Genomic DNA, 54,967 nt, shown 5'->3' on the forward strand with positions numbered 1-54,967 from the left:
CCGCGGCCGTGGTCAGGACGATCGCCCCCACGACAGCCGGAACGGTCCGGACCGTGCGCATCTCAGGCCGCCGCACACGAGGTGACGGCGGCCTGGGCGGCGGTGACGGAGGTGGCCGCCGCGGCGGCACTCGCGTCGGCGGAGGTCTCGGCCGCGGCGGCGGCCGCGGTCGCCGTCCCGGCGGCCTCACCCAGGACCGTCGCGGGTTCCCCCGCGGCGATGGCGGCGGCCAGGGCCTTGGCGGCGGCGGCCGACGTGGCCGCGTCGCTCTTGGCCGCGTCGGCCGCCGCCGCGGCGTTGGTGGCCGCCGTGGCGGCCGCGGTGGTGGAGGCCGCGCAGGCCACCGGATCGGCCGCCGCGTGGGCGGCCGGAGCCGGGGCGGGACCGAGGGCTTCGGCGGGCGACACGAAGGCCGTGCCGGCCGCGAGGGCACAGGCCGTGAGGGTCGCGGCGGCGAGAGGGCGGAGCTTCATGGAGATCCCCTGTTCGGGTGTCGGGAGGGAGACGAGCGCGGAGGGTCCGGCACAGGTGGACGGCCACGGATTCCCGGGTCCGGGTCCGGGGCTGCTCGTACCTGGAGCGAAGCACGTGAAGGGGCTTCTGTCCGTGCGGTGTTCGGCCGGCCCCGGGTCCGGCGGTGCTCCCGTGCCGGACGAGGGATCGGGTCCCGGCCCTGGCCAGGACCGGTGGCGTCCCCGTTCGGTTGTCCTCCGCTCGGCCGAGCCGCTCGGCCTCGGACGAGTAGCCGAGGAGGTCCGCCGCCGGAATGAGGGCGGGCCGCCCCGCTCGCCCTGCCCCGTCCCGGCCGGAGACCCCTTGACTGATCCTTTTGCGTGACTCATTCTGACTAAAAATCCAGTCAGGATGCCGTGCGCGGCACCCGCGGACCACCAGCCCACCCTCCTCCCCGAAGGCGACCCGCCCGTGACCTCGTACGACCTCCTCACCTCCTACGGCTCCCCGCTGGGTTCACCCGCGCGGACCGTGCCCGGCGCGCGCGAACCGCTGCGCGTCGGCCTCGTCCAGATGCGCTGGTACGCCGACCAGGACGAGCACGACGCCCGGCTGCGCGAGGGCGTGGCCCTGGCCGCCGGACAGGGCGCGCGAGTGGTGTGCCTGCCCGAACTGACCCGCAGCCCGTACTTCTGCAACACCGACGACCCGATGGCCGACGGCGCGGACCGCTATCTGGAGGACGTCGGGACCGGCCCCACCGCCCGCCTCGCCGCCGAACTGGCCACCGGTCTCGGCATCACCGTCCACGCCTCCCTCTACGAGCGCGCCGGGGACGGCGGCCTGGGCTACAACACCGCGATCTGCGTGGATCCCGCCGGCAGGATCATCGCCCGCACCCGCAAGAACCACATCCCCGCGTTCCCCGGCTACCGCGAGGACCTGTGCTTCCGCCCCGGCGACAGCGGGTTCCCGGTCGTCGCCCACGAGGGCGCCCGCTTCGGATTCCCCACCTGCTGGGACGAGTGGTTCCCCGAACTCGCCCGCGCCTACGCGCTCCGGGGCGCCGAGATCCTCGTCCACCCCACCGCGATCGGCTCCGAGGTGGACCTGCCGGACTTCGACACCCGGCCCCTGTGGGAGCACGCCATCAGCGCGAACGGCCTCGCCAACGCCCTCTTCATGATCGTGCCCAACCGGATCGGCACCGAAGGCCGATCCACGTTCTACGGCTCCTCCTTCATCTCCGACCCCTACGGCCGCGTCGTGCTGCGCGCCCCGCGGGACCGGCCCGCCGTCCTCGTCGCCGACCTCGACCTCGACCAGTGCCGGGACTGGCTGGAGTTCGGCCTCCTGCGGACCCGTCGCCCCGAGCTGTACGGCCCGCTCGCCGAGCAACTCGCCAACCCGGCGGTCTAGGGCCCGGCCGGGAGTCCGGCCCCCTGCGGTCACGGTCGCGTCGCAGGGGGCCGGTGCCGTAGGCAACCCCGGGCTCGGGAGTATCGGACTGGCCGTCAATTCTGGCAGGTCTTACGGGACTTGGGTCGTGCGGGGGCGATCGGTCCGGCAGGGTGCGGCGTTTGCAAAACCTTTGCCTGATCCGGTTGACAGGTCTAGACCTACCCCTGTTGAGTCGTCGCGCCCCGCACGTGACGGCCTCCGGGCCCGGTCCGTCCCGCGACGGACCGTTCGGGGCAGTGGTCTCCCTGCCGCCGTCCTCCGTTCCCACGATCGTGCGGCCCCCACCGCACAAGGGGTGATCTCGTCATGCGTCACAGATCCACGACCCGGCTGACCCTCGGCGCAACCGCCGCGGCCCTGCTCGGCCTCCTCGTCCCGCTGGCGCCCGCCGCGATGGCGGCCGACCCCGATTCGGCGGCCGTCTCCCGGGACTCGGGCGACCGGGACCGGTCCGGCGGGTTCAAGTACAAGCGGGTCGGCTACTTCATCCAGTGGGGCGTCTACGCCCGCAACTTCCACGTCAAGGACCTGGAGACGAGCGGCACCGCCGACAAGCTCACCCACATCAACTACGCCTTCGGCAACGTCGGTTCGGCGGGCACCTGCCAGATGGGCGGCCCCGGCTCCGACACCTGGGCCGACTACGTCCGCCCGGTCGGCGCGGCCGAGTCGGTGGACGGCGTGGCCGACGCCGACGGCCAGGCGCTGGCCGGCAACTTCAACCAGCTCCGCAAGCTCAAGGCCGAGCACCCGGACCTCAAACTGATGATCTCGCTGGGCGGCTGGAGCGGCTCGGCCTACTTCTCGGACGCGGCGCGCACCGCCGCCGGGCGCAAGGCGCTGGTCGCCTCCTGCATCGACCTCTACCTCAAGGGCAACCTGCCGGCCGACGGTGCCCGGGGTGGCGCGGGCGCCGCCGCGGGGCTCTTCGACGGCATCGACCTCGACTGGGAGTGGCCCGGCTCCGAGGGCGCCCCCGGCAACGGCATCCGCCCCGAGGACAAGAAGAACTTCACCGCCCTCGTCCACGAGTTCCGCACCCAGATCGACGCGTACGGGAAGTCGTTGTCCCGCCGCAAGCACTTCGAGCTGAGCGCCTACGTGCCCACCGCCCCCGCCAAGATCGACGCGGGCTTCGAGGTCTCCAAGATCATCCGGGACTTCGACTTCGTGAACCTCCAGGGCTACGACTTCCACGTCTCCGGCGAGAAGACCACCGCCCAGCAGTCCGCGCTCTACGCCCGGAACGACTTCAGCGTCGACCAGACCGTCAACGCCTGGCTGCGGCGGGGCGCCCCCGCACGCAAGCTGGTGACCGGCCTGCCGTTCTACGGCCAGGGCTGGACCGGGGTCACGGGAGGGGGCGACGGTCTCGGGCAGCCCGCCGCCGGTCCCGCCCCGGCGACCTGGACGGCCGGTACCGAGGACTACAAGCTCCTGAAGAAGCTCGCCGACTCGGGGACGTACAAGCTGTACCGGGGCCAGAAGAACGGCCACGCCTGGCTCTTCGACGGCACCACCCTGTGGACGTACGACGACCCGACCGTGCTCCGCGCCAAGGCCGCGTACGTGCGCAACGAGGGTCTCGGCGGCGCCATGATCTGGTCGCTCGACGGGGACACCCCGAACGGTGAGCTGATCACGGCGATCGACCAGGGCCTGAGCCGCCGGCACTGACGCACACCGCCCGTTCCGCACACCGCACGTTCCGCAGGTCCGGTCCGACTCGCGTCGGCCGGACCTGCGGCTTCGGCGGGGAGGATCAGACGCGGAACGCCGCGACGTAGCGCCGGGGTTCGCGCCGCAGGTCGGCCTCCCAGCGGTCCGCGCACTGCTCGGCGAACGTCTTCCGGGTGTGCAGCACCTCGTCCAGGGGATCGAGGTAGGCGAGGACCTTCGGCGGTTCCAGCCCTGCCTCGACCCGGGCCCGCAGCCCGGCCCGGGCGAGCCGGACCAGTTCCGCCGCGAGGTCGTGGACGCGGTCGCCGCCGAGGTCCGTCCGCAGGCCCTCGGACGGCAGCGCGGCCATCGCCGCCCGGTGGTCCGCCGCGCTGTAGGGGCGCAGCAGGTCCCAGGCCGCCGCCCGCGACGGCGGGTGGTAGCTGAGCCCCACCCACAGCGCGGGGACGGCCGCGAGGTGCGGGTACGGCGGGCCGTCCCCGGCCCGTAGCTCCAGGGTCCGGCGGACCCTGACCGCCGTCCAGATCTGCGACAGGTGGGAGACCCAGTCGTCGAACGCCGGAAGGGTGCCGTCGTCGAAGCCCTGCCGCAGGATCGCGCCGAACGGCCGGTCGGGTGCCGGCCGGTAGCCCCCGTCCGAGCCCCGGTGGTAGATCATCGGGAGCCCGAGAGCCCAGTCGACGACGTCGTCGGCGCCCACGTCGTCCCGCAGGGCGGCCGGCATGACGCCGCAGCGGCCCGGGTCCATCCGCAGCCAGTCCTGCGAGCGGTGTGACAGTAGACCGTTGGAACGGCCCTCGTGCAGAGGCGAGTTGACGAACAGCGCGGTGACCGTCGAGGACGCCGCCATCTGCATCCGCAGCTTCTCGGTGAAGTCCCGCTCCGAGAGGTAGTCCAGGTGCACCTGGGCGGACAGCGAGAGCGCCATGACGCTCGGCGCCCCGCGCCCGGCCGCGCCGATCCGGGTGAAGTAGTCCCGCATGACGGCGCCGCGGACCATCGGCACCCACGTCATCGCGTCCACCCGGTCGAAGGGGAGCCGCGCCCCCGGCAGCAGGGCCAGACCGAACCGTCCGACCAGCTCGGACAGCCGCTCCAACGCCTCGCGCGTGCCGTCCACGGCCGCGGCCAGGCCGGCCACCGGGACGGACGAGTACTCCAGCTGCCCGCCGTGCTCCAGCGTGACGAGGTCACCGCCCGGCAGGTCGACGCCGGTCAGCCGCCCGGCGTCCGTCCGGCGCTCGCCGCCCCACTCGGCGAGCACGGTCTCCAGGACCTCCTCGATCCCTCCCGCGCCCTCGTAGGGGGCGGCGAGGCCGGTCTCGGGGTCGACCACGCCGTTCTCGATCTCCAGCCCGACCAGTTCGGTGCCGCCCGCCGCCGGGACGAAGATCGACCGGAGGTCCTCGCGCCGCAGCCGGCCGGGCCCGGTCCCGCCGGTCCCGCCGACGCCGCCGGCCACGCGCCCGCCGGTCACGGTCGGCTCCCCACCGTGGCGGTGCCGTACCGCTTCCCCTGGTCGAGCACCCGGAGCACCACGTCGAGGGCCGACTGCGCGGCGCCCTGCATCCACGCGTGCGAGGCGGACAGGTGCTCGCCCGCGAAGTAGATCCGCGGGTCGTCGGCCGGGTGCGGGGTGCCCAGTCCGCGCAGGTAGCGGATGTGCTCGCCGGGTGCGAGGTGGGCGAACGCGCCGCCGCCCAGGCCGATCTGGTCGTCCCAGTTCCAGTGCACGATGTCGTCGACGTCGTGGCGGATGAGGGGGTGCAGCCGCTCCAGGCACTTGAGCACCAGCAGGTCGCGGTCGGGCTGCGGGAGGGTCGTGAAGCGGCGGGCGTTGGCGCCCCAGAGGTAGGCGCCGGTGAGCACCGCGGACTCGTGGGACCGGTCGGGGTCGAGGGCGACCAGGTACGGGCCAACGGCCGGGCCGTCGCCGTTCGTGCTGACGGAGCCGCTGACGGAGCCGCTGACGGCGGAGCCGCCGATGCCGGGCCCGTGGCCGCGGTGGCCGTTCCCGCCGGATCCGTTCCCGCCGGGCGCGCTCCCCCCGGGGCCGGTCCCGTCCACGAGCGTGCGGGCGTTGTCCGACGGGTACCAGCACTGCTGGATCGGCATGTCCGTGAAGCTGCCGCCGCCGAAGATCCCGTCCGCCAGCTCCCAGCTGCGCCGTCGGGTGTGCACCAGGACCTTGGTGCTGCTGGCGTAGCTGATGCCGCGGATGGCGTGCTGCTGGTGGTGCGGCAGGTCGGGCCGGAAGACGATCTGGTCCAGCGCGGGCACCGGGACGCAGCAGACCACGAAGTCGAACCGGTCGGAGACCGGGCTGCCCAGCCGCAGTCCCCGCACCCGCACGCCCGATCCGGTCAGCGAGAGCTCGTCGATCCGGGTGGACAGGCACAGGGTCCCCGGCCGCAGCGCCCGGACGAAGGACTGCACCAGGGTGTCCATCCCGCCGACGAGTTCCACCTGCCCGAGGTGGAACAGGCCGAAGTAGTCGACGAGGACCTCCAGCAGGCACGACTGTTCGTAGTGCGCCAGGCCGCTGGCGTGGCCCAGCAGGTGCCAGGCCTCCGGCGACAGCCGCTCGTGGACGTACTGCCAGAGCGACACGGTGGTGAGCCGGTCGAGGGCGGGATCGTCCCACCGGCCGGCCAGCAGGCGCCGCTGCTGGTCCGCGGTCAGCGAGCTCCACACCGCCCTCAGCAGCCTGTCCAGGACGTCGAGCGGGGCGCCGAGCTCCTCGGCGCGCAGCGCGTAGACGGAGTTCAGCGACCGCCCGTCCCGGATGCGGACGCGGTGGCCGCGCAGGTGGTAGTAGGCGGCGGGGTTGAAGTTGACGAACGGGCGGGTCCGCAGCCCGAACGCCGCGATGTAGTGCTGGATGCAGTGGTGGTTCGCGGGGACGCGCATCGCGCCGAGGTCGGCGTACGTGCCGTCCCAGAAGCGGTGGGTGCGCACACGGCCTCCCGGGCGGTTCAGCCGCTCGTACAGGACGATGTCGTAGCCCCGGCGCTGGAGCTCGTAGCCGGCGACCAGGCCGGCGATGCCGGCGCCGATCACCGCGCCGCGACCGGTGGCTCCGGCCGTCGGCGTCAGCAGGCTCTTGGGGAAGGCGAAGCTTTCGTCGAACATCAGCACCTCGCTGGGTCGTCGCCCCAGCATGAGGCGGTGCATCGTGTGCGAGCCACCCGGGAGCGCCCATCCGGACGGGGCCGGACGCGCGGGCGGGGCCGGACGCGCGGACGCGGGCCCGCCCGCGAGGGGCGGACCCGCGTCCGGGACGGCGGATCAGGCGTTGATGCAGGTGTTGCCGAAGGCCGGGTTCAGGACCCCGATGAGGTTGATCGAGTTGCCGCAGAGGTTGATCGGGATGTGGACGGGGATCTGGATCTGGTTGCCGGAGAGGACGCCGGGGGAGCCGACGGCCACACCCTCGGCGACGGAGTCGGCCGCGGCGGTACCGCCGCCGGCGAGGACCGCGGCGGCGGCGAGGGCGCAGGCGGCGAGGGTGGTGCGAGTACGCATGTCTCTCCTTAACGGGTGAGTTGGCACATCAGAGCACCAATCACACCGGTCGAGGGCGGCGACCGACCCGCATTGGTCGGATCGGGGGCGTGTCCGCGGCACGGCCGGGAGGCCGCTCGGGGGAGGTCCGCTCAGGGGAGGTCCTGCTCCGCCCAGATCGTCTTCCCCTGTCGGGTGTAGCGGCTGCCCCAGCGGTTGGTGAGCTGGGCGACCAGGTAGAGGCCGCGTCCGCCCTCGTCGGTGAGGCGGGCCCGGCGCATCCGGGGCTGGGTGGCGCTGGGGTCGGAGACCTCGCAGGTGAGGCGTTCGGCGCGGATCAGCCGGACGCCGACCGGGCCGCCGGCGTAGCGGATCGCGTTGGTGACCAGCTCGCTCAGCACCAGTTCGGTGGTGAACACCAAGTCCTCCAGGCCCCAGGCGCGGAGCTGTCCGGTGGCGGCCTCCCGGACCCGGGCGACGCCGGCCGGGTCGGTGTCGAGGGTCCAGCCCGCCGTGGCTTCGGCCGGTACCGCCCGGGTCCGGGCGAGCAGCAGCGTGACGTCGTCGGTGAGGCGGTGCGCGGGCAGACCGGCGACGACCTCGCGGCCGAGGTCGCGCAACGACGGGGTGCCGGCGCCGCCGGCGGCGGGGCCGGGCCCGGCCACGGCGGCGAGCCGGCGGCCCAGTTCGGCCATGCCCTCGTCGAGGTCGTCGCCGTATCCCTGGATCAGCCCGTCGGTGTAGAGCGCGAGCAGGCTGCCGGGGACGAGTTCGACCTCCGTCACCTCGAACGGCAGGCCGGTGACGCCGAGCGGCGGACCCGGCCGGACGGGCACGTAGGTGACGGCGCCGTCCGGGGCGACGACGGCGGGGGGCGGATGCCCGGCGGAGGCCATCGCGCAGCGCCGCGACACCGGGTCGTACACCGCGTACACGCAGGTGGCGCCGAAGGGGACGGCCTGCTGGTGGTCGTCCGGGTCGGCCTCCTCGTCCGGCCGTTCGGCCTCGACCATCAGTTGGGCGACCAGGTCGTCCAGATGGACCAGCAGCTCGTCCGGTTCCAGGTCGAGGTCGGCGAGCGTCCGGACGGCGGTGCGCAGCCGCCCCATGGTGGCGCTCGCGGCGAGCCCGTGGCCGACGACGTCCCCGGCGACCAGGGCGACCCGGGCGGAGGACAGCGGGATCACGTCGAACCAGTCGCCGCCGATGCCGCTCGCGGTGTCGGTCGGCAGGTAGACGCTGGCGGTGGAGACGGCGGCGGTCTCGGCCTGCGAGGGGGGCAGCAGGCTGCGCTGGAGGCCGACGGCGGCGCGGTGCTCGCGGGTGTAGCGGCGGGCATTGTCCAGGGCGAGGGCGGCCCGGTCGGCGATCTCGCGCAGCAGTTCGCGGTCGGCGGGCAGGTAGGGCGGCCGGTTCGGGGCGCGTCGGACGGTCACCCGGCCGAGGAGGCTGCCGCCGGCGCGCATCGGGGCGGTCATCTCGGTCGGGACGCCCGCCGGGGTGTCGGCCGCGGCCCCGGCTGCGGCTCCGCCCGCCCCGGCGTCGTGGGCCTCGACGCCGGGCGTGCCGGTGACGCCGGCGCCTTCGGCCGGGGCAGCGGGATCGGCGGGATCGGCGGGGGTGGGCGGGTCGTCGGGGTCGACCTGGACGGCGACGCCGGTGGGTGGGGCCGGGAGCGCGTTCGGTCCCGGCGTGACGGCCACGGCGGTACGGCGCAGCACCAGGCGGCCGTCCCGGCCCGGGGCCGGTTCCTCGCCGACGAACACGGCTTCGGCGACGTCGACCACGGCCAGGTCGGCGAGCCCGGGGGCGAGGACGGCCGCCAGCTCCTCGGCGGTCGCCGAGACCGACAGCGAACCACCGACGGCGGCGGTGGCCCGGTGGAGCAGCGCGAGCCGTTCGCCGGACCGGTGCAGTTCGGTGACGTCGGTGAACAGCGCGGTGACCCCGATGACCTGGCCGTCCGGGGCCTGGAGCCGGAACGCGGAGATCGCCATCACGGCGCCGCCGGCCGGGTCCTCGATGGTGCGGACCAGCTCCTCCGCGCCGACCAGCGGCCGGCCGGTGCGCAGCACCTCGTGCAGTCCGCGTTCGACCGCCTCGGCGTCCTGGGGCTGGAGGAAGTCGCCGAGGCGGCGGCCCCGGAGGTCCGGCGGGAGACCGCTGTAGGGGAGCAGGTGGGTGTTGGTGCGGATCAGCCGCAACCGGTCGTCGAAGACGGCGAGGCCGACGCGGTCCTGGAGGAACAGTTCGCGGGTGAACGCCTGGTCCTGGCGCGAGCGGGCGACCTGCGTCGCGGGGGCGGCGAGGACGAAGTACCGGGCGGGGGCGTCGGGCCGGTCGTGGTCGTCGCGGAGGTCTTCGCGCGGGCCGGTGGGCGGGCAGCTGCACGGCTCGGTGGGCGGGCCGCCGAGCGGCAGCACCTGGTAGGCGACCGCCAGCTCCTCGCCCCGTCCGGAGCGGAGCTCCGCCGCGCCGGACCAGCCGTCGAGCCGTTGCTGCTCGGTGAGGTCCGCCAGGGAGGGCCACCCCGCCGGGTCGGCGAGCAGTTCCCGGACGGGCCGGCCGCGGACCTGGGCGGCGCCGAGGGCGAGCAGCCGTTCGGCTTCCAGGGTCCAGCCGACGATGCGGCCGTCCGCGTCGAGCAGGGCTCCGGCCGCGCTGCCGAGGAAGGGCGATCGGCCACGGTGCAGGGCGTCCGCCGCGCTCATCCGGTCCGCTCCTCTCCTCCGCCGGCGCCTCTCGGGCGCGGCCTGGGACCTCTCCATCATCCCCCGGCCGGCCGGGGCCGCCAGTTTCGCGGGCCCGGCCACAGGGCCGCCCGGGGGACCGCCGACGTACGGGAGGGGCGGGGGAGGGGGCGCGGGAGGGGCTCGGGGCGGCGCACGGCCGGGGAGGCGGTGTCCTGCCGCGCAAGGGGTTCTCGGGCGCGGGCTCTTATTGTACTCTCCGTCAATAAGCGGGGCGGGCGGGATCCCGCGCAGGCCACCCACCCGGAGCATCCACCTGGAGGCAGCCATGGCTCACCCGGCGCCACGCACCCACACCACCGCGCGCGGCAGCGCGCACACCGCGGCCGACGACGACGTCTCCAGGCGGCTGCTCGACTCCGCCGCGACGCTCTCCTACGACCCGGCCGTCGAGATCGACTGGGACGCCCCGCTCCCGCCCGGGGACTACGGGCTCAACCCGGAGTGGAGCACCCTCTACGGCACCGCGCTCTGGGCGGAGATGACCGAGGAGCAGCGGGTCGTCCTCACCCGGCACGAGGTCTGCTCGATCATGACCACCGGCATCTGGTTCGAGATGATCCTCCAGCAGATGGTGCTGCGCGACCAGTACCTCAAGGACCCCGCCAGCGCGGCGTTCCGCTTCGCGCTCACCGAGATCGCCGACGAGTGCCGGCACTCGATCATGTTCGCCCGGGCCTGCGAGAAGATGGGCGTCCCGCAGTACAGGCCGAACCGGCTCATCGCCCAGGCCGGCCGCGCCTTCAAGGCCCTCGCCCGGGGCGAACTCGCCTACGGCGGCATCCTGGTGGCCGAAGAGGTGCTGGACGTCATGCAGCGCGACTGGATGCGCGGCGAGAACGTCCTGGAGATCGTCCGGGGGACGTCCCGGATCCATGTGGTCGAGGAGTCCCGGCACATGAAGTTCGCCCGCCAGGAGATCCGCGAACGGCTGCGCGGTGCGGGCCCCGCCCGCCGCCGGGCGGCCGCCACGGGGATCGCGACCGGGGCCTACGTCATCGTCAGCAGCATGGTCCACCCGGGCGTGTACGCGGCGGCCGGGCTGGACGTCGGCCGGGCGGTGGCCGAGGCCCGGGCCAGCGGGCACCGGCGGGCGATGATGCGCACCAGCAGCCGCCACCTGATGGCCTTCCTGGCCGAGACCGGCCTGCTCACCCGGGCCTCGGCGGCGCTCTACCGCCGCGTCGACATGCTCTGAGACACGGCCCGGCCCGTTCACGGCGCGGCCCGCACGCACCCGAACCCACTGGAACCCACGCAGCGAGGACCCCACCTCCGCCATGGCCTACGCGATCACCCGTACCTGCTGCAACGACGCCTCGTGCGTGTCCGTCTGTCCGGTCAACTGCATCCACCCCACGCCGGACGAGCCCGACTTCGGCCGGACCGACATGCTCTACATCGACCCGGCGGCCTGCATCGACTGCGGCGCCTGCGCCGACGCCTGCCCCGTGGACGCCGTCTTCCCCGTCGACCGCCTGACGGGGCCGGACACCGTCTTCGGGGAGCTCAACCGCGACTGGTTCCGCGACCACCCCTCCGACCACTCCTGGGGCACGCCCGCCTTCCCCCGCAGCCTGCCCGCCGGCCTCGACCTCGGCACCGGGCCGCTGCGGGTCGCCATCGTCGGCACCGGACCCTCGGCCGGCTACACCGCCCAGACGCTGCTGCGCACCACCGGTGCCGAACTCACCATGATCGACCGGCTTCCGGTGACCGGCGGTCTGCTGCGGCACGGCGTCGCCCCCGACCACCAGTCGACCAAGCGGATCGCCGAGAGCTTCGCGTCCGTCTTCCACGACCCGCGCCTGCGGATCCACCTCAACGTCGAGGTCGGCGCCGACCTCACCCACGCCGAACTCGCCGCCCACCACCACGCGGTGGTGTACGCGGTCGGCGCCGCCGCCGACCGCAGGCTCGGCCTCCCGGGCGAGGACCTTCCCGGCAGCCTGCCCGCCACCACCTTCGTCCGCTGGTACAACGCGGAGCCGACCGTTCCGGCCGACGCGGTCGACCTGGGTGCCGCCGCCGCGGACGGTCCCGGCGCGGAACGGGCGGTCGTCATCGGCAACGGCAACGTCGCCGTCGACGTCGCCCGGATCCTGCTCACCGATCCCGACCGGCTGGCCGCCACCGACATCGCCGACCACGCCCTCGCCGCGCTCCGCCGGAGCCGGATCCGCGAGGTGGTGCTGCTCGCCCGGCGCGGGCCCGAGCACGCCGCGTGGACCGGGCCCGAGTTCCTGGCCCTCACCCAACTACCGGGCGTCGAGGTCGTGGTGGACGATCACCCCGAGGTCCGGGCCGCCCTCGCGGACGCCCCCGAGGGCTCGGGCGCGGCGCTGCTCGCGGGCCTTCCGCTGGAGCGCGTCGACGGCGCGGGCCCGCCGCGCCCCGGCCGGCGGATCGTGCTGCGCTTCCTCGCCACGCCCACCGAGCTCGTCGGCACCGGCCTCACGGGCACCGGCCCCGCCGGGGCCGAGCGGGTCGAGGCCGTCCGGCTGGCCGGTACGGACGCCCTGCTCCGGACGGGCCTGGTGGTGCGTTCCATCGGCCACCGCGGCGTTCCCGTCCCCGGGCTCCCCTTCGACGAGGCCGCCGGAAGCGTCCCGCACCGGGCCGGCCGCGTCCTCGACCCGGCCACCGGCCGCCCGCTCCCCGGCGCGTACCTCGTCGGCTGGGCCAAGCGCGGCCCCTCCGGCGGCATCGGCGCCAACCGGGCCTGTTCCCAGGAGACCGTGGACGCCCTGCTGGACGACGCCGCCGCCCGTGCGCTTCCGGTGCCCACGGGCACCCGCAAGGAGTTCGACCGGCTGGTCCGCACCCGCCGCCCCGACGCCCTCGGCCTGCGCCACCTGCGCGCCATCGAGCAGGCCGAACGCGCCCGCGGCCAGGCCGCCGGCCGCCCCCGAGTCAAGCTCCCCACCGTCCCCGCCCTCCTCGCGGCCGCCCGCCGCTGAGGTGCGGGAAGGGCGGTCAGATCTCCCTCGCGCCGACGGCGCGCAGGAGGTCGCCGAGCCTCAGGGGCGGGGGGCTGCGCGGGTCGGGCCGGCTGTCAGCTGAAGAGCGCGGTGAGGTCGAGGGGGGAGACCAGGAAGACGCCGGTCGCGGTGTCGTGGGAGTGGAGGAGGGCGGTGCGGCCGGCCGGGAGGACGGGGTCGCCGGGCGCGGTGCGGACCGGCAGGAGGGCGGGGGCACCGTCGTCGGTGCTGGTCTCGGCCCAGCCCGAGGTGGCGGTGGCGCCTCCGGGGAGGATCACGCAGGCGCGGCCGACGAGAGGGAACGCGTCACCGTCCCAGTCCCCCTGGTCGCCGGCACACGGCTCGACGCACGCCTCCGCACCGCCGGATTCGGATCCGGTGCGGCGGCCGACGTCGCGACCCCCGTGCGCGGCGTCGGCCCCGAAGCCGCCGAGCAGGGCCGACACCCAGTACTCGACGGCCGTCACCAGGATCGGAGAGCCCGGCGCGGCCTTGAAGAATCCCCGCATCCGTTCGCCCCTCCGGCTCTCCTCGCGGCGCCGGCCCCCCGGGCGCCGTGGAGATCCTGGCAGGGCAGGGCCGTTCGCACATTGCCAGGATCCGGCAATCTTGACGGCCATTTGACACCCGGGAACGGACCGTGGGCCCGGGACGTCCGGGACCGATCGGGGGGAACCGGACGTCGGAAGCGTGCCGTACGGAGGTCGGCCACGCAGGAACGGGCCGCGCGGGGGGTGGGCGGCACACGGCCGACCGCGCGCAGGGCGGTCAGAGCGGCCGGGCCGGCCACTCCAGCAGGCGGGCGCCCATCACGGCGGTCTCCAGCGTGTAGCGGTGCAGCGCGTCGGAGGGGTCGTAGCCGGTCAGGGTGCGGATGCGCTCCAGCCGGTAGCCGAGGGTGCGCACGCTCACGCCGAGCCGGCGGGCGGTCTCGGCGTTCACGTAGCCGGCCTCGGCCTGCACGGTGATGGTCTCCAGCAGCGGTCGCGCGCCGCCGCGGGCCGCGGTCAGCGGTCCGAGCACGTTGCGGACCAGGTCGGCCATGGCGGCGCGGTCGCGCATCAGGACCGGGAAGACCAGCAGTTCCTCGGCCCGCAGCCGCTTCGCGGGCAGCCCCAGCCGTTCCGCGTACTCCAGGGTGCTGAGCGCCTCCTCGTAGCTGCGGACGACGCCGCCGGTGCCGGAGTGCCGGCGGCCGGTCGCGACCCGGACCGCCGGGACGTGGCCGGGTGCGGGGCGGAGCGTGAGGTCGATGAAGGCTTTGAGGACCTCCTGCTCGCCGTCGGGGGCGATGCAGACCAGCCGTCCCTCCCGGACCACGATCAGGACGGTCCGCTCGTCGAACCGGCCGCACAGGTCCCGCAGGATCCGGCAGATACCGGTCCGCCCGTCGACGTAGGGGTGGCTGCCGACCGCGACGGCGACGGTGTAACCGGCGGCGAGCCGCACGCCGAACCGCTCGGCCCGTTCGGCGAGCACCCCGAGGTCGCCGCGGCCGCGCAGCAGGTCGTCGATGAACTCCCGTCGGTTGGACTCCTCCAGGCGCATCGCCAGCCGCTGCGCGCGTTCGTGCCCCTCGCCGAGCGCGCCCAGCGCGGCCTCGGTGGCGGCGAGCACGGCGTCACCGGTGCGGCGCAGCTCGGCGGCGGTGACGGCGGAGGCGAGTCCGGGCAGGGTCTGCCAGGCCTGGCGGGTGGCGCCGAGGCAGTGCGTGACGAGGTCGCGGAGGCCGTGGCCGGCCTCGGCGCCGCGCTCGCCGAGGCTGCGCAGGCTCTCCAGTTCGGCGCGCCGCAGGAGGCGGCCGGTGCGGGAGACGTCGGCGAGCAGGTCGAGGCAGCGCAGGGTGAGTTCGGCGGCCACGTCGACCGGCCCCGGTGCGGCCGTCGACCCAGGTGCGGCCGTCGACCCCGGCACGCTGGTCGGCCCCGGTACGGCCGCCGGCCTCGACGGCCCCGGTGCGCCCGACGGCTCCGACAGGCCCGGAAGTTCGGGTGGTCCGTGCTTGTTCGTCACCGTCATGCCGTCTGCTCCGCCCCGGTTCGTCCGCGTCACTTCGCATGCACTGCCCCGGGCGGAATGTTATCGGGTTGTCACCGACCGTGCCCGGGGCCGAGGTTGTGGCGGACGCGGCCGGGGGAAGCCGCAGGCCGGGCGCCGGCGGGGCCCCGGGGCGGTCTCCCGGGCGAGCGGCGCTCAGGGCAGCAGCGGACGGTGGCAGGCGACCGTGCGCCCGGGCGCGACCTCCCGCAGCTCCGGCACCTCGTCGGCGCACCGGGCGTCGGCGAACGGGCAGCGGGTGCGGAAGCGGCATCCGGAGGGCGGGTCCAGCGGGGACGGCGGGTCGGCGGGGAGCAGGCCGGTCTCCCCGAGCGGGCGGCCGGGTTCGGGGACGGCGGCGAGCAGGGCCGCGGTGTAGGGGTGGGCGGGGGCGGCGAGCACCTCCTCGGTGGGGCCCTGTTCGCAGAGCCGGCCGAGCTGGAGCACGGCGACGTCGTCGCTGACCGCCCGGACGACGCCCAGGTCGTGCGAGATGAACAGGCCGGCGAGGCCGCGTTCCTCGGTGAGCCGGCGGAGCAGGTTGAGGACGGTGGCCTGGGCGGAGACGTCGAGCGCGGAGACGGCCTCGTCGGCGATCAGGACGCGCGGTTCGGCGGCGAGTGCCCGGGCGATGGCGACGCGCTGGGCCTGGCCGCCGGAGAGCTGGCCCGGCCGGCGGTCGCCGAACAGGCCGATCGGCAGGCCGACGGCGTCGAGTTGCCGCTCCACCACCTCCGCGCGGTGCCGGGCCGGGTCCGGGTGGGCGTCCAGCGGTTCGGCGACCAGGTCGCGGACGGTGCGGCGCGGGTTGAGCGAGGAGATGGGGTCCTGGAAGACCATCTGCATCCTCGGCCGCAGGGCCCGCAGTGCGCGCGGGGCGAGGGCGGCCAGGTCGGTGCCGTCCAGGGTGACGGTGCCGGTGGTGGGCGGGGGCAGCCGGAGCAGGGCCTTGGCGATGCTGCTCTTGCCGGAGCCGGACTCGCCGACGAGGGCGAGGGTCCGGCATTCGTGGAGCGCCAGGTCGACGCCGCTGACGGCGTGCAGCGGTCCGGAGCGGGTGCGGTGGACCACCGAGAGCCCGGTGGCCCGGAGGACGGCGGTCATGCGGCGCTCTCCGTGGCGGTCGTGGCGGGTGCGGCGGTCACGGTCTTCTCCAACGGGGTGAGCGGGAAGTGGCAGGAGGCGGTCCGCCCGGGACCGGCCCGGTGGACCGGTGGCGCGTCGGTCGTGCAGACCGTCTCCGCGCGCTCGCAGCGCGGTGCGAACGGGCAGCCGGGGAGCGGCCGGGAGAGGTCCGGCGGTGAGCCGGGGATGGCGGGGAGGGTGCGGCGCAGCGGCCCGGTGACCCGCGGCACCGAGCGGAGCAGCGCGGCGGTGTAGGGGTGGGCGGGGCGTTCGGTGACGGCCTCGGTGGGTCCGGTCTCGACGACGCGTCCGCCGTACATGACGGCGATCCGCCGGGCCCGTCCGTAGAGCAGGCCGATGTCGTGGGTGATCAGGAGGGTGGCGAGGCCGCGGTCCTCGCGGTGCCGGTCGAGCAGGTCGAGGACGGTGCGCTGGACGGTCACGTCGAGTGCGGTGGTGGGTTCGTCGGCGAGCAGCAGGGCGGGCGAGCCGGCCAGGGCGGCGGCGATGCCGACGCGCTGGCGCAGGCCGCCGGAGAGCTCGTGCGGGTACGCGCGGGCGCGCCGGGCCGGGTCGGGGACGTCGACCGCGGCGAGCAGTTCGGTGGCGGTCTCGCGGCGGGCCCGGCGGGAGAGCCGGCGCCGGTTGGTGAGCGACTCGGTGACCTGGTCGGCGATCCGGACGACCGGGTTGAGGGAGGTCATCGGGTCCTGGTGGACCATGGCGACGCCGGTGCCGAGGAGTTCGGCGCGCCGGGCGGGGGCGGCGGTGAGCAGGTCCTCGCCGTCGAGGAGGACCTGTCCGGTGGAGGTGACCCTGGTGGTGCGGGGGTGGATGCCGAGGACGGTCCGGGCGAGCACGGACTTGCCGGAGCCGGACTCGCCGACCACGCCGAGGCACTCGCCGGCGTCGATGGTGAGGTCGATGCCGTGCAGGACGTGCAGGGCCCGGCCGTCGGGGGTGTGCAGGGTGGTGTCGAGCGAGCGGACCTCCAGGACCGGGGCGGTCATGTGCGGCTTCCCTTCGAACGGAGCTGCTCGCCGAGGTAGTTGAGGGCGAGGACGGTCAGGCAGAGCACCGCCGCGGGGGCGAGCGAGATCCACGGTGCGCTGCCGAGGGTGGTCCGGCCCTCGGCGATGATGCCGCCCCAGGAGGGCTCCGGCGGGCGGAGTCCGAAGCCGAGGAAGCTGAGCGAGCCCTCGGCGACGATGGCGACGGTGGTGGCGGTGAACGCGAAGGTCAGCGCGATGGGCGCGACGTGCGGCACGACCTCGCGGCGCAGGATGCGCAGCGGCGCGGTGCCGATCATCCGGGCGGCCTGGACGAAGCCGCGCTCGCTGAGCGAGAGCACGACGGCGCGCACCACGCGGGTGAAGTGCGGCACGGTGAACAGGCCGATCAGGGTGCCGATCACGGCGAGGCCGGGGCCGCGCAGGGCGACCACGATCATCACCAGGATCAGGGTGGGCACGGACATCAGCAGGTCGGTGACGAAGCCGATGGCCTTGTCGACCGGGCCGCGGAACCAGCCGGCGGCCACCCCGAGGGCCCCGCCGCCGAGCAGGCCGACGGCGATGGTGAGGCCGGCGACGGCGAAGGAGGCGCGGGCGCCGGCCACGGTGCGCTGGAACACGTCGCGCCCGGCGGCGTCGGTGCCCAGCCAGTGGCCGGGGCCGGGTGCGGCGGACGGGTGGGCGAAGTCGCCGTGCAGCGGGTCGAAGCCGGGCAGCAGTGGCAGCAGCAGGGCGGCGAGCGCGACCAGGGCCAGCCAGGCGCCGGCGGCGATCACTCCGGCGGACGGCCGCCGCCGGGCGCTGCGCGGCAGGTCCTTGCGCGGGTGGCCTCTGCCCGGGCGGGCGGTCGCCGGGGCGGCGGGCCCGGCGCCGGTGGCCGTCGCGAGCTCCGCCGCGGTCACGGCATCGGCGCCGGTCACGGCGTGGGCGGTGGTCACGGCATCGGCGCCGGTCACGGGTTCAGCGGTGGTCATGGGCGATCCTCGGGTCGATCGTGCGGTACAGCAGGTCCACCGCGAAGGTGGCCGCCACCACGGCGACGGCACTGACCACCACCACCGCCTGGACCACCGGGAAGTCGCGTCCGTTGATGGCCCCGGCGGCCAGGCTGCCGACGCCGGGGACGGCGAACAGCGACTCGACCAGCACCGAGCCGCCGAGCGACGTCCCGATGCCGATGCCGACCAGGGTGACCAGCGGCAGCGACGACGGGCGCAGGGTCCGCCGCAGCAGCAGGCGCGCGGTGCCCATGCCCCGGCTGCGCGCGGCGGCGACGTAGGTCTGGTCGAGGGTGTCGATGAGCTGGCCGCGCAGCGTGCGGGTGAAGACGGCGGCCTCGGTGAGGCCGAGGGTGAGCGCGGGCAGCACCAGGTGGCGCAGGTTGTCGAGCGGGTCCTCGGTGAACGGGGTCCAGCCGGTGGCGGGCAGGATCCGCAGCTGGACGGCGGCGATCCAGATCAGCAGCAGGCCGAGCACGAAGCCGGGCACGGCGAGCCAGACGAAGGCGCCGGCGGTGGCGATCCGGTCGACCGCGCCGCCGGGCCGCCAGGCGGACCAGAGCGCGACCGGCAGGGCCAGGCCGAGCGCCACCACCTGGGCGGTGACGAAGAGTTCGAGGGTGACGGGGATGCGGTCGGCGAGTTCGGTGGTGACGGCGGCGCCGGTGGAGAGCGAGTGTCCGAGGTCGCCGTGCAGGGCGTCCCCGATCCAGCGCCAGGTGGCGGTGAGGACGTTCTCGTCGAGGCCGAGCGTCGCCTCGTACGCGGCGACCTGTTCGGGGGTGGCGGTGGGGCCGAGCGCGGCGAGGGCGGGGGAGCCGGGCATCAGGTGCGGCAGCGCGAGCGCGGCCACGGTGACCAGCAGCAGGACGGCGCCGGCCCGTCCGGCCTGCCCGGCCCACCCGGCGACGCGCAGGGTCCGGGCTGTCACTTCTTCACCCACAGGGCGGCGGGGGAGACGCTGACGACGGTCCGCTTGGAGACGTCGGGCAGGCCGCCGGTCTTGGCGGAGGCGAGGAAGCCGACCGGGTTCTCGGTGAGGAAGAGCATCGGGGCCTCGTCGACGACGGCCTGCGCGGCCTCCTGGTAGGAGCGGGTCCGCCGGTCCTGGTCGAGGGTGGCGCGTCCGGCGGCGATCGCCTGTCCGGCGACGGGGCTGTTCCAGCCGGTGAAGTTGTAGGGGGCGTTCGTCCCGTAGAGGCTGGCCAGGGCGGTGTCGGTGTCGCCGAAGAGGCTGGTGACGAAGTCCATGACCTGGAACTGGCGCTGGTACATCGCGGTGCCGAGGCTCGCGGAGTCCATCGGCTTGATGGTCATCTTGATGCCGGCCTCGGCGAACATCTGCTGGAGCACGGTGGCGCGCTGCTGGCCCTCGGGCCGGTTGTCGACCAGGTACTCGAAGGCGAGGTCCGGGTGCCCGGACTCGGCGAGCAGGGCGCGGGCCTTGGCCGCGTCGTGCGCGGGGTAGGCGGCGGCGCCGCGGTAGGGGGAGGTGGAGCCGATCGGGCCGTCCGAGACCTTGCCCTGGCCGAGGTAGACGATCTTCTCGACCGCCTCGCGGTCCACCGCGTACTGGACGGCCTTGCGCACCTTCGGGTCGTCGAAGGGGGCGGCCTTGGTGTTGAACAGGACGGTGGAGGTGGAGCCGGGGCCGGTGGTGGCGCGCAGCCCGTCGCCGGCGGCCTGCTTGTACTGGGCGGGCGTCTCGGTCCAGATCAGGTCGGCGTCGCCGGAGCGCAGCGACTGGTAGCGGCTGTCGGAGTCGGGCAGCACCTTGTAGACCAGCTTGTCGGCGTGGCCCTTGGCGCCCCAGTAGGAGGGGTTGCGGGCGAGGGTGACCGAGACGCCGGGCTGCACGCTCTCCACCGTGTACGGGCCGGAGCCGACGGCGGGGCTGTCGGCGGCGGCGGGCGCCTCGGACACGTAGCCGAGCGAGCGGGTGAACAGGTTGGGGAAGGCGGCGTTGGGCGCCTTGAGGGTGAAGACGACGGAGGTGGGGGAGTTGACCGCCATCCCGCCGATGGCGGCGGCGTCGGCGGCGCACGCGCACTTGGCCTCGGGCTTGGAGAGGCGGGTGACGTGGTCGACGACGGCCTGGCCGTCGAGCGGCTTGCCGTCGCTGAAGGTGACGCCCTCGCGCAGGTCGAGCGTCCAGCCGGTGGCGTCGGCGTTGGGGGTGAAGGACTTCGCCAGGTGGGGCTGGACGGCGCCGTTGTCGCCGTTGATCATCAGCGGGTCGTAGAGCGCGTTGGTCAGGATCATCATGGGCATCGACGTGAGGGCGGAGTCGGCCGGGTCGAGCTTGGCGAAGGGGCGGTCCAGACCGATCTTCAGGGTGCCGCCGTCGACGGCCGGGCCGTCGACGGCCGCGGCCTTGGTCGCGCCGTCGCCGGAGACCGTGTCGTCGGAGGCCGAACAGGCGCCGGCGGTGAGGGCGAGGGCGGCCGTGCAGGCCGTCGCCACCAGAACGTGCGTGTGCCGCTTCATGGTTTCCCGTGCTTCCTCGGAGGGGGGGAGGGGTGGCGAGGGGCGGACGCCGGGGTTCCGGTCGTCGCCGCGTTCGTCACCGAGGACGTCGCCGGGGACCACCTTTCGGAAGTGGCACAACTGCCAATTGGCAGTTGTGCAAACTTCGCGTGACGAACTGCCGACGACTTCGCGCTCGCCTTGAGCGAGCCGCGTCCGCCGTGATTGCGTACGGACGAGGCCGTATGCGGTACGGCAGTTGACGGGAACGACCGACACGCAGGACGCCCGGGGGAACCGGGCGCGACGAGGGGCGAGCAAGGTATGCAGGGGCAGGGGACGGACACCGTGGCGGCGAGTGGGGCCGAGACCGGGCTGCGCGACCGCAAGCGGGCGCAGACCCGGCAGGCGATCCGGACAGCCGGGTTCGACCTCTTCGAGGAGCAGGGCTTCGAGGGCACCACGGTGGACCAGATCTGCCGGCGCGCGGACGTCGCCCACCGCACCTTCTTCCGCTACTACGCGTGCAAGGAGGCGCTGCTCTTCGGCCTGGACTTCGGTCAGGTGGTGCTGGACGCCTTCGCGGCGGCGCCGGCCGGGCTGGGACTCTGGGCGGCCTTCGAGCACGCCGTGCGGACCACCGACGGGCAGTTCGAGGAGCCCGCCGAGCACACCGCGCGGCGCCGTGCGCTGCGCCGGCGCTTCATCGACATCCGGACCGTGCACGACTTCGCGGTGATCCAGATCGACGTCCTCGCGCAGCGGGCGGTGGTGATCGCCGGCGAGCGGCTCGGCGTCGATCCGGCCGTCGACGTCCGGCCGCAGGTGCTGGGCGCGGCCCTCGCCGGGATGACCCGGCCGCACGTCATGTCCCCCGGCACGGCGAACCCGATGGAGGTCTGGGCGCAGGCGTTCCGCGAGCTGGTCGGGCCGGGCGGCGCGGCGGGGGACCCGCGGTGAGCCCGGGCCCGGCGGGGCCGGACCCGCCGCGGCGCCGGGCCTACGCCTCCGGGCGCCGGGCCTACGCCTCCGGGCGGCGGGCGGACCCGCCCGCGCCGTCCCGGTCGCGGAAGTGCATCACGAACCGCGCGCTGCTGCCGTCGATCCGCCGCCGGACGTACAGCGCGGGCGTGCCGTCCGGTGTGCAGCTGACGCCCTCGCGGACCAGCAGCGGGGTGCCGGCCGGCACCCCGAGCAGCTCCGCGTCGGCGAGGTCCGCGCCGATCGCGCCGAACGCCCGCCAGTCGTACTCCAGTTCCACCCCGGCGGCCCCGGCCAGGGCCGGCACCATGTTGCCGGGGCGGCCCGGCCGGACCAGCTCGGCGGGCAGCGGCCCGGCCGCGACCCAGTAGCTGCTGGCCACCCGGGGCCGGCCGCCGAACCGGATCACGGTGTCCACCCGGGCCAGTTCGCCGGGCTGTCGGCCGAGCTGCCGGGCGGCCTCCTCGTCCTCGGCCGAGCCGGCCACCGGAGGGGCGGCGACCACGAACTCCCCGTCCGGGTCGGTGCCCTGCGGTGGCCGGGTGTCCGGTGCGGGCGGGGCGTCCATCGGCAGCGAGCCGTGCACGCTGCCGAGGTCGACCCGCTGGCTGGCCGGGTCGACGGTGATCGAGATCCGGACGGCCGGCGGGCGGGCGAAGGTCCCCACGCCCCGGCGGATCTCCAGCACGGCCGCCCGCTCCAGCTCGGCCACCGCCTGCCGGACGGTCAGCCGGTTGACGCCGAACTCCGCGCTGAGCTCGGGCTCGCTGGGCAGCCGGGCGCCCGCCGGGTACGTGCCGGCGTCGATCCGCTCCTGGAGCTGCCGGGCCAGTCGGCGGTACAGCGGGGTGTCGCTTCGGTGCGTTGCCACGCGGCAGATCCTACGGAGCCGGGCGGCGCGCGGGCGGCCTGTGGGCGCCGTCGGCCTGTGCGGCGGCCGGGTTGGTCCGATGTTCATCCTGTCGTCGCTTGCCCTGCACCGGGCTCGACCGGTAGACATCTAGACATCTAGATGTCCTGCCCCGAGGTTCCGGGCACCGCTCCACCGCCGGGTTCCCCCGGCCGCACACCCCGCTCCACCGTCCTCCTTCGAAAGGCCCCTCCCATGTCCCTGGTGAACTTCCGCGACCCCGCCGCCCTCGCCGACCCGGACGGCCACTGGGTCCGCCCCGGTGCGCTCTACCGCTCCGCCCAGCCGTACCCGGCCGCCGACCCCGTCACCGTCGAGCTGCTGACCGGCTCCGGCATCCGCACCGTGATCGACCTGCGCGGCGACGCCGAGGCCGATCCGGCCGACTGGGCCGCGGCAGCGGCGGCCGGGATCGAGATCGTCGAGGCGCGCATCCAGCCCACCAACCCGGCCCTGGAGGCGTCCATGCGGGAGATGACCACCGCCGCCGACCTCGGCGCCTTCTACCTGCTGATGGCCGAGTCCGCCCCCGCGTCGGTCGCACGCGCGGTCGAGGCCGCCGCCCGCCCCGGCGGCGCGCTGCTGCACTGCGCCGCCGGCAAGGACCGCACCGGCCTGCTGGTCGCCCTGCTGCTCGACCTGGTCGGCGTCCCCGCCGAGGAGATCGTCGCCGACTACGCCCGCACCAACGAGGCGCTGACGCAGATCTTCGAGATCCTCGCCGAGCGCAACCGCAGCGCCCTGAACGACTACCACGCGGGCTCGCTCACCGTGCCCGCGCCGCTGCTGGAGGCCCCGGCCGGTGCGATGGTCGCCTTCCTGGAGCTGGTCGCCGCCCGGTACGGCGGCACCGAGGGCTTCCTCGCCCACTGCGGCGTGGAGGCCGCCACCATCGAGACCTTCCGCGCCAAGGCCGCCGCCCCCGCCGCTCCCGCCACGGCTGCTTCCGCCACCGCCGGTGCGGAGGCCCTCGCATGACGGCCCGGCTCCGCCACCACGACGGCACCCCGTTCCGGGACCTCAACCACAACGGCACCATGGAGCCCTACGAGGACCCGCGGCTGCCCGTCGAGGAGCGCGTCGCCGACCTGCTCGGCCGGATGACCCTCGCCGAGAAGGCCGCCCTGATGTGCCACGGGCGGATGCTCCCCGGAGGCCACGGCCCGTTCCCGTCCGGCGACCACCTGATCACCGAGCGCGGCCTGACCGCCTTCGGCATGATGGCCGTGCCCGACGCCCGCACGATGGCCGAGTGGAACAACCACGTCCAGGACCTCGCCGCCGCCGGCCGGCTCGGCATCCCGGTCACCCTCGCCTCCGACCCGCGGCACGGCTTCACCGAGAACCCGGCCACCGCCTTCACCGGCGGCGGCTTCTCCACCGGCCCCGAGCCGATCGGCCTCGCCGCCACCGACGACCCGGCCCTCGTCCGGGAGTACGCCGAGCTGATCGGCCGCGAGCTGCGCGCCGTCGGCATCCGGCTCGCCCTCCACCCGATGGCCGACCTCGCCACCGAACCGCGCTGGGCCCGGATCAGCGGCACCTTCGGCGAGGACGCCGACCGCGCCTCCCGGACCATCGCCGCCTACATCCGGGGCCTCCAGGGGGAGCGGATCGGCCCGGACAGCGTCGCCTGCATGACCAAGCACTTCCCCGGCGGCGGGCCCCAGTTCCGGGGCGAGGACTCGCACTTCGCGGCCGGGCGCCGGCTCGTCTACCCGGGCGGCGCGTTCGAGCAGCACCTGCGCCCCTTCGAGGCCGCGTTCGAGGCCGGTACCGCGCAGATCATGCCCGCCTACGCGATCCCGTCCGGCAGCGGGCTGGCCGAGGTCGGCGCCAACTTCAACCACGACGTCATCACCGGTCTGCTGCGCGGCACCTACGGCTTCGACGGTGTCGTCTGCACCGACTTCAACGCGATCACCGGCATGGACGTCCCGGGCATCGTCAGCCTCCCGCCGCGCCACTGGGGCGTCGAGGAGCTGTCCGTGCCCGAGCAGGTCGCGCTGACGCTGGACGCCGGCGCCGACCAGCTCGGCGGCGAGACCGACCCGGAGCTGATCCTGACCGTGGTCCGCTCCGGCGCGGTGAGCGAGGCCCGGATCGACGAGTCGGTCCGCCGCATCCTGCGCGACAAGTTCCGCCTCGGCCTGTTCGACGACCCGTACGTGGACGCGGACGCCGCCGCCGAGCTGGTCGGCACCCCGGACGGGCGCGCGCTGGGCCGCCGGGTGCAGGCCCGCTCGCTGGTCCACCTCGCCGGGCAGCCGCTCGACGGCGGCGGCCGGCTGTACGTCGAGGGCGTGGACCGGGAGGTCGCCGCCCGCTACGGCACGGTCGTCGACCGGCCGGAGGACGCCGACGTCGCGGTGATCCGGCTCGCCACGCCGTACGAGAGGCGCGAGGGGCTGCTGGAACAGGCGTTCCACTCCGGCTCGCTGGAGTTCGAGCCGGCGGAGGCCGCGCGGCTGGCGGAGCTGGCCGGCGCCCTGCCCACCGCCTTCGTCGCGCAGCTGGAGCGGCCTGCCGTGCTGACCCCGCTGGAGCCCCGTGCGGCCCTGCTGGTCGGTGAGTTCGGTGCGGCCGACGAGGTGGTGCTGGACGCGGTGTTCGGCCGGGTCCCGATGACGGGCTCGCTCCCGTTCGACCTGCCGCGCTCGGACGCCGCCGTCGAGGCCGCCCGCGAGGACGTCGCCTTCGACACCCGCGACCCGCTGTTCCGCTGCGGCCACCCGACCGCCCCGCGGGGCACGACCGCATGACGGGGGCCGCGGCCCGACGGAGCGGGAGGCCGGAGCCGCCGGCCTCCCGCTCCGGTACGCCCGGAGCGGGCAACCGCCGCCGGCTGCCGCCGGCTTGTCCGCGGGGTCCTCCTCGCCCCCGGCTGCGCAGCCGTCCGCCGGCGGCGCCCGAGGATCGCACTGACCTGACTGCCCTGCGGGTCACGCAGGGCCGGATTTGCGTTCGGTCAGTTCGTAGAGCTGACGGTCCGGCGCTCGGAAGTGCAGGTAGCGCTCGCGTTCGTTCTCGCCGATCGGCCCCACGTCGACGCCCGCTTCGCGCAGATCTGCCGCCGCGGCGTCGAGATCGTCCACGAGGAAGCCGACGGACCGGGGTGTGTCCCCCATCCCGCCGGGCGAGGCCACGGCGAAGGTCGAGCCGTCGGGCAGTTCGAACAGGTCGGCCTCGACGCCTTCCACCTGGAGACGGGGCAGCCCCAGGGTGTCGCCGAGGAAGGCGGCCATCCGGGAGCGATGGGGCGTGGACGTGCCCGCGAAGACGAGGCCGAGGATGCGCATGCCGTCATGCTCCCGCGCGCCCACCACCCCGGCGACTGATTTGTTCGAGTCCCGGCGGCGTTCAGGGTGTCCTCCCGGGCCGGTCCAGTCGGGCGGCGCGGGTCTCCAGGTAGTGGCGTTCGGTCGGGCTGGTGGTGCCGAGGGCGGCGCGGTGGTAGTGCTCCCGGGCTGCCGGACGGTCGCCGGCCCGCTCCAGCAGGTGCGCGCGGACGGCGTGCAGCCGGTGGTGGTCCGTGATCCGGTCGTCCGCGGCCAGCTCGTCCAGCAGGGCGAGGCCGGCCCCCGGTCCGTCGATCATGGCGACCGCCACCGCCCGGTTCAGGCCGGCCATCGGGTTCGGCGAGATCCGTTCCAGGATCTTGTAGAGCGTGTTGATCTGACGCCAGTCGGTCTCGTCGGTGCTGGGTGCCTCGTCGTGCAGCGCGGCGATGGCGGCCTGCAGCTGGTAGGGGCCGAGGGCCGAGCGGGTCATCGCGTCGGTGACGAGCGCGACGCCTTCGGCGATGCGGCCGCGGTCCCAGCGCGAGCGGTCCTGCTCGTCGAGCGGGATCAGCTCGCCGTCCGGTCCGGTGCGGGCGGTCCGGCGGGCGTCGGTGAGCAGCATCAGGGCCAGCAGGCCGGCCACGGCTCCGTCGTCCGGCAGCAGCCGGTGCAGCAGCCGGGTCAGCCGGATCGCCTCGGCGGCCAGGTCGTCGCGGCGCAGCCGGTCGCCGGAGCCGGCGGTGTAGCCCTCGTTGAAGATCACGTACAGCACGTGCAGCACGACCCGCAGGCGCTCGGCCCGGTCCTGCCCGACCGGCATGGTGAACTCGCTGCCGGTGGCCCTGATCCGCTGCTTGGCCCGGCTGATCCGGGCCGCCATGGTCGGTTCCGGCACGAAGTGGGCGCGGGCGATCTCCGCGGTGGTCAGTCCGCCGACCGCGCGCAGCGTCAGCGCGACCTGCGAGGCCGGAGTCAGCGCCGGGTGGCAGCAGAGGAACAGCAGGGTCAGCGTGTCGTCCCGGTCGGCCGGGGTGTCCTCGCCGGGGCCGGGCGCCGTCCGGTCCGGCTCCCGGGCGGCCACCGAGTCCTCGCGCCGGCGCCGGGCCTGTTCGCTGCGGATCCGGTCGACGAGGCGGCGGCCGGCGACCGTGGTCAGCCAGCCGTGCGGGTTGTCCGGGACGCCCTCGGCCGGCCAGCGCGTCGCCGCGGCGATCAGCGCCTCCTGCACGGCGTCCTCGCTCAGGTCGAACTGCCCGTACCGGCGCACCAGCGCGCCGAGGGCCTGCGGCGCGAGCGCACGCAGCAGGCCCTCGACGGTGGCGCGGGAGGCGCTCACGCGGTCGGGCCGCCGGAGAAGACCACCTGGCGGACCTCGATGCCCAGGCCGTTGACCCGGGCGTCCGGAATCATCGCGGCCAGCTCCAGCGCGCGGTCCCGGCTCGCGACGTCGACCAGGTAGTAGCCGCCCAGGAACTCCTTGGCCTCCAGGTAGGGGCCGTCGGTGACGACCGGCACACCGCCACGGACGCGGACCACCGAGCTCTGGGACGGGTCGGCCAGCGCCCCGGTGTCGACCATCTCGCCGGACTCGCGGATCGTCGTCATGAAGGCGCCGTGGCCGTCCATGATCTCCCGGCGCTCGGCGTCGGTCAGTTCCTCCATGATGGCCGGGTCGATGTGCATGATCAGCAAGAACTTCATGTCCAGCTCCTTACCGTCGTGGTGCCCGGTCGGGCCCCGTCACCGGGTGGTCGTTGCGGGCCGACCGCCCTTGACGTTCCGGCGGTGCGTTCAGTGGATCAGGTGATTCTGCCGATACGGGTCAAGATCCGTCGACCGGCTCCGACCTCACGGTGACGGCCCGTCCGGAGGGTCGCACCAAGTTGTCACGACGACAGGAGGGCCACGTGGTCCAGCTACTGAGAGTCCAGAACTTCAACGTCTCCGCCGACGGGATCGGCGCGGGCGAGGACCAGACCTTCGAGCGGCCGTTCGGGCACGTCGATCCCGGGCGGCTGTTCGCCTGGGCCGGCGCCACGGCGAGCTGGCCGATGCGCACGGACCCCGGGGGCAGCCGGGGCCTCGACGACTACCTCACGCGGGACTACGCCCGCAACATCGGCGCCGAGATCATGGGCCGCAACAAGTTCGGCCCCCAGCGCGGGCCCTGGCGCGACCACGAGTGGCGCGGCTGGTGGGGTGACGAGCCGCCGTTCCGTACCCCGGTGTTCGTCATGACCCACCACACACGGCCTTCGTTCACGCTTGCCGACACCACGTTCCACTTCGTCGACGCCGACCCCGCCACCGTCCTCGCACAGGCCCGGGAGGCGGCCCGGGGCAAGGACGTCCGACTCGGCGGCGGGGCGACCACCATCCGGCAGTTCCTCGACGCCGACCTCGTCGACACCCTGCACGTGGCGGTCTCGCCGCTGACGCTCGGGTCCGGCGTGCGGCTCTGGGACTCGCCCGACGAGCTGCTCGACCGGTTCCACCTGGACGTCGTCCCCAGCCCGAGCGGGGTGACGCACCACCTGTTCTGGCGGAAGTGACCGCTCCCCGGGCCCGGCCCGGGGCCGCCGCGGGTGGAGTGGGAAGTCGGCCCGGCGGACTTCCCACTCCACCCGGTGGTGACGCGGCGTCTCGCTCGCACCGGGCGAGACGCCGCGACCGCGAGTCCGTTGGCGTCGATCAGAGATCCACCGGAGTCGGCGTCCCCGCTCCGACCATCTCGACTGAAGTCAGCCTTGGAGCGGTACCGGGTTGTCCGGGCCGTCCAGCCATACCGTGTGGCCGTCCCGCGTGGCGGTGAGGCCGAACCGGTCGAGTCCGGGACGGCCGCGGTCGTCCCACCAGCGCCACGCGGCTTCCACCTCGTCCCAGAGCCTCCGGGGACCGGACTGGTACACCTCGTACTCCGTGCGGCCCCGTTCGTAGTCGGCGGACGCCCACGACAGGGTGTCCCGGCTGTAGACCCACAGCGTGTAAGCGCCGTCCTCGTACCGTTCGGCCCGCCAGAACGCACCGGGCACACCGCACCCGATCACGAATTGTTCGAACCAACCTCCTGTGTCCGGAGGGGCCAGAGCGGTGGTGCCTCGCACCCCGCCGGCAGGCCACGGTTCGCCGTGCAGGTAGTCCTCGAAGGGCGGTCGGTCCGTCCGCTGTTGACGCAGTCTCATGAACGCCGAACTCCGGGTGAACCGACCGCTCGCGCTGCTCCCGTCCCCACTGACGGTCAACCGGACGATTTGCTCGCCGCCGTACTCGGCGCCGAACGGGGCGAGGATGATTCCGCCGGGGGCCGTTTGGGCCAGCCATGCCGGAGGGATCTCCAACAGGGAGCACGTCGCGATGACCCGGTCGTAGGGAGCACCTTGCGCCCATCCTGACCGGCCGTCGCCCTCGACAACGGTCGGGCCGAGTCCGGCCCGGTGAAGATTCTCCCGGGCTCCGCGTGCGACATCCGGGTCGTACTCGACGGTCACCACGTTGCGGTCGCCCAGGCGGTGAGCCAGGAGGCCCGCGTTCCATCCCGTGCCGGCGCCGATTTCCAGCACCCGGTTGCCCGGCTGTGTGTCGAGGTCCTGAAGCATCGAGAACACCATCATGGGCATGGAGTTGGACGAGCTCGGAGTGGTGCCGAGCCCGTCTCCCGCGTGGTCCCCGTCATCCCACTGCGTGGTCAGCGGGATGTCCGAGTAGACGGCCCTTCGCCACGCCTCGGGGTCCTGGGAGCGGTACACCGCGGCGTTCTGCCGCGTGCCGTCCGCGATCCCCGGCCAGATACGGTCCGGCACGAACAGCTCACGGGGGACGGCCTCGAACGAGGGGAGCCAGTCCGAGGACAGTGCGCCACGGGCCAACAGCGCGGAGGCGAGCCCACGGGGGCTCGCCTCCCGGTGCGTTGTGCCGGTCACTTGCCGCTCGCCGGGGACGAGCCGTCGGAGGTGTTGCCACCCTCGTCGGACCCGCCGCCGCCGTGCCCCGAGCCCTTGTTGCTGTCGTCCTGCTGCTTGCCGCCCTTGCCGTCGCCCTTGCCGCCGCCGTGCTTGCCCATGCTTGGGGCTCCTCTCGATGTGGTGGTGTCGGATGGCTGGTGCCGTGCCGTGTCGTGTCGGCCGCGCTCAGCGCCACCGGCGCCGAGCGGACCTGTACGCGGGTAGCCGTCCCGGTCCCGCGAGCTCTCGCCATCAGCCCGACTCCTCTCCGTGACCGCACGAGAAGGTTCCCGTGACGGCGGAATCGCCGACAGGGACGGAACGTCCTATTTTTGACCGCTAATCACAGAGCCCGAGCGTTCGTGCCAGCTGTCGTAGGCCGGGCGGGCGGGCGGGGCCGGCCAGGAGGTCGGCGACGATGGAGACGGCCAGCGTGTGGTGCCTCATCCATCCGGGCGCGACCCGTTGAAGCTTCTCCGGAGTCGCCACAGCCGACGTCGCGTCTCCGACGTCGACGTGGGCGCGAGCGACGTCCAGAAGGAGCCAGGTGCGCCACGACGGAGGGACGTCCGCGCTCAGTCTCATTCCTCGGGCCACCCTCAGCGCCTCATCCGGACGGGCGTGCTGCACAGCCAGCCGCACGCGCTCGATACGGACCGAGGAACGGCTGAACACGCTGACCATGCGACCGTCCGAGGTGGCGGGCAGGCGAGCGAGCCCGGTCGTTGCCTTCTCGGCGGTGCGCATCATGTCCGAAGCGCCTTCGAAGTCCCCACCCCGAGCGGTACTCGTGGCCGCCGACATCAGCAGGCCACCCCAGACGCGCAGCCCGTCGGCGTCGGTGATGCGGCCCCGCTCCACTTCGTCGGCGGCGTGCACGGCCAGGTACCGGGCATCGTCGAGCCGGTTCTGCCGCTGATACGCCCAGGCCACGGAGTTGCACACCATCGCTGCCAGCAGCGGGTCCCCGGAGGCGTCCGCCGCTGCCATCGCCCTTTCCAGGCTGGACAGTCCGAGATCGGTCTTTCCCAGCCGAATGGCGAGGTGGCCGCCTAGTTGCAGTGCCTTTCCCAGGGCATGCTGCGCTGCCGGCCGGTCCTGCCCCTTGCCGACGGCGGCAGCGAGACGCGCATCGCCGATGATCTCGGGAAGCATGCTCATCACGCGGCCGAAGTCGGCCTCGTGGTAGAGCGTCCACGCGTCGGCTATCTCGGCCCGGAGCATGGGAAGTGAGAGATCGTCAGCACTGTCCGGGGTGGGCGGTGGAGCGAAGAGCGGCGGCATGATCGCACGGCGGACGGCCACGAGCTCCGGTGGTTCGATGTCCCCGGTCGAGGGGACGGCCGGTGGGTCGCCCAGCAGCGCCGTCAGCTCGACGTCGAGGCCCTTGGCGAGGGCGTGCAGGGTGGGCAGCCGTGCTGACTGCTTCCGCCGTTGCTCCAGCTTTCGGACCACGTCCACGGAAATGCCGGCCTTCGTGGCCAGACCTTCCTGTGTGAGATCGGCCATCCTCCGGAAGTTGGCCAGGCGGTCTCCAAGGTGCTCGATAGCCATGCGCCGACAGTACGCCTCGGCTGCCGACCATTGGTCGACCACTCGGCGAACGCGGAACGGCCCGGGCCCGGATCGGCCTCCTCGGCCGCGTTCGAACGGCTCGGCCCGGCAGTTCCCCGGGCCCGGGGACATGGAGTTGCGGGCGTCGGGAGGGCTGCCCCGGTGCAGGAAGTCGGCCGGGCCGACTTCCTGCACCGGGGAGCGGGGGTGGTGTTCCCGGTCAGTTCACGGCTGCGTTGCCCACGCCGTCGCGGCAGGACAGGGCGTCGATCTCGGACGCCGTGGGCCTGGCCTCGTTGCGCGTGTCCAACGGCACCTTGGGCAGGTTGTTCTGGAAGTCGCGGTCCCACTCGTTGCTCACCGCGTACTTCTTCATGGCCTCCCGCAGGATCTCGCAGTCCTTGCGGTGGCCCTTCGCGAGGGCGACGCCGTAGTCGTTGGCCGCCCCGAACGCGATCTCCGGCACGACCGCGAGCGTGGGCTCCGCCTCCATGAAGCCGTAGAGGATCAGCTGGTCGGTGGAGACCGCGTCCACCCTCCCCTCCTTGAGCTCCTTGACGCAGGTCCCCGCGTCCTCCTGCTCGCTCAGCCGCACCTTGCTGTAGGAGGGCTTGTTCAGTTCCGACGCGGACGTCGTGCTCCGCCAGACGCACACCAGCTTGCCGTCGAGGTCGCCGGTGCTCCGGAACCGGTCCCGGTCGTCCGCCCGCACGAGGACGCCCTGCTGGCCGGAGGCGTACGGGCCCACGAAGTCGAGACCCTCCCCCTCGCCGTTCTCCTTGAACGGCCGCATGCGCTGCTCGGTGATCGAGTAGGTGGCCACCACGAGGGCGAAGGTCTCGTTCCGCAGGAAGGGGGCGCGGTTCTTGGACAGGACGCCGTCGAAGAACGGCGTGCCCCCGTTGACCCGTTCCAGGAGTTCCCTGGCCACGGTGACGTCCAGCCCGACGAACTCGCCGGAGTGCAGTTCGAGGCCGGTCCCCGGCTGGTCGCTCTTCACCCCGACCCGTACTTGCTTCCCCTCGCCGAGCAGGGGCTTCTTCGCCTCGCCCCCGCAGCCGGTGAGGGCGGTGAGGGCGAGGAGGGCGGCCACGGCGGCAGCCCTCCTCGCCGGTACGTCCCGACGCTTACCCGTCACGTGCTTCCCCCAGGATCGTCGTCAGTCGTTGAAGAGCGTTCCGCGTGCCGCCACCTGCATGCTGCAGCCGGGTCCGGTGCGCACGGTGACGTCGATCGTCACCTCGCCGCGGCTCCCGCCGAGGTCGAACTCGACGACGGCCTGCGCGGGCACCCGCTTGGTCGTCGGGGTGACTCCCGGCGTGGTCGGCGTCAGGGTCGCCGTCGTCTTGTGGACACAGGTGGGGGACGTCGGGTTGTCGTCCGAGACCGTCAGCGCGAGGCGGAGGTGGTCCCGGACGCTGTCGGCCGTCGAGGCGGGCACCACCAGCGTGCGTGTCCCGGCGACGGCGCCGGCCAGGGGCTGGCCGCCCCGGACGGTGATCTCCACGGTGATCTCGCCGTTGCGCCGGACGTCCTCCAGTCCGGCCAGCCCGAGGAGCGCGAGGACCAGCGCGGAGGACAGGAGCAGCAGGCCGGCCGTGGACGGCTTGCTCGGCACCGCTGCGGGCGCCGACCCCTTCGGGCCCTTCGCGGCCGCCCCGCCGATGACGCACAGGACGGCCACGACGAACGCGGCGGAGAGGGCGAGGTAGAACCAGAGGTACTGGTGCTGCGGACCTCCCGGCCAGGACAGGACGGCGTAGACGGCGGCGGCGACCGCTGCCAGGAGCGGCAGCAGGACCACGACCGGCAGCGAGTCGCCGTTCCGCCCGTTGCCGAAGTTGAAGATGCTGCCCGCGCCGATGGTGCTGCCGACGATCGTGCGGTCGCCGGTCGAGGTGACGGATGGCGGCCCGTTCGCGGCCGGGGGTTCCGTCACCGGGTGTCGCCGAAGTTGAAGGTGTTGTTGTCGCCGAAGCTGCCGCCGACGATCGTCCGGTCGCCGGTCGAGGTGTTCGTGACGGGCCCGGCGGGCGCCGTTCGGACGAGGTCCACCAGCCGTTCCGCGGAGAGGCCGCTCGTCGTCGCGCTGCCGAGCCACGAGGACAGTGCCTGTGCGAGACGGAGGCGCTCGGCATCACCGAGGCCGCTGAGCAGGGTGTCCACCTGTTCCTCGGGCAGGTGGTGACGGTCGAGGGCTTCGGCCACCTCGTCGGAGTGGCGTCCGAAGAGCCGGCGGAAGAATCCCTGGCCCGCGTCCAGGGTTCCCCCGGCTACGCGTTGGGCTGCTTCCTGTGTCAGGTGTGTCCCGAAGGTGGTTGCAGCGACGGTGAAATACGGAGCAATCGCAGTGATGTCGGCGAGCAGTTCGGACATGACTCCTGGCCCCCCCAGTACGTCTCGGCCACACGCTGATAGCTGTGTCGACAGGGATGGTAGCGATCGGGGGACCGCAGCGCATCAGGCTTGCTGGGCTGACTGTCCGTCAGTTGCCGGGCTCGGAGGGCGATCTGGTGGCGGTCGGGGCTGCCGGCCCGTGGATCCGGGTGCGTCGAGGCTGCCGGCGGTCCTGGTGTTCGCCCCGGTGCGGGACCGGAGGGCGACGCGTCGGTCTTTCCGGGGACCGGGCCACCTGTCGGGCCGGGCTCCGGGGAACGGGGGATTCCTCGTTCGGGCCGAGTGGCGATTCGGAGGGAACGTCCTGGTATCGCAAAACCCCGCCCCGCCGAGCACCCAGCTCGGCGGGGCGGGGCTTTCGTGCTCCGGATCGTTCGGAGGTCAGGCGTGGTGGTCGAGTTCGCCGGCCTTGATGGCGTGGAGGAGACCGGTGAATGCGGTCGGGGTGGTGCGGAGGATGACGTCTCCGTCGTCGGACTCGCGGAGCTCGATCAGCCCGTCCGTGAGACGTACTTCGACGCACTCGTTGTTCGCTGCGCTGTAACTCGACTTCTGCCAAGCATGGGTGCTCATGGGGCCTCCGCGATCTGGGTGGGGAGGGCATCGGCGCTGCAGTTTCACCGCCGGAGGCTAGACATGCTGGTCGAGTTCGCCGGCTTTGATGGCTTGGAGGAGGTTCGCGAAGGTGATGGAGTCGGTGTGGACTATGACGCCGGGGTCATCGGACTCCCGCAGCTCTACCGCCCCGTCGACGGCGCGGATCTCGACACACTCGTCGTGTGCACCGCTAAAGGTGGACTTCTGCCAATCCTGGTCAGGCATACCTACCCTCAACTTCCTTCATGACGGATCGAATGAGCTCCAGTGACTCATCCTCGGGTAGGGCGGTGGCTTCCAATCGAGCGAACACTGATCGGTAGCTTGCCAGGTGTGCTGGCGAGTCGAAGAACTGGACGGCTTGGGCGACGTCCATCTGCACGGTGTCCAGCTCGGGGGTCACACCCTCGGCGAAGGTGAGGTTCTCGCTGGACCCGGGAAAGGTGTCGGCGCTGAACGGCATCACCCGGATCGAGACGCCAGGCATCTCGGAGGCATCTGCGAGAGCAGAAAGCTGCTCCACGAGGATCCTTGGTCCACCGAACTGCATGCGCAGTGCTGCCTCGTGGATGAACGCCAGGTAGGGGACCTGCTGAGAGTGAAGGACCTGTTGCCGCTTCATCCGGAATTCGGTTCTCAGGTCGATGTCTTGCTGTGTGGGAAGTGGCGTGGCGCGTGCGAACACCGCTGCGGCGTAGGAACGCGTCTGGAGAAGACCGGGAATGTACGTGGTCGTGCAGGTGTAGAGCCTTCGGGCGTGGCCCTCGACCTCTGCCACTTCGAGGAAGTCGGTCGCCAGGGCTCCCCGGTACTCCTCCCACCAGCCCTTCTTTCGTTCCACCGCCATGTCGGCGAGGGCGTCGATCAAGGGAGTGTTTCTGCACGCGCAGGCGGCGGCCACCGTCCGTAGCCTGTCGGAGCTGACGCCGATCTTGCCCGTTTCCATCTGCGTGACCTGCGTGGGGTTCAGCCCGAGGGCGCGTGCGAGCTGACTGCCGCCGAGACCGGCCTGCTCTCGCATCTTCCGCATCTCGGCGCCCAGACGGCGCTGGCGCAAGGTCGGGTCGCGTCGAAGCGGCATGTCGTCCTTTCGGGGTGGCTTGGGACCAGTCTGCCGCGCGCGCCATGAGGCGGTCCAACCATGCGTGGGCGGCCCGGATACTGCGGTTCCCCCGCAAGGGGGAATCTTCCAGATCGCGCCTTCAATTGAAGACGCTCTGGGCTATCGTCAATGTCACAGCGATCCGACGGGTCGTCAGTAACGCTTGTTCGTACGGGCGGCAGGCGCCTGCTGCCCTCTCGCACCGCAGAGCAGCCATGGCCGGGCCTGGCTCACGGTGACGTCTCCGTCCTCGCCTCTCCTCCCCACTCGCACGACCTCACTCGGAGGTTTCTCATGCGTGCCTTCAGCCCGCCCGACTGGTCCGCCGCCCGCGAGGAGCTGCGGGACGTGCTCGCCCTCGCCTGCTGGCCGGACGACCTGATCCGCGACGCCGAACTCGCCCTCCACGAGCTGTACGTCAACGCCTGGCGCCACGCGGGCTGCCAGGCCCCGACCGTCGTGGTCGTCCTCCTTCCCACCCGCACCGTCCGCGTCTCCGTCGCCGACGACAGCCCCACCCTCCCCGAACCCCGCAGCTCCGCCGACCCCTACGAGCTCTCCGGGCGCGGCCTCCACCTCGTCCGCTCCCTCACCCACCGCTTCGGCGCCGACCCCCGCAAGTCGGGCAAGCGCGTCTGGTTCGAGCTGGACGTCGCCGCGTGAGCCCGGAACCGATCGCGCCGGACGACCCCGTCATCCGCACCTACACCGACGCCGAGGTCACCGCCCTGCTTGCCGAACTCCACGAAGCCGGCCGCCCGTTCGGCATCCGATGGGGCTCCGCCGCCACCCGCCCCGGCACCGTGGACGGTCGCATCCTGATCGACTTCGGCAACGCCCCCGTCGCCACCCTTCTCAACCTCCTCCGCCTCCTCCGCGAAAGGACCGACCCGCGATGGGAGACCTGATCCCCATCCCGCGCCCGCACATCGAGCGCACCACCGTCCCCTACCTCACGGTCGAGTCCGTCCCCGACGCAGACCTCCAGCTCCGCCTCCCTGTCGACCTCGACATCAACGCCGCCCCCGGCGACCACCTCGCCGTCCCCCTCACCCGCGCCCAGGCCCGCGACCTCCTCGAAAGCCTCACCCACCACCTCGGATACCTCCGATGACCGACTACCTCGTCGCCACCGCCTTCGCCGTCCTCCTCGCCCTCGCCCTCGCCCTCACCACCGTCGTCGTCGGCGTGGTCACGAGCCTGCGGATCGAGGACACCCCACCCCCGCCCCCCATCACCCGCCACGGCCGCTGGGAACTGCGCCACCACCCCGACGGCACCACCGAATACGCCTGGATCGCCCGCCAGGCCGGCCACTTCAGCCCTGAGAGCAATCCGATCCCCGAGCAGCGGCAGCATCCCCGGGGCCGCCACCGCATACCCCGCTGACCGACCCGCGCTGCCCGGGCCGACCCCGGCCCGGGCCGCTCGGACGACACAGGTCGCCGCGCGTCCGGTGGAATCCAGGAGCCCCAACGTCCCTCTGGCTACGCACATTTCAAGCCATCCAGCTCTTATATGGCTAACAACCCCTTCGGCTGTAGTTTCCACGAGCCCCCTGGGGATCGGCGGCGGTCCGCGCTCTCATGTCGCTGGGCACTCACTCGCCCCATGGGAAGGCAGGGATATGAGCAGATTCAGGTTCGCGGCCACCGGACCGGCCTTGGCGCTGGCGGCCTCGGGGATCCTCCTGGCGGCAGGCGGTACGGCCCGGGCGGAGGCCGGCTACGACCAGATCACCATGCTGAAGCAGGAGAAGAGCCAGTGGTGCTGGTCGGCCGCCGGGCTCACCATCGCCAAGTTCCAGGGATTCGGCACCACGCAGGCGGACTTCTGCGACCGCGCCTCCCAGTACAGCGGCGGTCCGAGTTGCAACAACCAGCCCGCCACGCTCGGGGACATGGCCAACGCCTGGTCGAGCCTGGGCCTGTCCAAGACCGGTACCGGGATCAGCAGTGCGGCCTCGTTCGCCCAGGTCACCACTGACGTCAAGGCGGCCCGGCCGATCGGCGCCCGAATCGGATGGACCTCCGGCGGTGGCCACATGAACATCGTCTACGGCTTCGACACCTCGAACAACACCATCGCCGTCGCCGACCCGTGGCCGGACACCGCCACCTACACGTGGTGGAACTACGGCGACTACGTGAACAACAGCTCGTTCAAGTGGACCCACTCCCGTACCGGCATCTCCCGATAGACAGAGAAGGAGGGCGACACATGCGTGACCGAGGAATGCCCGTCAAGCGGGAGACCATTCGGTTCTCCCGGCTGCCCATCGTCCTGGCGCTGAGCGCGTCCGCACTGCTGTCCGCCGTCGGCCCGGCCCGCGCGGCCGACATCCCCGACTACCAGGCCGCCCTCGACCTGGTGAAGTCGGCCGACGTCCGCGACGCCGTCTGCCGCTTTCTCGGAACGCCGCTGCCCCAGGGCGGATCCGACACCGTGGTGACGATTCCCGACACGGCCTCGCCGTGCGAGGGCCTGCCCGCGTTCACGCTCAAGGACCCGCTGGCGGTGAACGAGATCACCCCGGGCTTCGCCGCGGGTACGGCCCCGCCGCTCCCCACCGAGGCCATCAGGCTGAGCCACCTCGTCTCCTCGCTCAACGCGACCGTCAACGACCGCACCGCCACGGTGCTGCTCGCCCCGACCGAGGGCGGCGGCTGGCACCTGGCGGGGGTGCGCGACGGCGACAGCGACGCCACGTACGCCGGCAAGGCGGGCTTGGGCACCCTGGTCTTCACCGAGCCGCAGATCCGCGGCTGGTACCAGCTGAAGCTCACCACCGTGGAGCCGCTCAACGACCAGGCCCGGGAGGGGCTCGACGGCCAGTCGGCGGTGTCGCTCGCCGACTACCAGAAGCTCCTCAAGGCCCGTTACGCCGACAAGCTGCCCGGTTCCGAGTACGACACCCGGGGCCTGTCCAGCGGGTACGGGACCACTGACCGGGCAGCCGACCCGTCCTCCCGGACCCCGCTGCTCGCCGGCGGCTCGATCGCGGCGCTCGCCCTCGTGGGCGGAGCCGTCGTCCTCGGCCGGATCCGGCGCCGGAACCGCGACACCGCCTGAGTCCCACGTCGCCGCCCCGGACCCCGACAGGATGCCGGGGTCCGGGGCGGAGGCCGTCGGACCCGCTCCCACCGGCGGGTCCGAGTTCGTGCGGCCTAGCTCCTGACCTCGGCCTTGTGGGAGTCGCCCCGGGGCGTCTCCGTGGTGCTCCGGGAGTGGGCCGTACCGGCCGTGCCCGCCGCGCCGCCCATGGCCAGCGCCATGGCGGCCACCGCGGTGGCGGCGGCCCTCTTGATCCTCTTCATCCGTGTCCCCGGGTGACGAGTCGGTCCACTCCACCGGGCGGCGGGGCGGGGCGGGCCGGACACCCACGGTCGAAGGACCGGGGCAGCGGGTGCCGGCCTCGCCGAGAACCTTCCGGAATCGGCTGTCTGTTCGTCAACCAGCCCTGAGAACAAGGGACTTGAAAGTCACATCGACGTGCCTCATCGGGCACGGAATCACCGTGTGTCGCAGGTGGACGCAACCCGGCGGCGGTGGTGGCGGGTTGTTCACGGGCATGAGTATGCGTGGGAAGACCCATCCGAACCGAGGGCGGCGCGTACTGTCCGCCCTCCTGGCGCTCTCCGCCTCAGTCGCGACCCTCGCGCTGACCGGACCGGCAGCCGCCCAGAACCAGTCCGAGCCGAGTACCTCCGCGGCGCCGATCAGGTGGGGCTCCTGCCCCAGGAGCGAACCGCCCATGCCGGACCCGAACCCCGCCGCGCAGTGCGCGACGGTCGAGGTGCCGGTGGACTGGTCGAAGCCGCACGGCCCGAAGACCGGCATCTTCGTCGCCCGCCTGCGGGCCGCCGACCCGGCCCGGCGCATCGGCGTCCTGATGTCGAACCCGGGCGGCCCCTGGGCCCCCGGGGCCGACGACGCGCTGCACGCCGGTCACCCCCAGAAGGGCGTCTACACGCCGGAGATGCTGCAGCGGTTCGACATCGTCGGCTTCGACCCGAGGGGCAGCCACCGCAGCCGGCGCGCCCGCTGCGACGAGTCGATCGCGGGCGGGATCACGTCCCGCCCGCGCGACGCGGCGGCCTTCGAGCAGATGCGCACCCTGAACGGCCGGCTCGCGGCCGGCTGCCTGCGGCTCACGGGCCCGCTTGCCGCGCACATGGACACCGAGAGTGTGGCGCGGGACATGGACGCGATCCGCGCCGCCCTCGGCGAGCGCCGGATCAGCTTCCTCGGCCACTCCTACGGCACGCTCCTCGGCGAGCGCTACGCGCGCCTGTTCCCGGAGCGGCTCCGCGCGCTCGCCCTCGACAGCGTGATGGACCCGGACCGGCCGAACGCGGAGCGCTTCCTCACCGACGCCAGCGTCACCGCCGACGACACCTTCAAGCGCCTGGCGGCCTGGTGCTCGACGGCGCCGTCCTGCGCGTTGAGCGGCCGGGACCTGGCGGCCGTCGCCGCCGAACTGTTCGCCCGCGCCGAGGCCGGCACGCTCCGCGTCCCGGGACCGGACGGGCCGACGCAGGCCGTGGCCGACGCCGACGGCCTGTCCGACTTCCTCACGTTCCTGGCCTGGGGGTGGGACCCGGAGCGGGCGACGCGGGAGCTGGCCGCCGTGTACACCGGGACGGGCACGGTCTACTGGCCCCAGTACCAGGGCCCCAGCCGTGACATGCAGCTCGTGCTCTGCCGGGACTACGACCTCCGGATCCGCGACCACGCCGAGTACCGGGCCATCCGGGAGCGGGTCGCCCGGGCCGCGCCGCACGTCCGCGTCAGCACCCAGGGCCTGGACATCGTCCTCGGCTGCCAGGGCTGGACCCTCCCGCCGAAGGCCCGGCCCGCCCGGGTGGCGGGCGACCTCCCGCGCGTCCTGGTGGCGAACGCCACCCTCGACCAGCGGACGCCGCTGCCGGGTGCGCGCCGGATGGCGCAGTCCTTCCCGGGGGCCACTCTGCTCACCCGGGACGTCGTGGGCCACTGGCTCTACTCCTCCGAGCCGACGAAGGGGGCGTTCGACGCCTACCTCACGGACCCGCGCGGCTGACCCGCGAGACCGGGGCGGGCGGTGGGAGGGCCGGCGAGGGGCCGCTGTGGGGGCGGCCCCTCGCCGGCCGGGCCTCCGTGGGGCGTTCGGCCGGGCGCCGGGTGCGAGCGATCAGGCCGACGTGTGCAGTCCCGACAGGAGTCGGTCGAGCGCCTGCTCCGTGGCCCGGGAGTCCCCGCCCCGTGCGATCCAGAGCGCGGCCTCGTTCATCGCCCCCGAGAGCAGCCGGGCCAGCGGCTCCACCGGCTGGTCGGCGACGGTCCCGGCCGCCACGAGCGCCGTCAGGGCCTCCGCCAGGTGCCGGGCGGACGACTCCTCGTCCAGCGCCCGCCACTCGTCCCAGCCCAGCACGGTCGGCGCGTCGACCAGCAGGATCCGTCGCACGGCCGGGTCCGTCCCCGAGGCGAGGAAGGCGCGGCAGCCGGCCCGGAGCTGCTCCCAGAGGTCCTCGTGCCGTTCGGCCTCGGCCGCGACCCGCTCGCCCAGTTCCCGCTGGACCTCGGCGACGACGGCCCGGAAGAGCCCGGCCTTGCTGTCGAAGTGGTGGTAGGCGGCCCCCTTGGTGACCCCGGCGGCCCGTGCCACCTCGGCCAGCACCACCTGGTGGTAGCCGTCGGCGGCGAACCGCCGCCGCCCTTCGGTCAGCAGCGCCCGCCGGGTGGCTGCCCGCTGCTCCGCCCGGTTGACCGCCATTGCGTCGCACCGCCCTTTCCATTTCGCGTACCCCGGGTATGCTAACTCCAAGGTTCACATACCCCGGGTATGTGAAATGGACGCGAAGGGCCTCCGCCATGACGAACGACCTCAGGAGCGACCTCGGGACCGGCCTCGGGGCCGAGCCCGCGAACGGAACTGCGAACGGAACTGCGAATGCGCCCGCGGCCGGGCTCGGTGGCTTCTACCCGGTGATGGCCACCCGGGACGTGGCCGCCTCCCGCGCCTTCTACACCCGCCACCTCGGCTTCGAGGTCACCTTCGAAGCCGACTGGTACGTGAGCCTGCGCCGCCCCGACGCCCCGCAGTACGAGCTGGCCCTGCTGGACCACACCCACCCGACCCTCCCCGAGGGCCACCGGACCCCACTCCGGGGCGGCCTGCTGCTGAACTTCGAGGTGGACGACGTGGACGCCGAGCACCGGCGACTCGTCGCCGGGGCCGGCCTGCCCGAGGTGCTGCCGCTGCGCACGGAGGAGTTCGGCCAGCGTCACTTCATCGTCGCCGCCCCGGACGGCGTGCTGATCGACGTCATCACCGTCGTCCCGCCCAGCGAGGAGTACGCCGCCCAGTACACGGGCGCCTGACCGGCGGCCGGCCTCGCGGAATCCGCAGCGTGCCCCGTGGGGCGCGAAGGCGACGCCGATCCGGTCCGCCCGGGCCCCGGAGTGCGGTGCACCCCTCCAGCTGCGCTGTGGCGGCCTTCGCAGTCCAAGTCCTTTCGCGGGACCGTCCGTTGAGGCAGGCGGGTCGGCCCGCGCGGCCCTTACCGACCGGTTTCGGTGACGACATGCCAGGCGGTCGGCGACGCTGTCCGGGAGGGGCCGGTGCCTGCGTACGCGGATGCGGACGCGTCCGCGGGCGTGCCGTGACCGACCGCCGTGTCGGGCGGCCGGGCCCCGCCCGCCCGCCTGCCGTCCGGCAGGCCCGCCGTCGCGCGGATCCCGGACACCCCCGTCCCGTCGCCGGGGCCCTGCGCTAGGCCGCGGGGACCATCCCGAGCAGCTCGCTCAGCCGCCGGATCGAGGCGGGCGACTCGCGGTGCAGGCCGGCGATGTCGAGGCCCTCGTCGCCCAGGACCATCAGCAGCGCCTGGTCACCGATCGCCAGCACCACGACGTAGCCGCCGTTGCAGCGGGTGACCACGTCGCGCAGGCCGCCCACGCCGACCTCGGCCGCGGTGCGCCGGCCGAGGCCGAGCATGGCGGCCGACAGGGCGGCGGCCGACTCGGGGTGGACGGCGGCCGTGTCGGCGGCCACCAGCAGGCCGTCGGCGGTGGAGATGACGCTCTCGGAGATGCCCATGACCCGTTCGCGGAGGGACTTCAACTCGGCGACGAGAACGGCGGTCGGTGTCTGGGTGCTCATGGTCTGCTCTTCTCGGTCGTCTCTGTCGTCTCGGTGCGGTGTGCGTTCGGTGGACCGTCGGAAGCGCCCGCCGCTTCCTCGGGCCGGGAGTCCGGCCGGCCGTGGCCGCCCGCGTTCCCTGCGCCGCGTACGCCGGGGACGCGACGCGGCAGCGGCCCGGTCGCGGTCGGCAGCGGTCCGCTCGGCGGTGTTCGCGGGGCCACGCTCGGTGCCGTGGCGGCCGGGAGCGCCGTTTCGCGGTGGAGAAGGTGTCGGGCGTCCATCCGGACGACGTCCAGCAGCACCGAGAACACGCCGCGCCCCAGCGCGAATCCGATGTCGCGCGGGGTGCGGCGGCCGGTGGCCGCGGCCAGGACCTCCCGATAGCGGACCGGGATCCGCGACGCAGCGGACTCGGCCGCGGCGGCAGGGCGGATCCGGGTGCGGGCCAGCTCGCCGGGCGGGCCCCAGAGGCGGGTCAGCAGCGCCACCCGCCGGGCGGTCTCCTCGAAGAGCCGCTGCGGCTCGATCCCCGGGCACAGCGCGATCCGGGCGGGCGGCGCCGATTCGGCGATCTCCCAGCTGCCGGGCGGGCTGAGCACCAGGGCGAAGGCTCCGTCGAAGACGGCGGCGGCGCAGACGGCTTCGAGCTCGGTGGCGCCGATCGACCCCTGGGCCACCAGGGCCGCGCCGAGGTCGCCGCCCCAGGCCGCGGGAGCGTCGACCGGGCGGGCGGCGGAGGCGGCCGTCTCGGCGGTCGCCCAGTCCGCCTCGCCGACGCGCCGCGCCTTCAGCAGCAGGGTCTCGGCGGTCGGAGCCCCGGGGGTCTCGATCGCCGTGACCAGCCCCTGTTCCAGGTGGATGGTGCCGCCCGGTGCGCTGGAGACGGTGACCGAGCCGGTGAAGCCCGTCCGGTGCAGTGCGAGGAGCAGCGCGGGCACGTTACGGGCCGCAGGCGGCACGGGCGGTGCCGGGTGGTGGGCAGGGTGGTGGGCCGGGTCGTGGGACAGCTCGTCGGAAGGGCCGCTCATGCCAGCAAGCCCCCCGCACGGTCGGCGGTCTGGCGGATCGCCAGCGCCAGGTTGGTCCGCCCCCGGTCCAGCACGGTGGCCAGCAGCAGGGGGTCGCCCTGACGGGGCACCACCTGGACGACCTGGTGATGGCGCGTGCTGGTGACCACGACGCTCTCCAACTCGCTCTCCACCCCGGCCTCGTACAGACGCTCGCCGATCAGATTGGTCAGCTCGGCGAGCTCGGCCCCGCTGCCGAGCAGCCGGTGATCCCCGGCGGAGTGGTAGCTGAGGCCCGTGACGGCGTCGACGAGAGCAGCGCCGACGACTCCGGGGGAGTCGAGCACATCGGAGAGGGAAGCTTCGAGTGCGCGCACCAGTACCCCTTCACGTTCCGAACTGTTGGCAGCGTACTTTATTCCACCATTTCCGCGGGGTGACCACCGAGGGTGGCTTCTTGCTACTTTGTTCCCGCACACGGGAGTTCTGCCCGGAAGTCACGCAAAGGACGAACAGCGCATGAACATTGACAACGCACTCAAGGACGCGATGGCCATCGAGGGCGCCATCGGCGTGGCTCTGGCCGACTACGAGAGCGGTATGTCACTCGGGTTCCTCGGCGGGGGCCAGCAGCTCGACCTGGAGGTCGCGGCAGCCGCCAACACCGAGGTCGTCCGGGCCAAGATACGGGCCCTGGCAGCGCTGTCGATCGACGACGTCATCGAGGACATCCTGATCACCCTCGGCACCCAGTACCACCTGATCCGCCCGCTGGCGCGCAGTCACGGATCCCTCTTCCTCTACCTGGCGCTGGACCGCTCGCGCGCCAACCTGGCGCTCGCCCGGCACGGTCTCAAGCGGATCGAGGCCGATCTCGACGTCTAGGGTGCGCGCCGCACCGGGAATTCCCGGTGCGAATGCGAAGCGTGATGAACCGGCTACGGCGTTCCGTCCGTCGGAGTGGGGTGCGGAAATTGCAGGTGCGCATCAATCACGGAAATGCGTGACTTTCCGATGACTGGGCGTCATATTCTCCCCCCGGCGTTCCGCACCGAGCCCTAATCCCGGAACCGTGGAGCGGCCGAACGCCGGCCCGCCGGCCCGCCGGACCGCCCCCGTCCTACCGGGGCTCCTCGTCGAGCACCTTGCCGTACATCGACGAGGTGCGCCGGACGGTCATCCCGACCCGCTCGTACAGCGGCAGCGCGCCGGTGTTCGAGTGCGTCCACAGGGTGCACAGCTCCCGCCCGTGCCGGTGGAACGCGTCGAACACCTCGCCCAGCAGCAGCCGTGCGATGCCCCGGTTCCGGTGGTCGCGGCGGACGGCCAGCCGTTCCACGTAGCCCTCGCTGCCGCCCGGCACGTCGAGCGACAGCGCCGCGCCCACCATCTCCCCGTCCGCGAGGGCCACCCGCGAGAGCGCGGGCGCGAACGCCTCCCGTCCGACGGTCCGCAGGGCCCACTCCTCGTAGGGGCTGCGCCGCACCTGCCACTCGTCGAACGCGTCCTCGGTGAGCAGGTAGGCCGCCTGCTCGTCACCGGGGGCGAAGGGCCGCACCGTGATCCCGTCCGGCGGCCCGGCCGCCACCGGGCGGGCGGGCAGCGCGATCCCCAGCTGCCACTGGGAGACGAACGGCCGGTACCCGCGCGAGCGCAGCAGTGCCACGGCGGCCCGGTCGCCGTCCTCCACGGCCTGGGCGAGCCGTACGCCGCCCGCACGCCGGGCCTGCGCCTCGGTCCAGTCGAGCAGCCATCCGCCCAACCCGGCGCCCCGGTGGGTCGGGTGGACGTCGATCCGGCTCCGGCGGCCCCCGCGGACCCACGCCCAGCCGGCCACCTCGCCGTCGCCGTCCTGCACGAGCAGCGCGTCGCGGGCCGGGTCGAGGTCGGGGAGGGCCAGGTCGGCGGCGATGTCGTCGGACCCGGTCTCGGCCCGGCCCAGCAGGTCGCGCTCGCAGGCGTCGACCAGCCGGTGGACGGCCGGGGCGTCGGCGACGGCGGCCGGCCGGCTCCGGTAGCGGGCGGGGAGCGGCGGCAGTTCGGGGAGCACGGTCATGCTTCCCGACTCTCCGCCACCCGGGCCGCTCCTGTCGACCGGTTTCGCCGCACCGGCGTCGTTCGCCCCGGCGCCCTTCGCACCGGCGGACGTGCGGGCGTCCGGGCGGGCGTCCGGGCCGAGGGTCCCCGCACCGGAAGTCGGCCGGTCCGACGTCCCGTGCGCACGCCCGTCGGGCGGCCCTGTGCGTACGGGCCGGGCGGCCGTGCGCGGACCGTCAGCCGATCGTGCGAGGCCCCCGGCAGAGTCTTCCTCGTCAGCAGGAAACGGCAGCACCGGACGAAGAACGAGGAAGCCCGCCATGAGCACCCAGCAGACCACCGTGACCCCCGCCACCACCTTCTCCGCCGAGGTCCGGCTCGCCTCCCGCCCGGTCGGGTCGCCCACCGCCGACACCTTCGAGCTGGTCCGCACCGCAGTCCCCGAGCCGGTCGAGGGCGAGATCGTCGTCCGCAACACCTGGATGTCGGTGGACCCGTACATGCGGGGCCGGATGGACGACGCGCCGTCCTACATCCCGCCGTTCGAGCTCGGCGCGGCCCTGGACGGCAGCGCGGTCGGCGTGGTGGTCGCCTCCCGCTCCGACGCCGTGCCGGTCGGCGCGACCGTCTCCCACTTCCTCGGCTGGCGCGAGTACGCCGTCCTGGACGCCGCCGCCGCGACTGTCGTCGACACCGGCCTCGCCCCGGCGTCCGCCTACCTGGGGGTGCTGGGCACCACCGGCCTCACCGCCTACGCGGCGCTCACCGAGATCGCCCCGGTCCGCGAGGGCGACGTCGTCTTCGTCTCCGCCGCCGCCGGGGCGGTGGGCAGCGTCGCCGGGCAGCTGGCCCGCAAGCTCGGCGCCTCGAAGGTGATCGGTTCGGCCGGCGGCCCGGAGAAGGCCGCGAAGCTGGTGACGGACTTCGGTTACGACGCCGCGATCGACTACCGGGCCGGCTCGCTGGACGAACAGCTCGCCGCAGCCGCCCCGGAGGGCATCGACGTCTACCTCGACAGCGTCGGTGGCGACCACCTGCGGGCCGCCATCGGCGCGATGCGCACCGGCGGCCGGATCGCCCTCGTCGGCGCGATCAGCACCTACAACGCGACCAGCCCGGCCCCGGGCCCGGACAACCTGTTCCAGGCGGCGGCCAAGGAGCTGAACCTGCGCGGGATGCTGGTCAGCAGCTACTTCCACCTCTTCCCCGAGTGGATCGGCCGGGCCGCCGGCTGGCTCGCCGACGGGAGCCTGCGCACCGAGCAGACCGTCGTCGAGGGCATCGAGCAGGCGCCGGCGGCCTTCCTCGGCGTGATGCGCGGCGCCAACACCGGCAAGATGCTCGTCCGCCTGGAGGGATGACCGGCCCGGAGGAAGACCGCCCGGTGGAGGACCGCCGGAGGGAGACCGCCGGAAGGAAGCCCGGCGGGCGGGAGGACCGCCCGCCGGGATGATCGCCGCCGCACGGAGCGTTGCCACCGGAGGGCTCCGGGTCGACGCCGAACCGCCGGAAGGCGTGCGCAGCACCGCACCTGACGTCACGACAACGACCCGTCGCACCCACCGCACCACAACCGAAGGAACCGTCGACCATGAGTGACCTCCACGACCACCGCACCCTCACCAACCCCGCCGGCCTGCACGACCCCACGCCGTTCGGCTACAGCCACGCCGCCTCCGCACCCGGCGAACCGGTCTTCATCGGCGGGCAGTACGCCTCCGACGAGAGCGGCCAGGTCGTCCCCGGCGACTTCGCCGCCCAGGTCGAGCGGTCCTTCGACAACCTGCGCACCGCGCTGGCCGGCGTCGGCCTCGGCTTCGAGCACGTCGTCCGGCTCGGCTCGTACGTCGTCGACCACGACCTGGAGAAGCTGGGTGTGCTGGGGAAGGCCCTGCACGCCGCCTGGGGCGACCGGCTGCCCGCCCAGACGCTCAGCGGCGTCGCGTCGCTGGCGCTGCCCGGGATGCTCTTCGAGATAGACGCGGTCGCGGTGCGCCCGGTCGACGGCGCGGAGAGCGCCACCCGCTGACCCCGCGGCGCCCGGCGCCACTCCAGGGGGCCGCCGATCGTGGCGGCCCCCTCCGCGGCACCCTCCGCGGCACCCCCTCCTCCGATCCTCCGCACTGAAGGGCCCGCCATGAAGGCACTCGTCCACAACCCGAACGCCCCCCGGCAGCCAGCTGGCCGAGGCGTTCTACCGTCTCGAACGCGGCGGCGTCGTCCAGGCGATCGGGACGGCCTCCGGCGAGCCGACCGTCATCGACGTCGAGCGGGCCCGCGTCGAGAGCCCGAACGGTCGGCTGGAGAACTTCAACGTCAGCACGCCCGTCGGTGCCGACCTCGGTCACCTGCTCCACCTGGTGGCGGCGGACCGGCTCTCCTCGCAGATCGGCTGGCGCGGCTCCTGGGCCAGGGCCCACGAGGCGGCGGACGCGCTCGTCGGGCGCCGGGTCCTCGGAAAGGCCGTCCTGGACCTGGGCCCGGACGACTGGCCCGGGCGACTGGCCCGGGCGACTGGCCCGGACGGCCGGGCCGGGACCGGCGGGCCCGCCGGAGGGCGTGGTCCCGGCTCCGCCGCACCCCCGGCCCGCTATGGTTACCCTCTGCGCGGGGTCGGTCACTCCTGGTCGCGGCGGCGGGGGCACGCCCTCCCCGCGTGCGACGGCCGCGCCCCGCGCTTTCCATGAGCAGCGCGGGCAGGCGGTCGGCCGATGGCTCTCCGCCCCGGTCCGACATCTGAGGAGGAGCGCGTGGCGAAGGCGAAGTTCGAGCGGACGAAGCCGCATGTCAACATCGGCACCATCGGCCATGTCGACCACGGGAAGACGACGCTGACGGCGGCGATCACCAAGGTCCTGCACGACGCCTATCCGGACCTGAACCCTTTCACGCCGTTCGACGAGATCGACAAGGCGCCGGAGGAGCGGCAGCGCGGCATCACGATCTCGATCGCGCACGTCGAGTACCAGACCGAGGCGCGTCACTACGCCCACGTCGACTGCCCGGGTCACGCGGACTACATCAAGAACATGATCACCGGCGCGGCCCAGATGGACGGGGCGATCCTCGTCGTCGCCGCCACCGACGGTCCGATGCCGCAGACCAAGGAGCACGTCCTGCTGGCCCGCCAGTCAGGGGTCCCGTACATCGTCGTCGCGCTGAACAAGGCCGACATGGTGGACGACGAGGAGATCCTGGAGCTCGTCGAGCTGGAGGTCCGCGAGCTCCTCTCCGAGTACGAGTTCGACGGCGACAACACCCCGGTGGTCCAGGTCTCCGCCCTCAAGGCCCTGGAGGGCGACAAGGAGTGGGGCGAGAAGCTGCTGGGTCTGATGAAGGCCGTCGACGAGAGCATCCCGCAGCCCACGCGGGACATCGACCACCCCTTCCTGATGCCGGTCGAGGACGTCTTCACCATCACCGGCCGCGGCACCGTGGTGACCGGCCGGATCGAGCGCGGGGTGCTGAAGGTCAACGAGACCGTCGACATCATCGGCATCAAGCCGGAGAAGACCACGACCACGGTCACCGGCATCGAGATGTTCCGCAAGCTGCTCGACGAAGGGCGGGCCGGCGAGAACGTCGGCCTGCTGCTGCGCGGCATCAAGCGCGAGGACGTCGAGCGCGGCCAGTGCATCATCAAGCCCGGATCGGTGACCCCGCACACCGAGTTCGAGGCGACGGCCTACATCCTGTCCAAGGACGAGGGCGGCCGGCACACCCCGTTCTTCAACAACTACCGGCCCCAGTTCTACTTCCGCACCACCGACGTCACCGGGGTGGTGACCCTCAAGGAGGGCACCGAACTGGTCATGCCCGGGGACAACGTCGAGATCACCGTCACCCTGATCCAGCCTGTCGCGATGGAGGAGGGCCTGCGGTTCACCATCCGGGAGGGTGGCCGGACCGTCGGCGCGGGCCAGGTCACGAGGATCACCCAGTAGGAGAAGAGGGAGAAGGGGGCCGCCTCCTGGCACGATCGAAGGATCGGAGGCGGCCCCCGGCTCGGGACCGGTCGTCACTCACCCTGCGGACGGGGCATCGACCGCGTTGTTCTGACCGGCCACGATCTTCCAGCCGTCCGCCTGGCGGGCCACCACGTAGAGGGCGGCGCCGTGCGCCCCCTCCACGGGTTCGCCCGCGGCATCGGTGGGCGTCTGGGCGACGTTCACCGCGACCACGTCCTCCGCGATCGCCAGGATCTTCACCACGTCGTACCGGGCGTAGGAGTCCCGCAGGAAGCTCTCCATCGCCGGCCTGCTGAACTCGGTGATCGCCGTCCGTCCGTCGAGCCGCAGGCCGCGGGCGTTGGTCCACGAGGCCTGCTCGCCGAACTGCTCGCCCAGCGCGGTCGCGTCCTTGGTGTTGAACGCCTTCTCCAGGGCGGCGACCACCCCGGTCACCGCGTTCCTGACCTCGGCCGGGACGGCCCCCACCACCAGTACGTCGTTCGCCATGGCGAACCCCTCCTCACGTGCCGTGCCGGCGGTGGTGATCACCGCCTGGGCCCTATCCGACAACGTGAACCCCACTTGAGGTCAAGCCCGGTGGGCGGAGGCCGGTACGGGCCACCGCGGAGGCCGGCGTCGTCCGGGGCTGCGCGGCGCCTCAGTGGCGGTACAGCTCCGTGATGCGGGTGATGCGACCGCGGGCGTCGAGGACGATGTCGTAGGTGTCGCCGTAGCAGCCGTACGGCGGGTCGGGCTCCCGGTCGGCCAGGCAGTCGCCGAGGTGCTCCAGGAGGACGGGGAGCTGGACCTCCTTGGCGGGCTCACCGTCCTCCAGGGCGACGAGGGTGGCGGTCACCCGGGCGGCGAGCGGGTAGGCGGTGGGGATGCCGACCGGGTCGTAGGAGCCGTCGTCGGGGGCGTCGGAGTCGCAGACGTACCGGGTGGGGAGGGCGGTGAGGCGGCCCTCGATCTCGCCGACGACCCGGACGACCTGGTGGCCGGGGCTCAGCGAGAGGTCGGTGCACTCGGGCGAGGGGGCCGTCGGCGCGGAGTCGGTCGCGGCGCCGTACGCCTCCTCCGGGCCGTCGTCCCACGGGGCCGCGTCGTCGAGGTCCTCGGCGTCGACCGTGTCCTCGTCGTCGTCCGAGGCCATCGCCACCGTCGGGACCTCGTCGATCGGGGTGCAGGCGGCCAGGCCGGCGGTGACGGTACAGCAGAGCAGCACGGCGAGGAGGAGGCGACGGGGGGCGGTCATGGGGCGAGTCTCCCAGGAAGACGACCGGACACGGCACCCCCGTACACGCGGAATCCGTACACCCGGTTCCGCTCCGCCGGTTCCGCCGGTCCGGCGGAACCGGACGGCGGCGGGCAGGCGGGCGGACGGCGCACGGTCAGGACAGCGGGGCGGGGGAGTTGGCCTCGGGGACGAGCAGCGCGGGCGCCGCCGAACCGTCGGCCGGTACCCCCCAGACGTCGTTGACCCCGTCCGAGCGCTGGATCGCGTACGCGACGGTGGCGTCGTCGAGCCAGGCGGGCTGGTCGTCCACCGAGCGCTGCTCCGGCAGCCGGGTGGCGGCCATCGTGGCGAGGTCCAGCACAGCGGGGCGCCAGCCCTTGGCGGGGTCGCCGTCGACGGCCTGCTTGAAGGCGATCCGGCGGCCGTCGGGGGAGAGCGACGGGCACTCGACGTTGTCGGCGAGCGTGCGGACGGTCCGGGCGGCGAGGTCGCCCTCCACCAGGTAGCGGTGGCCGTCGGTGGCGAGGGTCGCGTAGAACCGGTTGTCGTCCGCGGTGAAGGTCACCCCCCAGTAGTTCACGTCGGCGGCGCGGTACGGCCGGCCGTCCCGGGTGATCGTGAACTCCTCCAGAGTGTTGAGGAGTTGCCCCCCGGAGGTGTCGAGGACGCCGGTCCGGGTGGAGAAGGAGTTGCCCGCGTAGGAGTCGCCGCCGACGAAGAGCGTCCAGGAGACCATCCGGCCGCTGGCGGAGACCCGGAGCCGGTTCGGGAGGCCGGTCAGCGAGACCTTCCTGCGCTCGTTCGACGCCCGGTCCAGCACGACGAGTTCGGGCCCCTCCAGGGCGCCGGCCGGGGCGAGGCAGGCGACCGTCCCGGCGGCGGCGTACGCGCGCTCGCAGCGGCGGCTGCCGACCTCGCGGCTGCCGCCCGGGTCCTGGCGGGAGACGGACGAGAGCAGGCCGTTGCTCAGGACCTGGATGCGCGGACCGGCCGCCGTGCCGCCGGGGTCGCCGTCGGGATCGGAGTCGGAGTCGGGGGCGGAGCCGCGGCCAGGGGCCGTCGCGGCGGTGCCCGGTGCGGAACCGGCGGTCAGGGTGTACGTCGTGGCGGCGCCGCCGAGCAGCAGGGCGGCGGTGGCGATCGCCAGCAGCCGGGCGCGCGGGGTGAGGTTCAACGGGGGTCCTTCGCAGGGGTGTCGGGGGTGGTCACGGGAGCGGCCGGGCCGGCGGGGCGGCGCGGACCGCCGGACAGCAGGACGACGGTCCCCAGCAGCGCCACCACGACGGCCGCCGCGGCCGCCCGGCTGGCGGTGGCCGGCCCCCAGTACTGCCAGGCCAGCCCGAACAGCACCGAGGAGGCCAGGTAGGCCAGGGCCTGTCCGCTCTGCACCAGGGCGATGCCGGTGGTCCGCAGCGCCTCGGGCAGCCGGGGCCCGGCCAGGGCCATCAGCACGCCGTCGGTGGCCGCGTAGAAGAGGCCGTGCAGCGCCAGCACCGCCACCGTCGCGCCCGTCCCGTCGAGCGGCCCGTACAGCAGCAGGTACGCGCCGGCCAGGGCCGCGTAGCCGCCCAGCAGCACCGGGAGGCGGCCGATCCGGTCGGCGAGCGCGCCCAGCGGTGCGGCCAGCAGCAGGTACGTCAGGCTGGTGCCGACCGCCAGCAGCGGGAACCAGCCCAGCGAGAGGTCCGAACGCCGCTGCAGCAGCAGGTAGACGAAGCCGTCGCCGATCGTGGCCAGCCCGAGCAGCGCGGCGGCCAGCACCAGCCGCAGCACCGGGCCCTGCCGCAGCAGGCCCAGCGCGGCGCGGGCGGAGATCGCGCCGGCCGCGGGCATCGGGGTGCGGTGGTCGCGGACGAACAGCACCAGGATCAGGACGCCGAAGGCGGCGACGCAGAAGCTGGTGACGAAGACCGCGTCGAAGGACTGTCCGGCGGCGGCCAGGACCGCCAGCGCGAGCAGCGGGCCGGCGAAGGCGCCGGCCGCGTCCATGGTGCGGTGCAGGCCGAACGCCCGGCCCAGCGAGCCCTCCGGGGCGGAGAGGGTGATCAAGGCGTCCCGCGGGGCGCTGCGCAGGCCCTTGCCGGCCCGGTCGGCGGTGATCACCAGGCCGAGCGCGGCCGGTGCGGAGCCGGCGGCGAGCAGGCCGAGCTTGGCAACGGCGGAGATCGCGTAGCCGGCCCCGGCGACGACCTTGCGGCGCTGGATCCGGTCGGCGACGAAGCCGCCGACCAGGCGCAGCAGCACGGTCGCGCCGCCGTAGAGACCGTCGATCACCCCGTACGCGGCCGGGCCGAGGTGCAGGGCGGCGGTCAGGTAGAGCGGGAGGACGGCGGTGACCATCTCGGAGGAGACGTCGGTCACCAGGCTGACCGTCCCGAGGGCGACGACGTTGCCGCCCACCAGGGCCCAGCGGCGCTTCCTCGGGCCGGCGGGGGGATCGGTGGGGGGATCGGCGGCGGCCGGGCGGCCGATGGTGGACAGGTACACGGGTGGCCTTTCGCCGGTGCGAGCTCGGCACGGGGACGGTCGGCGCGGGACGGCGGCGCGGGACTGCGGCGCGGGGTGGTCCGCGCGGGGTCGGCGGAGCGGCGGGACGCGGCCGGGGGAGGTCCCGGCCGCGTCGTCGCTCGGGGGTGCGCCGGGCGTCAGTGGCAGGCGGTGGTGCCGCTGTCGTTGTACGTCTTGCCCGCCTCGGGGACGAACTGCCAGGTGTAGCCGTTGTTGTGCAGCGTGAACTTCAGCACGCCGTAGGTGTCGCTGTTGCGCGCCTCGCTGTTGGCCTGGATGGTGCCGAAGCTGTAGTGGCTGGCGCCGCCCATCCCGGCCACGAAGTGCCGGATGCCGCGGGTGGTGTCGAGCGCGCCGCCCGGGTTCATCGGCGCGAACCGCTCGTACTGGTGGTTGTGGCCGGTGACGATCACGTCGGCGTTGTAGTCGTACAGGGCCTGCACCAGCGGGCCGACGGACGTGCTCGGGCCGTGGTTGGAGCCGGACGTGAACCGCGGGTGGTGCCAGTACGCCAGCGTGCAGGGCTTGTTGCTCGCGGCGAGGTCGGCGCGGAGCCACTGCTCCTGGGCGGAGCCGGTGCTGGTGGAGATGTTCGAGTTGAGCGCCACGACGTGCCAGTTGCCCAGGTCGTAGGAGTAGTAGCCCTGGCCGGCGGTACCGGCCGCGGCGCCGAAGTAGTTGTAGTAGCCGGTGGCGCCCGAGGTGTTGTACTCGTGGTTGCCCGGCGCCGGCTTGGTGCGTGCCTTGTGGCGGCCCCAGGTCGGTGCGTAGTAGTTGGTGTAGTCCGAGGCGCTGCCGTCGGGGTAGGCGTTGTCGCCCGCGTTGAACACCGTGCCGGGGATGCCGTCGAGCAGCTTGGCGGTGGCCTCGTCGCCGTTCCCGGAGTTGGCGATGTCGCCGGCGCCGACCAGCACCGGGTCCGCGCCGCCGGTCGGGGAGGTGGTGGGGGTCGGGGTGGCGGTGGGCGTGGCGGTCGGCGACGAGGTCACGGTCGGCGACGGGGAGGGCGTGCCGGTGTCGGTGGTGATCACCAACTGCGGTGCGGTGGAGCCGGATTCGCGCGAGTCGTAGTCGGCGCCGTCGCTGGACGCGGAGGTCACGCCGATGGCGAAGGTGCCGTTCCCCTGGACGTAGGAGGTGACGTCCACCTCGTACCAGGAGTTGCGGGAGACGGAGCCGATCGAGCCCAGCACCGGGCCGTCCACGGCCGGCTGGTTGTTCCAGGTCAGGCCGGTCTCGGACCAGGTGGTGCTGCTCAGCGAGCGGAAGGTGCCGCCGCTGCCGCTCTCGGCACCGGACACGTCGTCGGTGTGGATGCGCAGCTTGGCGCCGGTCACCGGTGCGGTGAGGCCGGAGACGGTGAACTTCAGGAAGGTCCGCTTGGCCGGGCTGTTGTCCACCCCGAGCTGGCCGGACGTTCCGTAGTTGGTGCTCGGGTTGCTGCTGTACGCGTAGGTGTCGGCCACCGGGGTGAACGTGGTGGTCCCGACCGCCGCGGTGGCGGCACCGGAAAAGGCGGTGACGGCCAGCGCGCCGGCGGTCATGGCGCCGAGGGTGGCCGCGGCGACGACTCTGCGTCCGGGCATGGGGTGACCCTTCGTGAGAGGAGGGGGACGGTCGGCGGTGCGTCGGGAGACGCTAGGGACGGCAGCCTTCTCCCGGGTGATGGACTTCCCCTGGACCGATGGCCGGTCGGTGAACGCCTGGTGCCGTCGCCCCACCGGCCTCTCCGGTCCCACCCCGCCCCGGCCGTCGGCCCCCGCGCCGCCTCGCCCGAACGGTCCGTCGACCGGTCCGAGCAGCTGACTGTTCGTCAGGTTACCGCGCCGTAGCGTCCCGTCCACCCCTCCCGCCGCCACCCGTCCGTCCGC

Annotated in this window: 57 protein-coding genes (1 of these 57 only partly in view); 20 read left to right on the plus strand and 37 right to left on the minus strand. The window is 73.6% G+C overall.

Features of this window, described 5'->3' with window-relative positions; all coding sequences use genetic code 11:
- A protein-coding gene (locus PUR61_RS26890; protein ID WP_329881998.1) for a hypothetical protein crosses the window boundary here: on the minus strand, positions 1-61 show its 5' end (the start). 785 nt of this gene lie to the left of the window's left edge; 61 of the gene's 846 nt are visible here — the first part of the coding sequence; it begins with the start codon at positions 59-61; its stop codon lies off the left edge, out of view.
- Position 62: 1 nt separating this feature from the next.
- Positions 63-473: a hypothetical protein gene (locus PUR61_RS26895; RefSeq protein WP_329881999.1), complete on the minus strand. Its 411-nt coding sequence runs from the start codon at positions 471-473 to the stop codon at positions 63-65.
- Positions 474-924: 451 nt separating this feature from the next.
- Here PUR61_RS26895 and PUR61_RS26900 point away from each other — a divergent pair, with 451 nt between their 5' ends.
- Together PUR61_RS26900 and PUR61_RS26905 are read left to right on the plus strand one after the other, a co-directional pair.
- Complete coding sequence (locus tag PUR61_RS26900; RefSeq protein ID WP_329882000.1) at positions 925-1,872, plus strand: nitrilase-related carbon-nitrogen hydrolase; 948 nt, start codon at positions 925-927, stop codon at positions 1,870-1,872.
- Between the two features lie 348 nt (positions 1,873-2,220).
- Positions 2,221-3,591, plus strand: a complete 1,371-nt coding sequence (locus PUR61_RS26905; protein ID WP_329882001.1) for a glycoside hydrolase family 18 protein — start codon at positions 2,221-2,223, stop codon at positions 3,589-3,591.
- An 85-nt stretch (positions 3,592-3,676) separates the two neighbouring features.
- On the opposite strand, the gene PUR61_RS26910 is transcribed toward PUR61_RS26905, so the two are convergent.
- The 4 genes from PUR61_RS26910 to PUR61_RS26925 all read right to left on the minus strand — a co-directional run bounded on the left by PUR61_RS26910 (position 3,677) and on the right by PUR61_RS26925 (position 9,809).
- Positions 3,677-5,071 carry a glutamate-cysteine ligase family protein gene (locus tag PUR61_RS26910; RefSeq protein ID WP_329882002.1) on the minus strand — a complete coding sequence of 465 codons (1,395 nt, stop codon included), beginning with the start codon at positions 5,069-5,071 and terminating at the stop codon, positions 3,677-3,679.
- A complete protein-coding gene (locus PUR61_RS26915) occupies positions 5,068-6,756 on the minus strand; it encodes a flavin monoamine oxidase family protein (RefSeq protein ID WP_329882003.1) in 1,689 nt (562 codons plus the stop codon). Before PUR61_RS26915 ends, PUR61_RS26910 begins: the two co-directional genes overlap by 4 nt.
- 126 nt (positions 6,757-6,882) lie before the next feature.
- Positions 6,883-7,119 carry a chaplin gene (locus tag PUR61_RS26920; RefSeq protein ID WP_329882004.1) on the minus strand — a complete coding sequence of 79 codons (237 nt, stop codon included), beginning with the start codon at positions 7,117-7,119 and terminating at the stop codon, positions 6,883-6,885.
- Between the two features lie 131 nt (positions 7,120-7,250).
- Positions 7,251-9,809: a SpoIIE family protein phosphatase gene (locus tag PUR61_RS26925; protein WP_329882005.1), complete on the minus strand. Its 2,559-nt coding sequence runs from the start codon at positions 9,807-9,809 to the stop codon at positions 7,251-7,253.
- Between the two features lie 307 nt (positions 9,810-10,116).
- Between PUR61_RS26925 and PUR61_RS26930 the strand changes: the two genes are divergently transcribed.
- On the plus strand, positions 10,117-11,046 hold the full coding sequence (locus tag PUR61_RS26930) for an AurF N-oxygenase family protein (protein WP_329882006.1): 930 nt from the start codon (positions 10,117-10,119) through the stop codon (positions 11,044-11,046).
- Positions 11,047-11,128: 82 nt separating this feature from the next.
- A complete protein-coding gene (locus PUR61_RS26935) occupies positions 11,129-12,808 on the plus strand; it encodes a 4Fe-4S binding protein (protein ID WP_329882007.1) in 1,680 nt (559 codons plus the stop codon).
- Positions 12,809-12,903: 95 nt separating this feature from the next.
- Here the strand turns inward: PUR61_RS26935 and PUR61_RS26940 are convergent, their stop codons facing one another.
- The 7 genes from PUR61_RS26940 to PUR61_RS26970 all read right to left on the minus strand — a co-directional run bounded on the left by PUR61_RS26940 (position 12,904) and on the right by PUR61_RS26970 (position 20,489).
- On the minus strand, positions 12,904-13,338 hold the full coding sequence (locus PUR61_RS26940; protein WP_329882008.1) for a hypothetical protein: 435 nt from the start codon (positions 13,336-13,338) through the stop codon (positions 12,904-12,906).
- A gap of 259 nt (positions 13,339-13,597) precedes the next feature.
- Positions 13,598-14,848, minus strand: coding sequence for a helix-turn-helix domain-containing protein (locus PUR61_RS26945; RefSeq protein ID WP_329882009.1), 1,251 nt, complete (start codon positions 14,846-14,848; stop codon positions 13,598-13,600).
- Between the two features lie 174 nt (positions 14,849-15,022).
- On the minus strand, positions 15,023-15,970 hold the full coding sequence (locus PUR61_RS26950; protein WP_329882010.1) for an ABC transporter ATP-binding protein: 948 nt from the start codon (positions 15,968-15,970) through the stop codon (positions 15,023-15,025).
- The gene (locus tag PUR61_RS26955) at positions 15,967-17,001 is read right to left on the minus strand and encodes an ABC transporter ATP-binding protein (RefSeq protein WP_329882011.1); all 1,035 of its coding nucleotides are present in this window, start codon (positions 16,999-17,001) and stop codon (positions 15,967-15,969) included. The genes PUR61_RS26950 and PUR61_RS26955 overlap by 4 nt, the downstream gene beginning before the upstream one ends.
- Positions 16,998-17,978, minus strand: a complete 981-nt coding sequence (locus tag PUR61_RS26960; RefSeq protein WP_329882012.1) for an ABC transporter permease — start codon at positions 17,976-17,978, stop codon at positions 16,998-17,000. Before PUR61_RS26960 ends, PUR61_RS26955 begins: the two co-directional genes overlap by 4 nt.
- The gene (locus PUR61_RS26965; protein WP_329882013.1) at positions 17,965-18,933 is read right to left on the minus strand and encodes an ABC transporter permease; all 969 of its coding nucleotides are present in this window, start codon (positions 18,931-18,933) and stop codon (positions 17,965-17,967) included. Before PUR61_RS26965 ends, PUR61_RS26960 begins: the two co-directional genes overlap by 14 nt.
- Positions 18,930-20,489, minus strand: a complete 1,560-nt coding sequence (locus tag PUR61_RS26970; protein WP_329882014.1) for an ABC transporter substrate-binding protein — start codon at positions 20,487-20,489, stop codon at positions 18,930-18,932. The genes PUR61_RS26965 and PUR61_RS26970 overlap by 4 nt, the downstream gene beginning before the upstream one ends.
- Before the next feature lie 327 nt (positions 20,490-20,816).
- On the opposite strand from PUR61_RS26970, the gene PUR61_RS26975 reads away from it, so the two are divergent.
- The gene (locus tag PUR61_RS26975; protein ID WP_329882015.1) at positions 20,817-21,428 is read left to right on the plus strand and encodes a TetR family transcriptional regulator; all 612 of its coding nucleotides are present in this window, start codon (positions 20,817-20,819) and stop codon (positions 21,426-21,428) included.
- A 61-nt stretch (positions 21,429-21,489) separates the two neighbouring features.
- Here the strand turns inward: PUR61_RS26975 and PUR61_RS26980 are convergent, their stop codons facing one another.
- Positions 21,490-22,320 carry a GntR family transcriptional regulator gene (locus PUR61_RS26980; protein WP_329882016.1) on the minus strand — a complete coding sequence of 277 codons (831 nt, stop codon included), beginning with the start codon at positions 22,318-22,320 and terminating at the stop codon, positions 21,490-21,492.
- Positions 22,321-22,554: 234 nt separating this feature from the next.
- Between PUR61_RS26980 and PUR61_RS26985 the strand changes: the two genes are divergently transcribed.
- Both PUR61_RS26985 and PUR61_RS26990 read left to right on the plus strand, forming a co-directional pair.
- Positions 22,555-23,337, plus strand: a complete 783-nt coding sequence (locus PUR61_RS26985) for a tyrosine-protein phosphatase (protein WP_329882017.1) — start codon at positions 22,555-22,557, stop codon at positions 23,335-23,337.
- The gene (locus PUR61_RS26990; protein WP_329882018.1) at positions 23,334-25,121 is read left to right on the plus strand and encodes a glycoside hydrolase family 3 protein; all 1,788 of its coding nucleotides are present in this window, start codon (positions 23,334-23,336) and stop codon (positions 25,119-25,121) included. The genes PUR61_RS26985 and PUR61_RS26990 overlap by 4 nt, the downstream gene beginning before the upstream one ends.
- A 180-nt stretch (positions 25,122-25,301) precedes the next feature.
- Here the strand turns inward: PUR61_RS26990 and PUR61_RS26995 are convergent, their stop codons facing one another.
- The 3 genes from PUR61_RS26995 to PUR61_RS27005 all read right to left on the minus strand — a co-directional run bounded on the left by PUR61_RS26995 (position 25,302) and on the right by PUR61_RS27005 (position 27,341).
- The gene (locus tag PUR61_RS26995; RefSeq protein WP_329882019.1) at positions 25,302-25,658 is read right to left on the minus strand and encodes a hypothetical protein; all 357 of its coding nucleotides are present in this window, start codon (positions 25,656-25,658) and stop codon (positions 25,302-25,304) included.
- 61 nt (positions 25,659-25,719) lie between these two features.
- Entirely contained in the window at positions 25,720-26,976 is a 1,257-nt protein-coding gene (locus PUR61_RS27000; RefSeq protein WP_329882020.1) for an RNA polymerase sigma factor, read from the minus strand.
- Positions 26,973-27,341: a YciI family protein gene (locus PUR61_RS27005; protein WP_329882021.1), complete on the minus strand. Its 369-nt coding sequence runs from the start codon at positions 27,339-27,341 to the stop codon at positions 26,973-26,975. Before PUR61_RS27005 ends, PUR61_RS27000 begins: the two co-directional genes overlap by 4 nt.
- A gap of 206 nt (positions 27,342-27,547) precedes the next feature.
- Here PUR61_RS27005 and PUR61_RS27010 point away from each other — a divergent pair, with 206 nt between their 5' ends.
- Positions 27,548-28,192 carry a dihydrofolate reductase family protein gene (locus PUR61_RS27010; RefSeq protein WP_329882022.1) on the plus strand — a complete coding sequence of 215 codons (645 nt, stop codon included), beginning with the start codon at positions 27,548-27,550 and terminating at the stop codon, positions 28,190-28,192.
- Positions 28,193-28,381: 189 nt separating this feature from the next.
- Here PUR61_RS27010 and PUR61_RS27015 read toward each other — a convergent pair whose 3' ends face one another.
- From PUR61_RS27015 to PUR61_RS27055, 9 genes are all read right to left on the minus strand, one after another.
- Complete coding sequence (locus PUR61_RS27015; protein ID WP_329882023.1) at positions 28,382-29,560, minus strand: methyltransferase domain-containing protein; 1,179 nt, start codon at positions 29,558-29,560, stop codon at positions 28,382-28,384.
- Positions 29,557-29,700 carry a hypothetical protein gene (locus PUR61_RS27020; RefSeq protein WP_329882024.1) on the minus strand — a complete coding sequence of 48 codons (144 nt, stop codon included), beginning with the start codon at positions 29,698-29,700 and terminating at the stop codon, positions 29,557-29,559. Before PUR61_RS27020 ends, PUR61_RS27015 begins: the two co-directional genes overlap by 4 nt.
- A 220-nt stretch (positions 29,701-29,920) precedes the next feature.
- Complete coding sequence (locus PUR61_RS27025) at positions 29,921-31,135, minus strand: helix-turn-helix domain-containing protein (RefSeq protein ID WP_329882025.1); 1,215 nt, start codon at positions 31,133-31,135, stop codon at positions 29,921-29,923.
- Between the two features lie 220 nt (positions 31,136-31,355).
- Positions 31,356-32,228 carry a transporter substrate-binding domain-containing protein gene (locus PUR61_RS27030; RefSeq protein WP_329882026.1) on the minus strand — a complete coding sequence of 291 codons (873 nt, stop codon included), beginning with the start codon at positions 32,226-32,228 and terminating at the stop codon, positions 31,356-31,358.
- Positions 32,229-32,294: 66 nt separating this feature from the next.
- On the minus strand, positions 32,295-33,074 hold the full coding sequence (locus PUR61_RS27035) for a hypothetical protein (protein ID WP_329882027.1): 780 nt from the start codon (positions 33,072-33,074) through the stop codon (positions 32,295-32,297).
- Positions 33,071-33,511 carry a hypothetical protein gene (locus PUR61_RS27040; RefSeq protein WP_329882028.1) on the minus strand — a complete coding sequence of 147 codons (441 nt, stop codon included), beginning with the start codon at positions 33,509-33,511 and terminating at the stop codon, positions 33,071-33,073. The genes PUR61_RS27035 and PUR61_RS27040 overlap by 4 nt, the downstream gene beginning before the upstream one ends.
- A 402-nt stretch (positions 33,512-33,913) precedes the next feature.
- On the minus strand, positions 33,914-34,105 hold the full coding sequence (locus PUR61_RS27045) for a DUF397 domain-containing protein (protein WP_329882029.1): 192 nt from the start codon (positions 34,103-34,105) through the stop codon (positions 33,914-33,916).
- Positions 34,106-34,162: 57 nt separating this feature from the next.
- Positions 34,163-34,354 carry a DUF397 domain-containing protein gene (locus PUR61_RS27050; protein ID WP_329882030.1) on the minus strand — a complete coding sequence of 64 codons (192 nt, stop codon included), beginning with the start codon at positions 34,352-34,354 and terminating at the stop codon, positions 34,163-34,165.
- The gene (locus PUR61_RS27055; RefSeq protein WP_329882031.1) at positions 34,347-35,210 is read right to left on the minus strand and encodes a helix-turn-helix domain-containing protein; all 864 of its coding nucleotides are present in this window, start codon (positions 35,208-35,210) and stop codon (positions 34,347-34,349) included. The genes PUR61_RS27050 and PUR61_RS27055 overlap by 8 nt, the downstream gene beginning before the upstream one ends.
- Before the next feature lie 315 nt (positions 35,211-35,525).
- Here PUR61_RS27055 and PUR61_RS27060 point away from each other — a divergent pair, with 315 nt between their 5' ends.
- The 6 genes from PUR61_RS27060 (at position 35,526) to PUR61_RS27085 (ending at position 38,303) form a co-directional block, all read left to right on the plus strand.
- Entirely contained in the window at positions 35,526-35,894 is a 369-nt protein-coding gene (locus PUR61_RS27060; protein WP_329882032.1) for an ATP-binding protein, read from the plus strand.
- Entirely contained in the window at positions 35,891-36,139 is a 249-nt protein-coding gene (locus tag PUR61_RS27065; RefSeq protein ID WP_329882033.1) for a hypothetical protein, read from the plus strand. Before PUR61_RS27060 ends, PUR61_RS27065 begins: the two co-directional genes overlap by 4 nt.
- Positions 36,127-36,345, plus strand: a complete 219-nt coding sequence (locus PUR61_RS27070) for a hypothetical protein (protein ID WP_329882034.1) — start codon at positions 36,127-36,129, stop codon at positions 36,343-36,345. The genes PUR61_RS27065 and PUR61_RS27070 overlap by 13 nt, the downstream gene beginning before the upstream one ends.
- Complete coding sequence (locus PUR61_RS27075; RefSeq protein ID WP_329882035.1) at positions 36,342-36,620, plus strand: hypothetical protein; 279 nt, start codon at positions 36,342-36,344, stop codon at positions 36,618-36,620. The genes PUR61_RS27070 and PUR61_RS27075 overlap by 4 nt, the downstream gene beginning before the upstream one ends.
- A gap of 238 nt (positions 36,621-36,858) precedes the next feature.
- Positions 36,859-37,431: a papain-like cysteine protease family protein gene (locus PUR61_RS27080; protein ID WP_329882036.1), complete on the plus strand. Its 573-nt coding sequence runs from the start codon at positions 36,859-36,861 to the stop codon at positions 37,429-37,431.
- 20 nt (positions 37,432-37,451) lie between these two features.
- Positions 37,452-38,303: a hypothetical protein gene (locus PUR61_RS27085; RefSeq protein ID WP_329882037.1), complete on the plus strand. Its 852-nt coding sequence runs from the start codon at positions 37,452-37,454 to the stop codon at positions 38,301-38,303.
- Between the two features lie 95 nt (positions 38,304-38,398).
- Here the strand turns inward: PUR61_RS27085 and PUR61_RS27090 are convergent, their stop codons facing one another.
- Positions 38,399-38,548 (minus strand): hypothetical protein, encoded by a 150-nt coding sequence (locus PUR61_RS27090; RefSeq protein ID WP_329882038.1) that lies wholly within the window; start codon positions 38,546-38,548, stop codon positions 38,399-38,401.
- 437 nt (positions 38,549-38,985) lie between these two features.
- Here PUR61_RS27090 and PUR61_RS27095 point away from each other — a divergent pair, with 437 nt between their 5' ends.
- The gene (locus PUR61_RS27095; protein ID WP_329882039.1) at positions 38,986-40,293 is read left to right on the plus strand and encodes an alpha/beta fold hydrolase; all 1,308 of its coding nucleotides are present in this window, start codon (positions 38,986-38,988) and stop codon (positions 40,291-40,293) included.
- A 111-nt stretch (positions 40,294-40,404) separates the two neighbouring features.
- Here PUR61_RS27095 and PUR61_RS27100 read toward each other — a convergent pair whose 3' ends face one another.
- The gene (locus PUR61_RS27100; protein WP_329882040.1) at positions 40,405-40,986 is read right to left on the minus strand and encodes a TetR/AcrR family transcriptional regulator; all 582 of its coding nucleotides are present in this window, start codon (positions 40,984-40,986) and stop codon (positions 40,405-40,407) included.
- 215 nt (positions 40,987-41,201) lie between these two features.
- Here PUR61_RS27100 and PUR61_RS27105 point away from each other — a divergent pair, with 215 nt between their 5' ends.
- A complete protein-coding gene (locus PUR61_RS27105; RefSeq protein WP_329882070.1) occupies positions 41,202-41,594 on the plus strand; it encodes a VOC family protein in 393 nt (130 codons plus the stop codon).
- A gap of 391 nt (positions 41,595-41,985) precedes the next feature.
- Here PUR61_RS27105 and PUR61_RS27110 read toward each other — a convergent pair whose 3' ends face one another.
- Genes PUR61_RS27110 through PUR61_RS27120 form a run of 3 tightly spaced genes read right to left on the minus strand, consistent with a single transcriptional unit; the run spans position 41,986 to position 43,741 of the window.
- Positions 41,986-42,375: a roadblock/LC7 domain-containing protein gene (locus PUR61_RS27110; RefSeq protein ID WP_329882041.1), complete on the minus strand. Its 390-nt coding sequence runs from the start codon at positions 42,373-42,375 to the stop codon at positions 41,986-41,988.
- Positions 42,372-43,385 carry a DUF4388 domain-containing protein gene (locus PUR61_RS27115; protein ID WP_329882042.1) on the minus strand — a complete coding sequence of 338 codons (1,014 nt, stop codon included), beginning with the start codon at positions 43,383-43,385 and terminating at the stop codon, positions 42,372-42,374. Before PUR61_RS27115 ends, PUR61_RS27110 begins: the two co-directional genes overlap by 4 nt.
- Entirely contained in the window at positions 43,382-43,741 is a 360-nt protein-coding gene (locus tag PUR61_RS27120; protein ID WP_329882043.1) for a hypothetical protein, read from the minus strand. Before PUR61_RS27120 ends, PUR61_RS27115 begins: the two co-directional genes overlap by 4 nt.
- A gap of 142 nt (positions 43,742-43,883) precedes the next feature.
- On the opposite strand from PUR61_RS27120, the gene PUR61_RS27125 reads away from it, so the two are divergent.
- A complete protein-coding gene (locus PUR61_RS27125) occupies positions 43,884-44,249 on the plus strand; it encodes a hypothetical protein (protein WP_329882044.1) in 366 nt (121 codons plus the stop codon).
- 235 nt (positions 44,250-44,484) lie between these two features.
- On the opposite strand, the gene PUR61_RS27130 is transcribed toward PUR61_RS27125, so the two are convergent.
- Positions 44,485-45,420, minus strand: coding sequence for a GNAT family N-acetyltransferase (locus PUR61_RS27130; protein ID WP_329882045.1), 936 nt, complete (start codon positions 45,418-45,420; stop codon positions 44,485-44,487).
- 301 nt (positions 45,421-45,721) lie between these two features.
- On the opposite strand from PUR61_RS27130, the gene PUR61_RS27135 reads away from it, so the two are divergent.
- The 3 genes from PUR61_RS27135 (at position 45,722) to tuf (ending at position 49,345) form a co-directional block, all read left to right on the plus strand.
- On the plus strand, positions 45,722-46,762 hold the full coding sequence (locus PUR61_RS27135) for an NADP-dependent oxidoreductase (RefSeq protein WP_329882046.1): 1,041 nt from the start codon (positions 45,722-45,724) through the stop codon (positions 46,760-46,762).
- 230 nt (positions 46,763-46,992) lie between these two features.
- Positions 46,993-47,430 (plus strand): RidA family protein, encoded by a 438-nt coding sequence (locus PUR61_RS27140; RefSeq protein WP_329882047.1) that lies wholly within the window; start codon positions 46,993-46,995, stop codon positions 47,428-47,430.
- Positions 47,431-48,151: 721 nt separating this feature from the next.
- Entirely contained in the window at positions 48,152-49,345 is a 1,194-nt protein-coding gene (gene tuf / locus PUR61_RS27145) for an elongation factor Tu (RefSeq protein ID WP_329882048.1), read from the plus strand.
- A 78-nt stretch (positions 49,346-49,423) separates the two neighbouring features.
- On the opposite strand, the gene PUR61_RS27150 is transcribed toward tuf, so the two are convergent.
- The 5 genes from PUR61_RS27150 to PUR61_RS27170 form a co-directional block, all read right to left on the minus strand.
- The gene (locus PUR61_RS27150; RefSeq protein WP_329882049.1) at positions 49,424-49,858 is read right to left on the minus strand and encodes an SgcJ/EcaC family oxidoreductase; all 435 of its coding nucleotides are present in this window, start codon (positions 49,856-49,858) and stop codon (positions 49,424-49,426) included.
- 151 nt (positions 49,859-50,009) lie between these two features.
- Positions 50,010-50,606: a hypothetical protein gene (locus PUR61_RS27155; protein WP_329882050.1), complete on the minus strand. Its 597-nt coding sequence runs from the start codon at positions 50,604-50,606 to the stop codon at positions 50,010-50,012.
- 136 nt (positions 50,607-50,742) lie between these two features.
- Positions 50,743-51,762, minus strand: a complete 1,020-nt coding sequence (locus PUR61_RS27160) for a hypothetical protein (protein WP_329882051.1) — start codon at positions 51,760-51,762, stop codon at positions 50,743-50,745.
- Positions 51,759-53,075 (minus strand): MFS transporter, encoded by a 1,317-nt coding sequence (locus PUR61_RS27165; RefSeq protein WP_329882052.1) that lies wholly within the window; start codon positions 53,073-53,075, stop codon positions 51,759-51,761. Before PUR61_RS27165 ends, PUR61_RS27160 begins: the two co-directional genes overlap by 4 nt.
- Positions 53,076-53,233: 158 nt before the next feature.
- Positions 53,234-54,682 carry a CBM96 family carbohydrate-binding protein gene (locus PUR61_RS27170; protein WP_329882053.1) on the minus strand — a complete coding sequence of 483 codons (1,449 nt, stop codon included), beginning with the start codon at positions 54,680-54,682 and terminating at the stop codon, positions 53,234-53,236.
- Positions 54,683-54,967: the final 285 nt, after the last annotated feature.

The organism is Streptomyces sp. BE20, assembly GCF_036322525.1.
Lineage (GTDB): Bacteria > Actinomycetota > Actinomycetes > Streptomycetales > Streptomycetaceae > Kitasatospora.

Coding starts and splice junctions, on each gene's coding strand:
- PUR61_RS26930 (WP_329882006.1), top strand. CDS start 10,117: ATGGCTCACCCGGCGCCACGCACCCACACCACCGCGCGCGGCAGCGCG.
- PUR61_RS27100 (WP_329882040.1), bottom strand. CDS start 40,986: ATGGCGGTCAACCGGGCGGAGCAGCGGGCAGCCACCCGGCGGGCGCTG.
- PUR61_RS26935 (WP_329882007.1), top strand. CDS start 11,129: ATGGCCTACGCGATCACCCGTACCTGCTGCAACGACGCCTCGTGCGTG.
- PUR61_RS27080 (WP_329882036.1), top strand. CDS start 36,859: ATGAGCAGATTCAGGTTCGCGGCCACCGGACCGGCCTTGGCGCTGGCG.
- PUR61_RS27005 (WP_329882021.1), bottom strand. CDS start 27,341: ATGAAGTTCTTGCTGATCATGCACATCGACCCGGCCATCATGGAGGAA.
- PUR61_RS26945 (WP_329882009.1), bottom strand. CDS start 14,848: ATGACGGTGACGAACAAGCACGGACCACCCGAACTTCCGGGCCTGTCG.
- PUR61_RS27045 (WP_329882029.1), bottom strand. CDS start 34,105: ATGAGCACCCATGCTTGGCAGAAGTCGAGTTACAGCGCAGCGAACAAC.
- PUR61_RS26960 (WP_329882012.1), bottom strand. CDS start 17,978: ATGACCACCGCTGAACCCGTGACCGGCGCCGATGCCGTGACCACCGCC.
- PUR61_RS27040 (WP_329882028.1), bottom strand. CDS start 33,511: ATGTCCGAACTGCTCGCCGACATCACTGCGATTGCTCCGTATTTCACC.
- PUR61_RS26920 (WP_329882004.1), bottom strand. CDS start 7,119: ATGCGTACTCGCACCACCCTCGCCGCCTGCGCCCTCGCCGCCGCCGCG.
- PUR61_RS27105 (WP_329882070.1), top strand. CDS start 41,202: ATGGCCACCCGGGACGTGGCCGCCTCCCGCGCCTTCTACACCCGCCAC.
- PUR61_RS27090 (WP_329882038.1), bottom strand. CDS start 38,548: ATGAAGAGGATCAAGAGGGCCGCCGCCACCGCGGTGGCCGCCATGGCG.
- PUR61_RS26950 (WP_329882010.1), bottom strand. CDS start 15,970: ATGACCGCCGTCCTCCGGGCCACCGGGCTCTCGGTGGTCCACCGCACC.
- PUR61_RS27135 (WP_329882046.1), top strand. CDS start 45,722: ATGAGCACCCAGCAGACCACCGTGACCCCCGCCACCACCTTCTCCGCC.
- PUR61_RS27055 (WP_329882031.1), bottom strand. CDS start 35,210: ATGCCGCTTCGACGCGACCCGACCTTGCGCCAGCGCCGTCTGGGCGCC.
- PUR61_RS26970 (WP_329882014.1), bottom strand. CDS start 20,489: ATGAAGCGGCACACGCACGTTCTGGTGGCGACGGCCTGCACGGCCGCC.
- PUR61_RS26915 (WP_329882003.1), bottom strand. CDS start 6,756: ATGCTGGGGCGACGACCCAGCGAGGTGCTGATGTTCGACGAAAGCTTC.
- PUR61_RS27150 (WP_329882049.1), bottom strand. CDS start 49,858: ATGGCGAACGACGTACTGGTGGTGGGGGCCGTCCCGGCCGAGGTCAGG.
- PUR61_RS27020 (WP_329882024.1), bottom strand. CDS start 29,700: ATGGGCAAGCACGGCGGCGGCAAGGGCGACGGCAAGGGCGGCAAGCAG.
- PUR61_RS27110 (WP_329882041.1), bottom strand. CDS start 42,375: ATGAGCACCCAGACACCGACCGCCGTTCTCGTCGCCGAGTTGAAGTCC.
- PUR61_RS27140 (WP_329882047.1), top strand. CDS start 46,993: ATGAGTGACCTCCACGACCACCGCACCCTCACCAACCCCGCCGGCCTG.
- PUR61_RS27170 (WP_329882053.1), bottom strand. CDS start 54,682: ATGCCCGGACGCAGAGTCGTCGCCGCGGCCACCCTCGGCGCCATGACC.
- PUR61_RS26895 (WP_329881999.1), bottom strand. CDS start 473: ATGAAGCTCCGCCCTCTCGCCGCCGCGACCCTCACGGCCTGTGCCCTC.
- PUR61_RS27095 (WP_329882039.1), top strand. CDS start 38,986: ATGCCGGACCCGAACCCCGCCGCGCAGTGCGCGACGGTCGAGGTGCCG.
- PUR61_RS26990 (WP_329882018.1), top strand. CDS start 23,334: ATGACGGCCCGGCTCCGCCACCACGACGGCACCCCGTTCCGGGACCTC.
- PUR61_RS27070 (WP_329882034.1), top strand. CDS start 36,127: ATGGGAGACCTGATCCCCATCCCGCGCCCGCACATCGAGCGCACCACC.
- PUR61_RS26905 (WP_329882001.1), top strand. CDS start 2,221: ATGCGTCACAGATCCACGACCCGGCTGACCCTCGGCGCAACCGCCGCG.
- PUR61_RS27115 (WP_329882042.1), bottom strand. CDS start 43,385: ATGAGCGGCCCTTCCGACGAGCTGTCCCACGACCCGGCCCACCACCCT.
- PUR61_RS26995 (WP_329882019.1), bottom strand. CDS start 25,658: ATGCGCATCCTCGGCCTCGTCTTCGCGGGCACGTCCACGCCCCATCGC.
- PUR61_RS27060 (WP_329882032.1), top strand. CDS start 35,526: ATGCGTGCCTTCAGCCCGCCCGACTGGTCCGCCGCCCGCGAGGAGCTG.
- PUR61_RS26985 (WP_329882017.1), top strand. CDS start 22,555: ATGTCCCTGGTGAACTTCCGCGACCCCGCCGCCCTCGCCGACCCGGAC.
- PUR61_RS26925 (WP_329882005.1), bottom strand. CDS start 9,809: ATGAGCGCGGCGGACGCCCTGCACCGTGGCCGATCGCCCTTCCTCGGC.
- PUR61_RS27130 (WP_329882045.1), bottom strand. CDS start 45,420: ATGACCGTGCTCCCCGAACTGCCGCCGCTCCCCGCCCGCTACCGGAGC.
- PUR61_RS27155 (WP_329882050.1), bottom strand. CDS start 50,606: ATGACCGCCCCCCGTCGCCTCCTCCTCGCCGTGCTGCTCTGCTGTACC.
- PUR61_RS27075 (WP_329882035.1), top strand. CDS start 36,342: ATGACCGACTACCTCGTCGCCACCGCCTTCGCCGTCCTCCTCGCCCTC.
- PUR61_RS26940 (WP_329882008.1), bottom strand. CDS start 13,338: ATGCGGGGATTCTTCAAGGCCGCGCCGGGCTCTCCGATCCTGGTGACG.
- PUR61_RS26955 (WP_329882011.1), bottom strand. CDS start 17,001: ATGACCGCCCCGGTCCTGGAGGTCCGCTCGCTCGACACCACCCTGCAC.
- PUR61_RS27050 (WP_329882030.1), bottom strand. CDS start 34,354: ATGCCTGACCAGGATTGGCAGAAGTCCACCTTTAGCGGTGCACACGAC.
- PUR61_RS27125 (WP_329882044.1), top strand. CDS start 43,884: ATGAACATTGACAACGCACTCAAGGACGCGATGGCCATCGAGGGCGCC.
- PUR61_RS27085 (WP_329882037.1), top strand. CDS start 37,452: ATGCGTGACCGAGGAATGCCCGTCAAGCGGGAGACCATTCGGTTCTCC.
- PUR61_RS27025 (WP_329882025.1), bottom strand. CDS start 31,135: ATGGCTATCGAGCACCTTGGAGACCGCCTGGCCAACTTCCGGAGGATG.